This is a genomic window from Vibrio sp. Hep-1b-8, from assembly GCF_006124995.1.
Classification (GTDB): Bacteria; Pseudomonadota; Gammaproteobacteria; order Enterobacterales; family Vibrionaceae; genus Vibrio.
In genome coordinates this window covers 1-46,207 of sequence record NZ_QEWN01000011.1, presented here as the reverse complement: position 1 = coordinate 46,207, position 46,207 = coordinate 1, and the positions used below count along the sequence as shown (strand labels likewise).

General features: G+C 44.0%; 43 protein-coding genes and 1 pseudogene. 13 read left to right on the top strand and 31 right to left on the bottom strand.

Annotation, left to right across the window (positions count from 1 at the left end; translation table 11 throughout):
- Both cutA and helD read right to left on the bottom strand, forming a co-directional pair.
- The coding region (gene cutA / locus DA100_RS03980; protein ID WP_138970991.1) for a divalent cation tolerance protein CutA at positions 1-191 on the bottom strand (191 nt) is incomplete at its 3' end.
- 11 nt (positions 192-202) lie between these two features.
- Positions 203-2,269 carry a DNA helicase IV gene (gene helD / locus DA100_RS03975; protein ID WP_138970990.1) on the bottom strand — a complete coding sequence of 689 codons (2,067 nt, stop codon included), beginning with the start codon at positions 2,267-2,269 and terminating at the stop codon, positions 203-205.
- A 256-nt stretch (positions 2,270-2,525) separates the two neighbouring features.
- Between helD and yccS the strand changes: the two genes are divergently transcribed.
- From yccS to DA100_RS03960, 3 genes are all read left to right on the top strand, one after another.
- Positions 2,526-4,697: a YccS family putative transporter gene (gene yccS / locus DA100_RS03970; RefSeq protein ID WP_138970989.1), complete on the top strand. Its 2,172-nt coding sequence runs from the start codon at positions 2,526-2,528 to the stop codon at positions 4,695-4,697.
- Positions 4,698-4,902: 205 nt separating this feature from the next.
- Positions 4,903-5,178, top strand: a complete 276-nt coding sequence (locus tag DA100_RS03965) for a hypothetical protein (RefSeq protein WP_138970988.1) — start codon at positions 4,903-4,905, stop codon at positions 5,176-5,178.
- Positions 5,179-5,272: 94 nt separating this feature from the next.
- On the top strand, positions 5,273-6,532 hold the full coding sequence (locus DA100_RS03960) for a hydroxymethylglutaryl-CoA reductase (protein ID WP_138970987.1): 1,260 nt from the start codon (positions 5,273-5,275) through the stop codon (positions 6,530-6,532).
- A gap of 33 nt (positions 6,533-6,565) precedes the next feature.
- On the opposite strand, the gene luxQ is transcribed toward DA100_RS03960, so the two are convergent.
- The 6 genes from luxQ to DA100_RS21230 all read right to left on the bottom strand — a co-directional run bounded on the left by luxQ (position 6,566) and on the right by DA100_RS21230 (position 12,790).
- The gene (gene luxQ, locus DA100_RS03955; protein ID WP_138970986.1) at positions 6,566-9,118 is read right to left on the bottom strand and encodes a quorum-sensing autoinducer 2 sensor kinase/phosphatase LuxQ; all 2,553 of its coding nucleotides are present in this window, start codon (positions 9,116-9,118) and stop codon (positions 6,566-6,568) included.
- Positions 9,118-10,215, bottom strand: coding sequence for an autoinducer 2-binding periplasmic protein LuxP (locus DA100_RS03950; protein WP_138970985.1), 1,098 nt, complete (start codon positions 10,213-10,215; stop codon positions 9,118-9,120). The genes luxQ and DA100_RS03950 overlap by 1 nt, the downstream gene beginning before the upstream one ends.
- A gap of 148 nt (positions 10,216-10,363) precedes the next feature.
- A complete protein-coding gene (locus tag DA100_RS03945) occupies positions 10,364-11,521 on the bottom strand; it encodes a conjugal transfer protein TraF (protein ID WP_138970984.1) in 1,158 nt (385 codons plus the stop codon).
- Positions 11,522-11,596: 75 nt separating this feature from the next.
- A complete protein-coding gene (locus DA100_RS03940; RefSeq protein WP_138970983.1) occupies positions 11,597-11,911 on the bottom strand; it encodes a GIY-YIG nuclease family protein in 315 nt (104 codons plus the stop codon).
- Positions 11,911-12,561: a YceH family protein gene (locus DA100_RS03935; RefSeq protein ID WP_138970982.1), complete on the bottom strand. Its 651-nt coding sequence runs from the start codon at positions 12,559-12,561 to the stop codon at positions 11,911-11,913. Before DA100_RS03935 ends, DA100_RS03940 begins: the two co-directional genes overlap by 1 nt.
- 34 nt (positions 12,562-12,595) lie before the next feature.
- Positions 12,596-12,790 carry a hypothetical protein gene (locus DA100_RS21230; RefSeq protein ID WP_138970981.1) on the bottom strand — a complete coding sequence of 65 codons (195 nt, stop codon included), beginning with the start codon at positions 12,788-12,790 and terminating at the stop codon, positions 12,596-12,598.
- 187 nt (positions 12,791-12,977) lie between these two features.
- Here DA100_RS21230 and DA100_RS03925 point away from each other — a divergent pair, with 187 nt between their 5' ends.
- On the top strand, positions 12,978-13,295 hold the full coding sequence (locus DA100_RS03925) for a DUF496 family protein (RefSeq protein ID WP_138970980.1): 318 nt from the start codon (positions 12,978-12,980) through the stop codon (positions 13,293-13,295).
- A 302-nt stretch (positions 13,296-13,597) separates the two neighbouring features.
- Complete coding sequence (locus tag DA100_RS03920; RefSeq protein WP_138970979.1) at positions 13,598-13,843, top strand: YgjV family protein; 246 nt, start codon at positions 13,598-13,600, stop codon at positions 13,841-13,843.
- 94 nt (positions 13,844-13,937) lie between these two features.
- Here the strand turns inward: DA100_RS03920 and DA100_RS03915 are convergent.
- A pseudogene (locus DA100_RS03915) lies at positions 13,938-15,086 on the bottom strand (HD domain-containing phosphohydrolase).
- A gap of 238 nt (positions 15,087-15,324) precedes the next feature.
- A complete protein-coding gene (locus tag DA100_RS03910) occupies positions 15,325-15,942 on the bottom strand; it encodes an OmpA family protein (RefSeq protein ID WP_138970978.1) in 618 nt (205 codons plus the stop codon).
- A gap of 284 nt (positions 15,943-16,226) precedes the next feature.
- Here DA100_RS03910 and DA100_RS03905 point away from each other — a divergent pair, with 284 nt between their 5' ends.
- Both DA100_RS03905 and DA100_RS03900 read left to right on the top strand, forming a co-directional pair.
- Positions 16,227-16,847: a thiol:disulfide interchange protein DsbA/DsbL gene (locus DA100_RS03905; protein WP_138970977.1), complete on the top strand. Its 621-nt coding sequence runs from the start codon at positions 16,227-16,229 to the stop codon at positions 16,845-16,847.
- Between the two features lie 17 nt (positions 16,848-16,864).
- Positions 16,865-17,338: an FKBP-type peptidyl-prolyl cis-trans isomerase gene (locus DA100_RS03900; protein WP_138970976.1), complete on the top strand. Its 474-nt coding sequence runs from the start codon at positions 16,865-16,867 to the stop codon at positions 17,336-17,338.
- A gap of 81 nt (positions 17,339-17,419) precedes the next feature.
- Here the strand turns inward: DA100_RS03900 and DA100_RS03895 are convergent, their stop codons facing one another.
- The 5 genes from DA100_RS03895 to nrdD all read right to left on the bottom strand — a co-directional run bounded on the left by DA100_RS03895 (position 17,420) and on the right by nrdD (position 22,749).
- Positions 17,420-17,806 (bottom strand): NUDIX hydrolase, encoded by a 387-nt coding sequence (locus DA100_RS03895; protein WP_138970975.1) that lies wholly within the window; start codon positions 17,804-17,806, stop codon positions 17,420-17,422.
- A 223-nt stretch (positions 17,807-18,029) separates the two neighbouring features.
- On the bottom strand, positions 18,030-18,680 hold the full coding sequence (locus DA100_RS03890; RefSeq protein WP_138970974.1) for an ATP-dependent zinc protease: 651 nt from the start codon (positions 18,678-18,680) through the stop codon (positions 18,030-18,032).
- Between the two features lie 61 nt (positions 18,681-18,741).
- Positions 18,742-19,923 carry an amino acid aminotransferase gene (locus DA100_RS03885; RefSeq protein WP_138970973.1) on the bottom strand — a complete coding sequence of 394 codons (1,182 nt, stop codon included), beginning with the start codon at positions 19,921-19,923 and terminating at the stop codon, positions 18,742-18,744.
- Positions 19,924-20,080: 157 nt separating this feature from the next.
- Entirely contained in the window at positions 20,081-20,551 is a 471-nt protein-coding gene (gene nrdG / locus DA100_RS03880) for an anaerobic ribonucleoside-triphosphate reductase-activating protein (RefSeq protein WP_138970972.1), read from the bottom strand.
- 77 nt (positions 20,552-20,628) lie between these two features.
- Positions 20,629-22,749, bottom strand: coding sequence for an anaerobic ribonucleoside-triphosphate reductase (gene nrdD / locus DA100_RS03875; protein WP_138970971.1), 2,121 nt, complete (start codon positions 22,747-22,749; stop codon positions 20,629-20,631).
- A 293-nt stretch (positions 22,750-23,042) separates the two neighbouring features.
- On the opposite strand from nrdD, the gene DA100_RS03865 reads away from it, so the two are divergent.
- Positions 23,043-23,933: an endonuclease/exonuclease/phosphatase family protein gene (locus DA100_RS03865; protein ID WP_138970969.1), complete on the top strand. Its 891-nt coding sequence runs from the start codon at positions 23,043-23,045 to the stop codon at positions 23,931-23,933.
- Here the strand turns inward: DA100_RS03865 and DA100_RS03860 are convergent, their stop codons facing one another.
- From DA100_RS03860 to DA100_RS03840, 5 genes are read right to left on the bottom strand one after another with little or no spacing between them, the layout of a single operon-like run.
- Complete coding sequence (locus tag DA100_RS03860; RefSeq protein ID WP_138970968.1) at positions 23,934-24,980, bottom strand: efflux RND transporter periplasmic adaptor subunit; 1,047 nt, start codon at positions 24,978-24,980, stop codon at positions 23,934-23,936.
- Complete coding sequence (locus DA100_RS03855) at positions 24,977-28,285, bottom strand: efflux RND transporter permease subunit (protein WP_138970967.1); 3,309 nt, start codon at positions 28,283-28,285, stop codon at positions 24,977-24,979. Before DA100_RS03855 ends, DA100_RS03860 begins: the two co-directional genes overlap by 4 nt.
- 17 nt (positions 28,286-28,302) lie before the next feature.
- Positions 28,303-28,761 (bottom strand): YeeE/YedE family protein, encoded by a 459-nt coding sequence (locus DA100_RS03850; protein WP_138970966.1) that lies wholly within the window; start codon positions 28,759-28,761, stop codon positions 28,303-28,305.
- Between the two features lie 10 nt (positions 28,762-28,771).
- Positions 28,772-29,194 carry a YeeE/YedE family protein gene (locus DA100_RS03845; protein WP_138970965.1) on the bottom strand — a complete coding sequence of 141 codons (423 nt, stop codon included), beginning with the start codon at positions 29,192-29,194 and terminating at the stop codon, positions 28,772-28,774.
- Positions 29,195-29,210: 16 nt separating this feature from the next.
- A complete protein-coding gene (locus DA100_RS03840) occupies positions 29,211-29,519 on the bottom strand; it encodes a metalloregulator ArsR/SmtB family transcription factor (protein WP_138970964.1) in 309 nt (102 codons plus the stop codon).
- 165 nt (positions 29,520-29,684) lie between these two features.
- Between DA100_RS03840 and DA100_RS03835 the strand changes: the two genes are divergently transcribed.
- Both DA100_RS03835 and DA100_RS03830 read left to right on the top strand, forming a co-directional pair.
- Positions 29,685-29,870, top strand: a complete 186-nt coding sequence (locus tag DA100_RS03835; protein WP_138970963.1) for a DUF2892 domain-containing protein — start codon at positions 29,685-29,687, stop codon at positions 29,868-29,870.
- Positions 29,871-29,883: 13 nt separating this feature from the next.
- Positions 29,884-31,587, top strand: coding sequence for an FAD-dependent oxidoreductase (locus DA100_RS03830; RefSeq protein ID WP_138970962.1), 1,704 nt, complete (start codon positions 29,884-29,886; stop codon positions 31,585-31,587).
- Between the two features lie 469 nt (positions 31,588-32,056).
- On the opposite strand, the gene DA100_RS03825 is transcribed toward DA100_RS03830, so the two are convergent.
- The 4 genes from DA100_RS03825 to DA100_RS03810 all read right to left on the bottom strand — a co-directional run bounded on the left by DA100_RS03825 (position 32,057) and on the right by DA100_RS03810 (position 34,027).
- Entirely contained in the window at positions 32,057-32,473 is a 417-nt protein-coding gene (locus tag DA100_RS03825) for a hypothetical protein (RefSeq protein ID WP_138970961.1), read from the bottom strand.
- The gene (locus DA100_RS03820) at positions 32,460-32,789 is read right to left on the bottom strand and encodes a hypothetical protein (protein WP_138970960.1); all 330 of its coding nucleotides are present in this window, start codon (positions 32,787-32,789) and stop codon (positions 32,460-32,462) included. The genes DA100_RS03825 and DA100_RS03820 overlap by 14 nt, the downstream gene beginning before the upstream one ends.
- A 156-nt stretch (positions 32,790-32,945) precedes the next feature.
- The gene (napF, locus tag DA100_RS03815; RefSeq protein WP_138970959.1) at positions 32,946-33,458 is read right to left on the bottom strand and encodes a ferredoxin-type protein NapF; all 513 of its coding nucleotides are present in this window, start codon (positions 33,456-33,458) and stop codon (positions 32,946-32,948) included.
- Positions 33,455-34,027: a molecular chaperone gene (locus tag DA100_RS03810; protein ID WP_138970958.1), complete on the bottom strand. Its 573-nt coding sequence runs from the start codon at positions 34,025-34,027 to the stop codon at positions 33,455-33,457. Before DA100_RS03810 ends, napF begins: the two co-directional genes overlap by 4 nt.
- 193 nt (positions 34,028-34,220) lie before the next feature.
- Between DA100_RS03810 and DA100_RS03805 the strand changes: the two genes are divergently transcribed.
- The 3 genes from DA100_RS03805 to DA100_RS03795 are packed head-to-tail and all read left to right on the top strand — an operon-like array spanning position 34,221 to position 38,145.
- The gene (locus tag DA100_RS03805) at positions 34,221-36,665 is read left to right on the top strand and encodes a DmsA/YnfE/YnfF family dimethyl sulfoxide reductase (RefSeq protein WP_138970957.1); all 2,445 of its coding nucleotides are present in this window, start codon (positions 34,221-34,223) and stop codon (positions 36,663-36,665) included.
- 12 nt (positions 36,666-36,677) lie between these two features.
- Positions 36,678-37,298, top strand: a complete 621-nt coding sequence (locus tag DA100_RS03800; RefSeq protein WP_138970956.1) for a DMSO/selenate family reductase complex B subunit — start codon at positions 36,678-36,680, stop codon at positions 37,296-37,298.
- A 1-nt stretch (position 37,299) separates the two neighbouring features.
- Complete coding sequence (locus tag DA100_RS03795; RefSeq protein WP_138970955.1) at positions 37,300-38,145, top strand: DmsC/YnfH family molybdoenzyme membrane anchor subunit; 846 nt, start codon at positions 37,300-37,302, stop codon at positions 38,143-38,145.
- A gap of 579 nt (positions 38,146-38,724) precedes the next feature.
- On the opposite strand, the gene DA100_RS03790 is transcribed toward DA100_RS03795, so the two are convergent.
- The 7 genes from DA100_RS03790 to DA100_RS03760 form a co-directional block, all read right to left on the bottom strand.
- Positions 38,725-39,894 carry an MFS transporter gene (locus tag DA100_RS03790; RefSeq protein ID WP_138970954.1) on the bottom strand — a complete coding sequence of 390 codons (1,170 nt, stop codon included), beginning with the start codon at positions 39,892-39,894 and terminating at the stop codon, positions 38,725-38,727.
- Positions 39,891-40,583 carry an aspartate/glutamate racemase family protein gene (locus tag DA100_RS03785; protein ID WP_138970953.1) on the bottom strand — a complete coding sequence of 231 codons (693 nt, stop codon included), beginning with the start codon at positions 40,581-40,583 and terminating at the stop codon, positions 39,891-39,893. The genes DA100_RS03790 and DA100_RS03785 overlap by 4 nt, the downstream gene beginning before the upstream one ends.
- A 109-nt stretch (positions 40,584-40,692) precedes the next feature.
- The gene (gene phaC, locus DA100_RS03780; protein ID WP_138970952.1) at positions 40,693-42,471 is read right to left on the bottom strand and encodes a class I poly(R)-hydroxyalkanoic acid synthase; all 1,779 of its coding nucleotides are present in this window, start codon (positions 42,469-42,471) and stop codon (positions 40,693-40,695) included.
- A gap of 55 nt (positions 42,472-42,526) precedes the next feature.
- Positions 42,527-42,874 (bottom strand): phasin family protein, encoded by a 348-nt coding sequence (locus DA100_RS03775; RefSeq protein WP_138970951.1) that lies wholly within the window; start codon positions 42,872-42,874, stop codon positions 42,527-42,529.
- A 35-nt stretch (positions 42,875-42,909) separates the two neighbouring features.
- Positions 42,910-44,118, bottom strand: coding sequence for an acetyl-CoA C-acetyltransferase (locus DA100_RS03770; RefSeq protein ID WP_138970950.1), 1,209 nt, complete (start codon positions 44,116-44,118; stop codon positions 42,910-42,912).
- A 12-nt stretch (positions 44,119-44,130) separates the two neighbouring features.
- On the bottom strand, positions 44,131-44,871 hold the full coding sequence (locus tag DA100_RS03765) for an SDR family oxidoreductase (RefSeq protein ID WP_138970949.1): 741 nt from the start codon (positions 44,869-44,871) through the stop codon (positions 44,131-44,133).
- Positions 44,872-45,609: 738 nt separating this feature from the next.
- Positions 45,610-46,207 (bottom strand): transposase (locus tag DA100_RS03760; RefSeq protein ID WP_138970948.1); only part of this gene is annotated, 598 nt, incomplete at its 5' end.

The window sequence follows — 46,207 nt, the reverse complement described above, 5'->3', positions numbered from 1 at the left end:
GCTTTTTTGGTTTTCATGATCATTAATATCTCATTGTCGGAACAGACTTCCCCTTTCCAAACATAATGACTGTGGATTGGCATCGTCTGAATGCACCCTGCCAATCCCTTATTCAACACTGAATTAATGATCAATTGCGCGCTTTCATCGCTATCTGTTGTGGTTAACGTAATGCAATACTGACCGCTCACTGGTGATTTCCTTACTTCTGTACGATGACTGGATAATCTTGCTCACAGAGTTCTTTGACAAAACAAGAACCTGAACCTGTATGTGCTACCCAGACTTTCTTTTTCGCTCGAGTTAAAGCGACATAAAACAAGCGTCGCTCTTCGGCATAAGGGAAGCTATCTTCAGACTGGGTCAAGGCTCCATTAATGTGCAGTGCTTTGACACGGGCAGGGAACTGCCCTTCGTCGACCCCCACAACTATAACAAAGTCAGCCTCTTTGCCTTTACTGGCATGACAAGTCATAAACTCAATTGAGAGTAAACCAAAATTTCTCTGCCAATCACGTAAGAGCTCAGGTTTGTGGTAATGGTTACGGCCCAATATCAATACACTCTGAATCGATTTCGCGTTCCTGTTCAATTGATCGAGCACTTTTTCCACATTTCCGGCAGGAATCAGCGTCACCGCTTTCGATTTTTGCTCTTTATGACTATTGAGCGCCTTAGGAATCTGGATTGGGTTTTGCTGCACAAATCGATTCGCCACTTCGCCGATCTTGTCATTAAAGCGATAAGTGGTATCAAGATGATGAATTGTTGAGTTTGGAAAGCGCTTGGCGAACCCAGTAGTAAGATCAACATCTGAACCTGCAAATTGATAAATGGATTGCCAGTCGTCGCCGACAGCAAACAGTATGCAGTCACTATACTCTTCTTGTTGGCAAAGCGCCTCAATCAGTGCTAAACGCTGAGGAGAAATATCCTGATACTCATCAATCATAATGTAACGCCACGGCGATCGAAATTTGCCTTTGACGACATGTTGGGTCGCTTTGGAGATCATAAGGTTAAAGTCGATATGTCCCTGCTCTTTAAGCTGTTGATTCCAAGCTTGGTAGCACGGCCATACCAAAGATAACTCACTGTTTAAACGTGTGTATTCAGGGTGCTCGATCAATAACTGTTGAAGTTCTTTCTTTCCACACTCCATCGATGCGAGCTGAGACAACTGCTGTTCTAGCCACGCGATAAGCTTCGGATTCTCAACATGGCTTCCCAGTTCATCGTCACCAGCTAAGTATGCGATTGGCCACTTCGAAAGATGTTTTTGCCAACGTTTAAAGTTGGTTGGTGTCATCCAGTGTTTTTTGAGCCAATCAATACACCAGCTCTTACGTTGATTGTCATCGATCGCCAACGGAGAAATCGTGACAAGCTCGCTCTCGACTTGATTGAGTATATGCAACCCTAACTGATGGAAAGTACTGACCTTGACACGTTCTGCACTTAATCCAACTTTATCATTAAGGCGTTGACTCATTTCATCAGCGGCATCACGCCCAAACGCGAGCAAGAGAATTTCTTCCGGACGAGCAATGTGACTTTGCAACAGATAGGCAACACGTGCTGTCAGTACGCTGGTTTTACCTGAACCCGCCCCTGCGAGAATGAGGTTATTGTTATCGTTAAGCAAAACCGCACGCTTTTGACTCAGATTCAATGGTGAGGACTCAATTTGCGAAAAGAGCACTTGCCAATTTTCTAGCTCATTCTCCATCCAAAGCTCGTTACGGTGTTTTAGCTTCTGATCGGAATCACTAATCCAAGGCTCAATCTTGCCCATGCGTTCGGGCATTCTCAGTAATGCATCTTCAAGATTCATATTCATCTGAGCGAAATCCGCACTAACGGAGTCCTGCCATTGTTTTACGAACGAATGGGTAAGAAAAGCAGGTTGACGATGAAACTGCTCAATGGCCTGTTCCCATTTGGGTAAGTGTATAAATAGCTGTTGGCACTGATTTTGGTGCCATTTTTGGTAGCGTGCGATGGCAAGGCGCGCGAAGTCTCGGCACTTATCAAGCGGTAGACCCTGTACTAGCCAAGCTTGCCTTTCGCCTTCATTGCTATATGCAAAGAAAAGTAGCCCTCCCCAAAACAGGCCATTTTTGACTTGAACCTGACCACTCCATACATTAAACGGAATGTGTTCTTCGCTGGTTTCTGAACTGAGGATCAACGCATCGGATTCTAATTCTACTTGATAGTATTCGCGTTGGATAAAAAACTGTGCAGTCTTGTTAGCGGTTAGCTGCATTTCGATGTAAGCCTTCTGATTCCATTGCAATCATCATAACTGAATTGATTTCTCTTTTGACAGAATTACGCTAAAAATAGTGAGTAACAGCACTGGTTTTACCCTAGTACAGCGTTCGTTTTCGAACAACCAGAATTAGTCAAGCTCGACAATGGACAAAAGTTAACCAAAGTATCTAGTATCTTTATTTGGATCAGCTCGTTACCATATAGATCTTGTTATTCTCAACGCACTTATGACCTACAGATTTCTGCAAGTGAATTTATTTAGTCAGCTACGCCACTATTGGGCAAATAAAACCATCAATTATAGCCTGCTCATTCTCGTCACCCTTCTTGGCGTGGTCGTACCTGCCTGGTACTTGCAGCTCAATGAACAGATCATCCCATTGATACTGGGTGTGATTGCCGCAGCGTTAGCCGAAAGTGACGACAGTTTCACCGGACGTCTCAAATCACAGAGTTTGACGCTGGTTTGTTTTGCCGTCGCCGCGTTTTCCATAGAGTTGTTGTTTAATACACCGTGGTTGTTTGCCATTGGTCTATTTACCTCAACCTTTGGCTTTATTATTTTGGGGGCTATCGGCCCACGTTACGCCAGTATCGCGTTTGGCTCTTTACTGATTGCTATTTACGCCATGCTAGGTGCTCATCAAAGTACGGATATTTGGTTCCAGCCACTTATGCTGCTCTCCGGTGCGGCTTGGTACTATTTGATGTCTATGATTTGGCACGCACTATGGCCGCTTCAACCCGTTCAACAAAACTTGGCCAATGTGTTTATTCAGCTCGCCAATTACCTTGATTCGAAAAGTCAGCTCTTTCATCCGGTATCAAATCTAACGCCACAACCTTATCGATTGAAAGAAGCGCGTTTGAATGCCGCCACGGTCAATGCGCTCAACTCTTGCAAAGCGACTTTTTTAAGGCGTTCAAAGCGCGGCCACGTGGATGCAACCAGTGATAGATTTCTCAACATTTACTTCCTAGCCCAAGACATCCATGAACGGATCAGTTCAACACACTACCGTTATCAAGAATTGGCTGTCCATTTTGAACGTTCTGACGTTTTATTCCGGTTTAAACATTTGTTAGAGACCCAAGCTAAATCATGTCGAGAAATTGCCAACGCAATACGTTTAGGCAAGGAATATCAACATGATAACCAGTCCGTCATGGCACTTGATGAGTTGCAAAACTCCCTTAGCTATTTGCAGTCTCATCAAAACCCACAATGGCGTTCTTTACTCTCGCAGCTTGGCTACCTATTTAATAACCTTGCCACGGTAGAGAAACAGCTTAGTAATGTGAACAACCCTGATGCGAACAGACTTGAAGAAGATGCTCTTGATGACACAGAAGCACATACACTCAAAGCAATGTGGCAGCGGATCAGTGCCAATTTTACTCAGGACTCAATGCTTTTTCGCCATGCGGTGCGCATGTCGATTTCATTAACTCTTGGTTATGGCATCATTCAATTATTCGATATTGAACGGGGTTATTGGATTTTGTTGACTACCCTATTCGTTTGTCAGCCAAACTACAGCGCAACACGACAAAAGCTTGTCGCAAGGGTTTTAGGTACATTTGCAGGTCTGTTTATTGGTGTACCGCTGCTAACCTTCTTCCCTTCACAAGAAAGTCAGTTGGTCTTCGTAGTGATATCCGGCGTGGCATTCTTCGCCTTTCGTCTGGCTAACTACGGCTACGCAACTGGCTTTATCACTGTGCTGGTCTTATTCTGCTTTAATCAACTTGGAGAAGGATACGCGGTAGTATTGCCACGACTTGCCGATACGTTAATCGGATGTGCTCTCGCCGTTGCTGCTGTGGCATTAATCTTACCCGACTGGCAATCGAAACGTCTGCACAAAGTGATGGCAGAGGCGATAGCGGCTAATAAAAATTATCTGGCGCAAATTATCGGCCAATATCGGATTGGTAAAAAAGACAGTCTCAACTATCGCATTTCTCGCCGTCACGCACACAATCAAGATGCGACGTTAACCACCGCTATCAGCACTATGTTAGCAGAGCCTGGTCGCTATCTTGCTGCGGTGGATGAGAGCTATCGCTTCTTGACTCTAAACCACGCCCTACTCAGCTATATCTCTGCATTAGGTGCGCACCGAACCCAAATTGCCGATGATCAAACGCATAAACTGATCCTTGATACTCATAGAGTCATTCACCAGCATTTGGAGGTGCTGTTCACCCAGCTTAATCAGCATTGTGATAACTGTGATACCAGCGATATCGATGACCCTGCCTTGGAGCAACGCTTATCCGAATGGCGCGAAGAGGACGATAGTTCAGTACGCATGGTTCTGCAACAACTCCATCTCATTTACCGAATGTTGCCGGAGCTTCATTCACTCGCGAGTAAATTTGCAGTCCGTGTGGCACAACCTGCTCATTCTGCATAAAACCTTATCTTAGTGAAGAGCCCTTGCTCTTCACTGTCACCTCAGCAATTACGTACATTGCGAGGTGAGATCAATAGCAAACTGGATTCATGTGACGAAACCTTAGTCACTGACGAAGAACTGTCACTGATTTCGAGCCTTTTTTCTTAGCACAACTTGCTGTAATTGCAATCACCCCTTAAGCTTTAATTAAGTGGAGGTGTTTATGCCAGTATCTTCTGTACAATCCGGTTATCAAATCATTGATATGTCGTCGAAGATGGCCGAAGACGCTGCGCTTGAAATCCAACAAAACCAGCAATTACAATCCATCGCAAACAAAGACGGCTACGAGTTCAACAAAGTCGAATTCAAAGCGCCGGCTTCTGATTTTGAACCTCTCACCAAACTCACTAGTGCCGAACAATACAGCAGAATAGGCACCAATGTATTGCAGCGTGACCAAGAGATGATTGGTACACTGCTTGATATTCACGTCTGACGAAATGAAGTAAATTGTAGCAATACATTAAGCAACCATTGAGTTCCCGAGTCTATCGGGTAGAATGCAGATAAATTTCCCGTTTTAATTTGCAATGCCCAAACTGAATTTATCTCGACTAAAAGACCACAATTTCCTCCAGCCAGAGCAACATAACCTCACATTAGAACAAAAACTCAGCCCCCATTTTGAGCGTCCAAAAACAAGACTGACACCCAGTCCGTATATTTCGGATAAAACGCTCGAAAAAAGATGGAGCAAACTCGCTAACCTTACTGAACAATCAGTGTTACTTGACGAGCAGACCCAAACTAATGCTGAGCTATACAATAAAAACATTGAGCACTTTATTGGCACCGTTAAAGTACCAGTGGGTATTGCTGGGCCACTTCGTGTTAACGGCCTTTATGCGAATGACGATTTCCTGATCCCACTTGCGACCACCGAAGCGGCTTTAGTTGCGTCCTACAATAGAGGCGCTCAATTGATCACAGCAGCTGGCGGTGCAAGTGCAATGTTACTCAATGAAGGGGTCACTCGCACGCCTGTATTTTGTTTTGATTCACTTGCCAATGCCGGCCAGTTTGTCGCATGGGTTGTGACACAATACGATCAATTCAAACGCGTCGCGGAGTCCACAACCTCGCACGGTAAGCTTCACGATATCAATGTCAATATCGAAGCAAGCCAAGTCTATCTGGTTTTTGAGTTTCATACTGGCGATGCTTCTGGCCAAAACATGGTCACGATTGCAACGAACGAAGTGTATCACTACATTTTGACTCACTCCCCAGTCCCGCCAACGGAAGCATTTCTGGATGGTAATCTCTCTGGAGACAAGAAGCCTAACGCCAATACGCTGCGCCATGTTCGTGGTAAAAAGGTGACCGCTGAGGTTCATTTAGATAAAGCGTTGGTAGAAAAGTACCTTCATACTACCCCAGACAAAATGGTCCGCTTCGGACAAGTCACCACCACAGGTGCAGCACTAAGTGGTGGTATCGGCGTCAATGCTCACTATGCAAATGCCCTCGCCGCACTCTATATTGCTTGCGGGCAGGACGCCGCGTGCGTCGCTGAATCGGCAATTGGCATTACGCGCATGTTACTCAACAAGGATGGAGGGCTTCACGCTAGCGTTACGCTACCTAATCTGATGGTAGGTACTGTTGGCGGTGGTACTGGCTTACCAACACAGAAAGCGTGCCTCGATATAATGGGGCTATCTGGTGCTGGGAAAGCAAAGTCCTTGGCGGAGGTCGCGGCCTGTCTTTGCTTAGCGGGAGAACTCTCGATCGTTGGCGCTTTTTGTGCCGATCATTTTTCTCGTGCGCACCAAAAACTGGCGCGATAAACAGCTGGGCAGCGTTTTATCCGCTGCCCAATACTATTTCACTTGCGCGTAGTAGTTCTCTTTGAAGTGAATGAATGCTTTGTTTAGCGCGATTTCTTTAATCGGTTTAACTATCACGTAGTTTGCCCCCACCGCTAGAAAGGCTTGCTTGGTTTCCTGCATGCCATCGGCCGTACATGCGTAAATAGGCACAGTAAGCTTTAAGTCTTTACGAATGATTTCCGTCGCTTCGATACCGCCAAGATTGGGGAGCTGATTGTCCATTAGGACCATAGCCACACTGGGATCTGAACGCAAAAATTCAATTGCATTAACACCATCTTTAACCCATGAAACCGTCATTCCATATTTTTCACAAAACGCTTTCGCGATAAAAGCGTTGGTGTTGTTGTCTTCCACCAGCAAAACATGCAGTGACTCAGGAAATAAGGTTGAGGGGTCTTCAGCAAGGGCGCTTTTTTCTACATTGATCAACTCATTGCTACCGACTTTTAGCGGTATTTTAACGATAAACTTCGTCCCAACATCGACTTCACTCTCTAGCTGAATATCTCCGTCCATAATGGTGACAAGACTATGCACAATCGCCAAACCTAGGCCGCTGCCACCATACTCACGCGTCGTGTTTGATTCTGCTTGGACAAAAGGTTCGAATATATGCGCTATGCGCAGTTGATCAATCCCGATCCCAGTATCCGATACCTCTAATTTGAGTAAACACCCAGAGTCAGTCTGTTCACAGTCTAATTCGACTCGGACACTGCCATAATGGGTAAACTTGACTGCGTTGCTAACCAGATTAAAAATAATTTGATTGAGACGTACCTGATCACTGTGTGCCCATCGGTCTTGAGGGATCTTATTTACAACGTCGAAGGCGACCTCTTTTTTATCCAGTAACGGCTTGAAGATTCTTTCTACCGTTGTTGTCAGCTCAGCCAAGCGGAAAGGCGCGCTTTCGATATGAAACTGCCCCTGCTCTATCTTTGAAAAATCGAGTATATCGTTCAATACCGCCAATAGGTGCTCACCACTGTTGCATAGAACTTCAATGTGCTCTATGTCTCTTTGGTCAACCATTTTATCTTTGAGTAACTGGGATACACCAAGAATACCGTTGAGCGGTGTCCGCAACTCATGGCTCATTTTAGCGAGGAAGTCCGCCCTCATGCGCGCCGACTCTTCTGCTTCTTCACGTGCAGCTTGACTCTGCTTTTCTGCTTCAATGAAGCTGGTGATATCCTGACCTTGCGCCATGATCTGCGAGACGCTGTTGTCTCTCATAATAGGAGATAAGTTCCAACGAAAGGTTTTGTTGGCAATAGCGGTGTTGATGCCAGTCAGGGTTGCCCCTTGAGCACACATCATAATGTGCGGCTTCAAACTTGAAATCAGTTGATCTTGCGCGCCATGGGTACGAAAACACCTTTCAGCCGACGGGTTAAAGCACTCTAACTCACCTTCAACGTTCCATAACGTCACAGGTGACAAAGAGAAGTTAAACAAATCAGCAAACTGCTTTTCTTGATCATTAAGTCGTTTAAATGAACGTTGAAATGACTGGCCTATTTGATGAAACTCTTGAATAGACGACCCTTCAAATTCGATAAGTTTTTGTTCCTGAATCGAAGCATCTGTATAGGTCATCAAAGAACGTAACTCTTTTGAGACTCTTTTACCGAGCCAGATTCGAGTGTAGATGGCGATACAGATGATCAATCCAGCCGTGATCGCCAACCAAACATAATAACTCCGAACAAAATGGACAATGTGTTCGTTATCCTGAACCGTATAAATTGAGAGAAAAGTCGCCACGTTATTAATGGTGAGATCCGTTCTAGAAACAGTAACACCGCTCGAATCAAGCTCGTCGGGCGATTGCGCTAACCATTGAGTGTATTTATCGTCGCCATCCTTGTCACTCGCCGCAATCACCTCAGAACCTACCGCTAACAGCACCTGATCCGCATTGCTGCCTTGAGCAAGTGCATAAACAATCGAGAAATTGTTGTTAAGAACAATACCAACGAAAAGATTCCCGACCACTTCCCCTGACTCTAAATCGATAATAGAGGAACGCCTTAACATAAGGTATCTCATTCCCATCACTGAAGGGGTCTGCGAAATATGCCAATCAAACCCGGTAGTCACATCTTGTGTAATATGCAGCAACTGCTGCGTTGAAATTCCATAGAACTGAAAATTCGCGTCATCCCAAATAAGTTGGTCATCACTGATAATGTAGCGAAAGTCAGGTGTAATGTCTGGAGAAAGCTGATCCATACTATTGAAGAATAGATCGAGGGATTGAGCATCTTTACTTACCAAACTTTCTAGCAAGACCGGATTTCGGCTATAGCTATCTTGTTGTATCTCAATCGACTTGACTCGAAAGTTAAAAATTTCCTGAACCAAGCTCTGCGTTTGCTTCTTAGTACGAGCAACCTCTTGCGATACAACATCTCGGTTAACCTGGTAGTTTTGTAAAACCATAACCACAATTAGCCCACCAATAACAAGAAAGATCGAGTTGGTTAATAACGTGGCTAATCGGCTCTTACCAGCCTGTCCGAATAATCTTGCCATTATTGATCAGAATACCTAAATGCTCGCTGCTTGAGCTTCTCGATCTTGCTTGGGCTATCATTGCTCGTCACAAGCTCAAAATCACCGGAATATGTATGTGGCACACTTCTTCCTTCGAGATCCCACTTAATCGCTTCTGCCATCGCGATTCCGGTATCATCATTCATGCGCATCGCCGTCACTTGAAGTTGACCGTTGGCAATGGCTTCCAATTCAGCGGTTCCCCCACCCCAACCATTCAGCATGATATCATTGCGGTTTAAGTCTTTAAGCGCATCGGCGGCTCCCAAAGCGACATCGGTCGAACATGCATAGATGAAATCTAGATTTTTATCCTTCTCTAATGCTGATTTCGCAGCAAGGTACCCAGACTCTCGTGTCGCTTTGGTATAGAAAGAAGAGGATAATTGGTAACTGTCATGATGGCTCATCTCTTCGATGAAAGTATCTCCGCGTGCATCACTCACGTAACCTTCCGAGAAATAGAGCACCGAATAGCGACTCTCTTTGGGGATGACTGACTTGTAGTATTCTTGTATCACGCGAGTCCCTTTTATATGGTCAAATCCCACATACATGAAGGGCTGCTGTTGATCCCAAGCTCTTACCGGAGTGGTAATATTTTGTAGAATCAATTTCGTATCTGTTGAACTCAGCACATGCTCAATAAACTTTCTATGGCGTGTGGTATCGAGAGTAAAAATCAGGTAGTCGGATTTGTTTTGGATTGCTTCAAGCAGCGACAAGCTCTGTTGTCTAACATCGACATTTGGACGAGTAAATACTTGATTAATACTGTATCTGATGCCCAGCTTTTCTAATCGCATTTCAAACGCTTTGATGTTTCGAATCCAGTAATCTGAAATCTGCTGCCCGGGATAAACCACAGAAATTGAAATTGGCTTTACTTGTTTGGCTGCGAGAGGAGTGGGATAACGGCGAACTTCTTCGCTCAATGCGTCCGTCAATTGTCGTTGCTGAGGATGCGAATCGAGATATTCATCGTATTGCCAATAGCCGTTTAAAACCTGCGTAGTGTGAGCCATTGACGTTGCTGAATACAAAGCGAATAAAGAAAGAAGTTTATACTTACACATGCCATTTTCTCTTTTGACTAGCTAGCTGAGCATAATAATTTGAATCGTTTTATTTCAATTATAATTCATTATTATCAATGAAACCGAGCTCAATCATTAGCCTTCAAGCCATTAATTTTACTCGGCTTTTCATTATGCCGTATAGTGTCTAGAACGTAAAAGACAAATTGCCTGACAGACCAAATTGGTTGTCTCCTGCATAGCTACCAGCAAAGTCGAGACTGACAAGATCTCCTGGACTGATACCAATCCCCGCGGTGAAGGAGTTATCCAAAGTATCTTGAATATCCATCTGGTAACCCGCTCGGAGCTGCGCCCATCCAAATGCATTTCCTTCAACACCAAAACGTAAAAATTGGGTGTCGTCGTTAAGATCGGTGAAACGTTTCTGTTTGGTTAGATCCCAGTCTACCGTCGCAACAAAATAGTCCATGCTATAAGACCCAGAAACCGTCACCTGTGTGTTGAGCTTATAAGTACTGACACCGCTAATATCTAAGGTATTGATCTCTTTAGAAAACAGGTCTTTCACCGCCACACCAAATCGGTATTGGTCATAAAACCAAACCCCACCAAGATCTAAGTTGAAATAGTTCTCGTTAGTTTCACTTTTGTCATAGTCACTGATATCGAAACTCTCAACAGAAAGACTTTGCTTGTAGGTACGCAGTTGTTGGTACTTTGGCGTGATACCCAAAGCAACATCCTGACCTTGGATGGTCATACGTTTCGCCAGAGCAACACCAAACTCAGTATAACCAAAGGCAATCATATCGACGTTGGAGTTATTGTAACGCGCTTCTACTGCTGCTGGGGTATCACCACCATTAGCCGCGATTTCGGGTGTCGCAACAATCTCCGCATAGCCGCGCGTAAAGATGTTAGCTGAAAGCGTGCTGATAGGGAGTGCGACGGCGATACCCACCCCCGCGCTTACCGCAAGCGGTTTATCATCCGCTAGCTGTGTAAGATAGCTATTTAACTGTGCTGATGTTGTCGCATCTGGACTACCCGATGCTTCAAACGCTTTAATCGTATCTTGAAGGCTATCTATCGTATCTAATGATTCTTCAGTGTCTCTCACTGTCGCCCCTATTGCGGGCACCAGTAAACCAAAGTCATCACTATCGCGGTAAACGGCGGCTAAAGCAGGGTTATAGAACGGAGCCAACACATAATCAGCACTGGTCACCCCTGTATTCCCCATACCATTGCCTCTGCCATCAGGAGAGACCGTTGCCGCTTGAGCGGTACAAGCCAAAATGATTGAGCCCACTGCCAAAGATATTTTACTTAATTGATTCATATCCATATCAACCTTTTTTATTAGTCATAAACAAGATTAATACATCTGGGGAATTTTGTAGGAATAACGAATAATTTATGCGTTATCAATACATCGTTCTATCACATATTCACCTGAAACAATTTGTTCTTTTTTCGCCTTAGATAATTGCTTGATTCGGTATTCTATTTTTGACGCTTCGCTTCTCGAAGTGCCTATGTATTGGTGCCATTCAAGCTTGAGAGGACCTTTACCTTTTAGTGCTTTTGCTCCGGTTCCATTGCAATGTTGCCGAAACCTACGTTCAAGGTCGGTTGTGATACCACAATAAAGGGCATTGTTAGACATTCGGATTAGGTAAACATACCAATCCGAATGTAATTTTAAAGAGGGGGTGAGCAACGAGCTCATTAGGCCGAAAGCTGTTCAACCAGAGCCTTCAACTCTGCGACTTCTGATCTCAGTTCTTGAACTTCCAACTCTAGCTGGCTGATTCGATCATTATTCACGACTGGTGACTGAGCGGTTGCGGCTAATGACTCAACGTCAACTTCGCCACTAAATAGGTGCATATAGCGAGATTCACGCTTACCTGCCTCACGCGGAAGCTTAACCACTAACGCTCCATCTTCGCGCGCAGCCATACTATCCAAAACGGCCTCTACCTCTTTAACATCAGCAAAGTCTGCAAGACGGTTGGTACGGGTTCTGATCTCACCTGGCGTTTGTGCACCGCGTAGAAGCATACAGCATACAATCCCTTTTTCCTGTTCGGTCAGTTTAAGGTCACCAAATTCTGTATTGCAAAAACGGTGTTGAAACTTACTCGCACGGCTATTGAAGCCACTTTCATCACTGACTAAACGGCGTGCGATAAGGCCATCCACAGCTTGTTGAACTTCAACATCAGTCAGTGACATAACAGGCTCGCGATTGCTTTTTTGGTTACAAGCAGTCGTCAGGCTGTTCAATGTCAATGGGTAGTAGTCCGGTGTTGTGACCTCTTTTTCGATCAGGCATCCGATCACACGGGCTTCTACTGGGGATAGCTCTATATTCATACCTTTTCCTTACTATGTTGTTGCAAACGCTCTTCTAGTGTTCAGCGAGGATAGGAACTTTTCTAATTTTTCCGTTCTCATCGATCATCACTATTTTACTTCGGTTGAGCTCGATCTCTGTCACCTCTTGCCGAGTGCGTTCATGCTTATATGCTTTGACTAGTCGACTAGCCCGTCCGGGCGATGGCTCTATTGTCTCACTAGGCATAATAATTTCGGACGTGCGCATTTATTACATCGTACCTTGCCACAGAATATGGAAATCATATATCGAACCACTAGCAGGCTCAATCGTCTGCCGATAGATTGGCGATAAAAACGTCAACACACTGTAATGATTGATCTTAGGACTGTTAACCCACTAGATGTTATGATTTAATCATTGACAGTTTTTCAAAATATTAGGAAAGGGACCTATGAGTGGTGTATTTGAAATCGTAGCTCAAGCACGTCGAAAAAATAAGCTAAAACGTGAGCTTATTGATAACGAAAAGAAAGTTCGTGACAACCGTAAGCGTGTCGATCTTCTAGAAAACCTACTTGACTACATCAAGGCAGATATGAGCAACGAAGAAATCGTTGGTATCATTAAGAACATGAAAGCGGACTACGAAGATCGCGTTGATGACCATATCATCAAAAGCGCTGAAATCTCGAAAGAGCGTCGCGACATTAGCCGCCGTATCCGCGAACTGACTGAAGAAGACAAAATCATTCAAGGTAAGAAAAAGTAGCCAACGGCTAGTCGCCAAATTAGTCAAGCCTGCACACCCTGTGCAGGCTTTTTCTTTGTAAGGTATTTCCCATTATCAACCAACAAGTTTGGTTATCACTTTTGACGAAAATGCGTAAAACGTTTGCGTAATCGCTAACCTTCTCCGTTCCCTTTTTTGGGGCTTCCATCACACATTTAGCCCTGTTATATTTCATCTCAGTTAATCATTTAGACCATTCGAGGCATGGAGCTTCCTCACTTATCTCAAGAAGAGAAGAATTGGTACCGACAACGTTCGGCAAAAATTAAGAGGGTCAAATTATGGATATGGTTGAAATTTTAGGTTACGCAGCGTCTATCATGGTTGCTATTTCACTAACAATGAAAGACATCGTGCGCCTTCGTGTCCTTAATTTCATCGGCTGTGCGCTGTTCACTGCATACGGTTTGATGATTGATGCATGGCCAGTAGTAGTAACAAACGGTTTCATTGCCTGCGTTAACGTCTACTTCCTAGCGAAGATGCAAAGCGAAAAAAAAAGCGACGCTGTTAAAAGCGCAGCCTAGCCGACTGTAGAAAGATTTGAAAAAAGCCCTTGATGTTTTATCATCAAGGGCTTTTTATTTACTAACGTTTCGCCGCTATAAGTGCCGATTAGCATCAGCTTGCAATCAGCTCTCGACTGTCAATTTTATCCAAATACTTAGAACGGATTTCCATAAACTGATCCAAATTGGCAAGCAATACATCGACGCACATCGGATCAAACATCTTCCCTTTTTGAAGCTTAATGTATTCAATGACTTCGCTGAGTTCCCACGCTGGCTTGTAAGCTCGTTTACTCAGAAGGGCATCAAACACATCTGCCAAAGTCACAATACGTGCTTCAAGCGGTATGCTGTCAGATCTCAACGCGTCAGGTAGCCCCTTGCCGTTAAAGCACTCATGGTGATGTCTGACGATGTTTTTGATGAATTGAATTTCACCTTCAGAAACTGTCTTAGTTCCTGACAACTGAACCACTTCATCAATGATCTGTTCGCCGTAGATAGTGTGATTATTCATGACCGCCCGCTCTTCCGGTGTGAAGCGCCTATCGCTGTAAAGAATATCGTCTGGAATCAAATATTTGCCAATGTCATGAAAAGGCGCGTAGAGACGAATACGGTGAATAAATTGGTGGCTAATTTCACTCAAGCTTGTTGATAAAAAGCGCGCAAGTAACTCACTATACATACCCATACGGGTTAAATGCTCTTTGGTTTCGGGATCTCTGGCATGACCCATTTTCAGCGCAATTTCCAACGAAACTGAAAATGCCGCTGGCTTTCGAATAATTGTATAAATTGGTTTGCCACTACTTGAGCAAGGTAGGCAAAATCTCGTTCGACATCACATCGTGAAAAGAATCCCGTCTCCTTGGCATTAACAAAGATAAAACCGATCGTTTTGCCTTGATACGAAATGGGGTAAGTGTAGCTACTTCTATGACCCAAACCGATCAGTTTGCGAATACGATCGTCTGAAACATTTTACGTAAATCACTGATTATTCTTATATTTGCAGTATAAGCAATGCTGGTTAAGGAGGAATTATCACGGAGCTCATGTTGCTCAAAGTCATAACGACCCACATCAGCCATAGTGTCTTTAACATAGTAGTTGGAGACGCTGTTTTCACCCATTAGCGCAACGGAAAAACGGGACATTTGCGGGTATGAATCGAGGACATGTTCATAGATGCTGTCAGCTTGAGGATGAGGGAAAGATCTTGAGCAGCAATGTGGTTTAAAAGCGAATAGTTGAACATACAGCAAAGTAGCCTTTATTTTTCTGATAAATTCTTGGAACAACATCTCATATTTGAGAGCCAACCTATCAGACATTTAACACTACGCTAACCTAAAACTACTCAAAGTTAGAAATTCATCATAAAGTTTATGGTTATTACACCGTTACATTGCAGAATAGTTGATACAGAACAGCATTCCTCTCCATCAAGCACGTAGAAAGCAAGCTTCAAGTCATTGATAAATTAACAAGTTTAATCAGTTAGTTGAAACAATAAACAGCACTTCAACACGGCGATTACACGCTTTACCTTCTTTAGTTCTGTTACTACATGCGGGCACATATTCACCATAACCACGAGTATAAATTGAATCCATCGCGACCCTGTTACTAACAAGCTGCTGTTTGACTGCATTTGCTCGCTTCATTGACAAGCTGTCATTAAAGCTTGGCGCGCCGGTGCTATCAGCATGCCCGTCAATAACAATGTCGATACTCGGTTGTGTTGCCAAGTAGCTTCCCATCATATCCAGCCAGTATTTTGAATCAGATGCGACTCGAGACGAGCCTGTATTGAATTTTATCGTGTCTTTGAGACGCACCATGACATGATTACCCGGCAATATTTCGTAATCGATACCATTGCTGACCAGGAAGTTCTGTAAATCACTATAGCTCTGAGTACGTTGTTGCCCCATTGGACCGCGAACGCCAGAAGTTGACATAACAGGCTGTGAGCCCCACTCAGGGTAGCGAACATCAAAATCCGACTTTGGCGCGCTGTCCAACAAGTTATCATCCCAAAATGCCATCTCGTCCGTCATGCTGCTACAGCCTGACATTAGGAGAATAAGGGGTAATATAATTTGCTTCATGAGTCCACCGTGAGTTCCGTTACGCTACATAATCTGTATCGGCAAAAATGAATAATCTTTAGCCCTTTTCAGGCAATTTTTATCTCGACACTTACAATTATATCAACAGCTAAATGCAGGCAGCGCATTATTCATCGTTAGAAATACTTTATTCACCCAATTCTGTCATCGAATGGTTTCGCTTCTCAATTTGAATCAGTAAAATCATCCTACTTTTAACTCACATAGATATCGCGCTGGTGTCACTCATCAATTTCGACACCGTCACGATTCGAGATATCATCATGAAAAAACTCGCAACCTTTGCTTTTATTACTCTTTCTGCACTTCTAGTCGGCTGCAGCGAAAATTCTGGTCCCGTGGAAGGAAAGCAGTATGAACAACTTCCAGTCAACTTAGCGACATTTCGTTTGCCACCAGTTACCGAGGTATTTTCACTCAACTGCGGTCATTGCCGCCAGATGGAAAATGAGATGCCAACCATTGAGAAACTCACTGGTCAGTCGGTCGGTAAAGTTCACGTAACGTTTAACGAGAGCGCACAAATTGGTGCAATGATCTACTACGCGGCTGAAATGCAATTAGGCAAAAAACCCGATCATGAGATGATGAACGAGATGTTTGCTGCAACTCAAATGGGAGATGGTGCAACACTTACAGATAAGAAGAACGCCCTCGATCAAGTCTTCCATAGCCGTGGGTTAACCAGTCCTTATGACTTTGATGAACAGCAACAAAAACAATTGTTTGCTGCAATGCAAATCGCTGATGACATCACAACCCAAGGTCAGATCAACGCCGTCCCTACTTTCATTGTTAATGGTAAATATCAGGTTATAACCAGCGGTCACCAAGATGTGGCAAGCATCGCTGAAACCATTAACTTCTTGCTTCAACAACCTTAATTCTACGGAAAGAAACTATGTCTAAAATCATCTTCCCTATCGTTGTTTTCATTCTTGCGGCATTTTTCATCTACCGCACTTGGACAAATCACAAAGCGAGTGAAGAAAACTTTGCTGCTGGGCAAGCATTTCTCCTCGAGAACGCTAAGCGCGATAATATCATCATGACTGAAAGTGGTTTGCAATACGAGGTTTTGCATAAAGGCGAAGGCACTGAAAATCCAACAGTAACTAACACAGTGAAAGTTCATTACCATGGCACGCTTATCGATGGTACGGTGTTTGACAGCTCAGTTGACCGCGGTGAACCAATCAGCTTTAAATTGAATCAAGTGATCAAAGGCTGGCAGGAAGGTCTAACTTACATGACGGTAGGCGATAAGTTCCGCTTATACATCCCTAGCCCACTTGCTTACGGCAAAAATGGCACTGGTCCTATCCCGCCTGCGGCGAGTTTGATTTTCGATGTCGAGCTGCTAGAAATTCAATAAAATCATTAAAATACGCAAAGCCAACGGACATCCGTTGGCTTTTTGCTATCTGCACAAAATTCGTCTATTAATGCAACCGAATTAAGCGTAATTAACCAGATGACGCTGAATAAAGTCAACATCAGCAGAATAGAAATCAGAGAGAGGCAATTCACTTGGCGATAACCAGTGAAAAGTCTGTTGACGCTCGCTGCCGACAGCCGTTGGCTCATGCTCATCCGTGGCACTAAAAATGGCGTAGTAAATACGTCCACCAAAATCATTTATGCCACTGAAAGTTGCCGTGTGAGTCACACCATCAATTTTTGTCTCTTCGTAAAGTTCACGAGCTGCAGCGTCAGTGCCTGATTCATTTTTATTCACTGCACCACCTGGAAACTCGAAAACCATGCCTTTTGATGTTCTAAATCTTTCCTGAACCAACACTTTGCCATTTTTCATAACGATAGCCATAGACAAGTGCTTCATATGACAACTCCTTTCCAATGTTTGTTTAATGCTTCGCTCTATCGTACAGAGATGTTGTTCTTTTAAGGGTTCAATAGTAGCGAGCACACTGCTGACTTTTTGACCAGATATTAACTCAATGTTAATTATGATGCTGATTCATTAAACAAAAACATGATCTAGAGAGATAAAAAAACCAGCACATAATCCTGGTGCTGGTCTTAATTTTGGTCAATTAGATAAATTATTTGTGCTTATCTTGAATGTATTTTTTGCTGACATCGACAACGGCAACATCTTTAAAAAAGCTACGTCCGAGTAATAGTGGGAACGTTAAGTGGGTGCGATCGGCCAGAGTAAATTCTGTTTTCTCTTTCAACTCGCCCACTTGAATCCATGCTTCCACAACCGCGCGCTCGTGGCTACCATCGGCACTTGATTGGCGGATCTTAACCCAGCGTTGAACAGGCAGAGCAATTTCTTTGCTCTTGATACCTTCATGCTCGATCTTGAATTTGACCCAATCTTTACCATCGCGCTCAAAAGGAACAATATCGATTGCACTGATAGAAGAGGTTGTCGCTCCTGTATCTACGCGCGCTTTGAAATTGGCATCTAAGCCCGGAACATAGACCCACTCTTCTTCGCCCAGCAACAATTTACCATCAGAGGTTTTTTTCGGTTTTAATTCAACGACAGGTTGTTGAGGTTTTACGACTGGCGCAACTGGCTTTTCAATTTCTTGCTTCGGCTCTTCGATTTGCGGTTTTTCAACGTTGGGTTGTTCAATCTGTGGTTTTTGCTCGGGTTCTACAGGAGGTTGTCCCGTTGTCGAACAAGCGATTAAACCGCCACTTAGCATAAATGGAATTAGTGCTTTCCACGTATTATTCATTCGGTCACCTAATTTTGACAAACTGCTGTGTTAAAAGGGGCGAAAACTCGCCCCAAAACACTTATGAAACGTTCACAATCGCTTCGGCTACGTAAGGAATGTCCTTCTCAGTTAAACCTGCGATGTTGATCCGACCATCGCCTACTCCATAAATTCCATATTGTTCACGGAGTTGCATCATTTGGTCTTGGCTAAAGCCTAGCACAGTAAACATGCCTTTGTGGCTCTCAATAAAATCGAATTGTGAAGTATTGTGGCTATTTCTCAATTCATGACACAAAGTCTGACGAAGGTTTAACAATCGTTGCTGCATTTCACTTAACTCTTGCTTCCAAACTGCGGTTAGCTCTTGATTTTGCAAGATAGTTTTGACTAATGCTGCACCGTGATCGGGTGGCATGGTATAAGTTGCACGAGCCAGAGTGAGAAGCTTACCTTTCGCATTACTCACATCTTCGACCGACTTACCAACCACGATTGCAGCACCGGTACGTTCACGGTAAAGACCAAAATTCTTCGAACATGAGGTGGTAATCAGCATTTCTTCCACGTTGTTAGCCATGTGGCGAAGACCTTGTGCGTCTTGCTCTAGACCATCACCAAATCCTTGGTAGGCAATATCAACAAAGGGAATAAATCCATTTTTCTGTGACAACTCTGTAATCGCTTTCCAAGCATCGAAATTGATGTCGGCACCTGTTGGGTTATGGCAACAACCATGAAGTAAAACCACATCTTCAGGACCCGCTTGTGCAAGCTCATCCATCATACGAGCAACATCAACTTGCTTAGTTTCAGGACTAAAATAGCTGTAGTGCTTAACTTTAAGACCTGCCGCTTCCATTACTGGTCGGTGGTTGACATAACTAGGATTGGAAATCCAAACCGTCGTATTTGGCTGGGCTACCCTCATCAGGTCACCCAGCATACGTAGTGCACCGCTTGCACCCGGAGTCTGGATTGCAGCAACACGATCCATCGCTGAAGTGCCTTTAAGTAACAAGTCAATCATTGACTGGTTAAACTCTTCACACCCCGCCAAACCAACGTAAGATTTCGTTTTTTGTGTGGCGACAACAATGTCTTGTGCCTGAGAAATCGCTTTCATTACTGGTGTTTCACCAGCACTGTTTTTATACACGCCAATGCCAAGATCAACTTTTTCGGCGCGTGGATCGTTGCGGTAAGCAACGGATAAAGAAAGAATAGGATCCAATGTAGGAGTCGGTAAATGAGAGAACATGAAAGTCACAACCCTTTGAAATTCAAGTAACGGCCTTCAAGTTAACATCTAATTTATAAATCTAGAAATAAAATTTCAGCGCTAAAGTGCAAAACAGGATAAAAATCCGAATCATTTAACATTTATTTAACTTTCGCCCTTTTTGCAGCAAATTCTACTAGTCGATTTTAAAGCGGTGAATAATCTGATTCGAACTCCCCCGCCACTCAAGGTTAAGATCGCGTTTGTCCTGTTCAAACTTACCATCAATCAGAGTGTCGATATATTGGACCACTTCACGTTGCGCATCATCAAGCTCTGCCAATGTGTAACCAGTCCATACCCAGATATCTTTATTTGGACACTCCTCTCGTACTCGTTTAACCAGTTTGAGTATATGAGGTACATTGGCCGGATGAAGTGGATCTCCCCCCGACAACGATAACCCACGGCGTTTGATACGCGTATCGTTGAGATCAGCAATGATTTGATCTTCTGCCTGCTGAGTAAACAGGATACCCGAATCCAAACGTTGAGTAGACTGATTGTAACAACCGCGACACTGATGCACACAACCAGAGACAAACAGCGTACAACGCGTGCCTGGACCATTTACAACGTCTATGGGGTAATATTGGTGGTAATTCATACTTTACTCATTCAAACAAATTGAGCCCAGTTTTGGGCTCAATGTTACTTGTTAGTGTTGCAATTCAACTACCCGATTTATAGGTGCTTGACGCGACGTTTAACTTCTTCTTGTTTACCGAAGTTAAACGGACGTGCATCTGGGCTACCTAGATAGCCGCACACACGACGTGTCACAGATACCTTAGTCGAGTCATGGTTCCCACAGCTCGGGCAAGTGAAGCCTTTACTGGTACAGTCGAACTCACCATTGTAGCCACACTCATAACACTCATCGATTGGCGTATTTGTTCCGTAATAAGGTACGCGGCTGTAACTGTAATCCCAGACGTTTTCTAACGCTTCAACATTGCGTTGCATGTTCGGGAATTCGCCATAACAAATGAAACCACCACTCGAGATTTGTGGGTAAGGCATTTCAAAATCAATCTTGTCGTAAGGGTTAACCTTTTTCTCCACATCAAGGTGGAAACTATTGGTGTAGTAACCTTTATCTGTCACACCTTTGATAACACCAAACTCTTTAGTATCAATACGACAGAAACGGCTGCACAGGTTCTCACTTGGTGTACCGTATAGGCTGTAGCCATAACCAGACTCTTCTGCCCACTGATTCACTTTGTCTTTTAGATACTTGACGATATCCACCGCTTTCTGACGCAGTTCAGCATCGTCATAGACGTGTGTTTCATCACCAAACAAGGCATTGATCGTTTCGTGAATACCGATGTAACCAAGAGAAATCGATGCACGGCCATTTTTGAAGATGTTGGCAATCGGTTCGTCAGCTTTTAGTCGCACACCACAAGCCCCTTCCATATAAAGAATCGGTGCTACCCGTGCTTTGACATTTTCTAGACGTGAGATTCGAGTCTCTAGCGCGCGACGAGCCAGATCCAGTCTTTCATCCAATAGCTTGTAGAACTGGCGCTCATCACGGTTGGCAGCAATCGCAATTCGCGGCAAGTTAAGGCTTACCACGCCTAAGTTGTTGCGTCCTTCATGGACTAACTCGCCATTCTCTTGGTAGGTACCCAAGAAGCTACGACAGCCCATAGGCGTCTTAAATGACCCCGTAATCTCTACCACTTTGTCGTAGTTGAGAATATCTGGATACATGCGTTTCGAAGCACACTCCAGCGCCAACTGCTTGATATCGTAGTTTGGATCTTCAGACTTGTGGTTTAACCCATCTTTAATGCCAAACACTAGCTTTGGAAACACAGCCGTTTTACGATTTTTACCTAAACCCGCAATACGATTTTTCAAAATTGACTGCTGAATTAATCGTGACGCCCAACTTGTACCCAGACCGAAGCCAAAGGTCACAAATGGCGTTTGGCCGTTTGCTGTATGGAGTGTGTTAACTTCATACTCTAGTGATTGGAACGCGTCATAACACTCTTTCTCTGTACGAGCGGAGGCAAACGCTTCAGGATTGGGAATATCCCACTCTTTGGCGATCTCCAAATGCTTGTGATAACTGGTCATCACATAAGGCTCTAGAACTTCATCAATGCGGTTGATGGTTGTTCCGCCATAGATATGACTGGCGACCTGAGCAATGATCTGCGCCGTTACCGCAGTTGCAGTCGAAATGGATTTCGGAGTGTCTATCTCAGCATTACCCATTTTGAAACCGTGTGTCAGCATGCCTTGTAAATCAATCAGCATGCAGTTAAACATCGGGAAAAACGGTGCGTAATCTAAGTCATGGTAGTGAATATCGCCCATCTCATGAGCCTGAACAATATCACGTGGTAAAATGTGCGTCTTGGCATAATGTTTCGCAACAATACCCGCTAATAGGTCGCGCTGAGTTGGAATGACCTTACCGTCTTTGTTGGCGTTTTCGTTGATTAGATCAACGTTACTCTCTTCGATAAGACCTTCAATTTCACGCGTCAACGTGCTCTGCTTCTCACGTGCGATATCACGATCATGACGATACTCGATGTATGAACGTGCCAAAGACTTATAAGGCCCTTGCATTAACTCATTTTCTACTCGGGTCTGGATTTCGTGGATGTGGACTTCATCGTGATCTTTTAGCTGAAGCTCTACCGCTAACGCAACATTCAGTGCGTATAATGCGATTTCTTGGTCTACGTGCTCGGCTGCTGATTCCACTGCAGCTTGAATGCGATCCCTGCTAAACGGAGCTCTTGAGCCATCACGCTTGATTACGATTGGTTTCACCTTTTCTCCTTACCCCAGCATACCCACAGACTTATCCACAAATACACTATATAGGGCGATTTCTTGTTCGACTGACACTATATATTGTGGCGTATTTAACGAGATGAGGGAGGCAAAAGTATTGATTTTGATCAACAAAAGGAGAGCCTCGCTCAAGATCAAATCGATCTTAGTGGGGTTGATCTCAGATGAGAATAAAATGATGAAAATTGCAAAAATGCTACTAAATCTACTTGCAATTTTATGACCTCTTATAGGATAAAGGCTGCAACTCTGTTCATGAATTAAATCCTATGATAGCCCCTAAAACGTGGTCAAATTTTGCGTCACTCCTGTTGGTCTTTTCATTTCCTGCTGTGTCAGCGCCACAGATGACGTTTTCAACATGGAATTTTGAATGGCTAAGCAGCCAGCCATCACCTGAGTTTTCGGCATCGCAGAGAAGCAACGCGGACTATCAGCTACTAAACCGTCACTTTATCTACATCAATAGTGATGTCATCGCGTTTCAGGAAGTGAACGATGCGCAAGTATTGACCAAGGTCATTGGCTCCAAATATCAAACGTTCTTTTCTGAGCGAAGTGAACGCAACAACCAGCATCACCAATTTGATAGCATCAATCAATACACTGGCTTTGCGGTTAGAAAAGGAATTAAAGTGGCTAACGCCAAAGACCTTCGTCTTGATAACGCTAACAACAGTAAACTGCGTTTCGCTAGTTACATCATCATTGAGCCAACAAGTAATCAACCGCTTCATGCGCTTTCCGTTCATCTCAAAGCAGGCTGTTCAGGTCGATTTAATAACAGCCAAGCGTGCCAAACACTCAAGGGACAAGGGCAAGCTCTCAATGACTGGATAAGGCTTCGTGAGTCCAAACAAGAAGCCTATATCATCCTTGGGGATTTTAACCACAACATGGGGTATCAAAATGATTGGTTATGGAAAGGTATCTCAGACCAGACTCGCGCATCACTGGCATCACAAGCCAGTCGGGCGGATTGTAAAGTAAAGTCACGCAACAACCCGAATAAGACCCACCAATTTCGTTCACTCATCGATCATATCATTGTGAGTGACACGCTAACCGCATCGACACCCAAGCAAAATGTGTTTGCGATCAGCGATGTGATTAACCATCAACTCAGCGACCATTGCCCTCTGAGCACTGAAATTCATTAGCTACAAATCACGGGGATTAAGTAGTACAACGTCCCCTTCAACAAGCCCTTTTCGCACTCGGAAGTCGTCCCCCAATTGGACAAGTCGAGTGTGAACCATCCCCTCTTCGACCACTTTAACGTAGTCTAGTTGACCGACTTGATAGATAGCAGCAACCGGGACTTTAAGTACTTTTTCACTGCCTAGATCAACAGATACTCGGGTAAAATTGCCTGGATAGAGTGTATGTTCGGTATCGAAACCCAATCTGATTAGGTAACTGCGCGACCCGCTATCCGCCGCCGGCGCAATTTCATTGATGTTCGCCTCTAGCACCAACTGGTAAGTCGGGATCTCAACCGCTAACGTCGCGCCTATCGACAAAGCAGGCATGACGGATTCGGCAACATCCGCTTCAACGATGAGTGAGTCTGGATTGTACATCGACAACAACGCCATACCTGGTGTTGCTGTGTCACCTGAGTTAATCGGTTTGTGGGTAATAACACCATCAAAAGGGGCCGTAATTACGCTGAAACCAAACGTTGTTTCTGCTTCTGAAACAGCCGCGCGCGCCTGCTCCAAATTCGCTATTGCCGTCTTTAACGTACTCTCAGCCTGATCGAATTGCGCTTGCGGTACCAATTTCTTGTTCAGGAGCTCTTTGATTCGCGCATATTCTTTACGCGCTGCATTTAACTGCGCTTGTGCAGATGACAAGCTTTGCTCTGTCTGCCTGACTCGAGCATTAAGGTCATCACTTTCTAATCTCAGCAACACGTCTCCTTTACGGACTGGCTGACCCACTTCAACCAGCACTTCGACAACCGTTGCCGTTAATCTCGCGGCTATCGTCGCTTTTTGATCCGCGACGACGGTTCCCGGAAACTGTCGCATTACACGTTCTTCGGTAGCAACCAAAGTGACAACTGGCTGTGTTTGACTGACTGCATCGCGTGTTTGCATTTGAGTAGCGACTTTAGGTGTGAACACGCCTGCCATGTAGAGGAAGACCAATGCAAGTCCGGCGAAGAGAACGGTTCCTAATAAAAGTTTACGATTGATCATTGTTCATCCTCCAATACAGGAAGTCCATGGCCCTGTTTATTCTGATAAGCGAGGTTATAGACCACTGGAATAACCAGTAGCGTAAATATCGTTGAAGCGGTAATACCAAAAATAATTGCCCATGCTAATCCATTGAATATTGGATCGAGAGTAATAACGATGTTACCCAGTAACGTAGTACCCGCTGTTAGTAATATCGGTCTCATCCTAACTGCGCCCGATTGAAGTAGAGCATTGTTTAACGATTCGCCGCGAGCCAAGGATTGCTGAATAAACTCAATGAGAACAAGAGAGTTACGCACCACAATACCCGCCAATGCAATCATTCCGATCATCGCGGTTGCCGTAAATAGTGCCGGGTCTGGATAACCATTTATGCCGCTCGACAAGCTATTTAATAGCCAAAATCCCGGCATGATACCAATCACGGTTAACGGTATAGCAAGCATAATAATGCCAGAGACAGCAGGCAGCCCCGTCTGAATTAGCATCACAACAAACACGCCTAGCAAAGCCGCACCATATGCGATTCCGAGGTCACGAAATACATCAACCGTGATTTTCCATTCCCCTTCTCCGCTCCAGACCACATGGATATTATCGTCCAACTGCCAATTTTGGCCTGAACCGTTACTAAAATAAGTACGATTGCTCCAGTCGGTAAATTCACGTTCACTATGCCTATTTTGATCTGCAATAACGTCAGCAACGATCTCACCAGGCACACGGCCAACTGACTCTGCATAGACATACACCACAGGTTTGAGATTCTTGTGATAAATAGGACTATCCACCGCTCTTTTTACAAACTCACCCAGTTCCGATAACTGAACTAAAGGCTGTGGTGCATCACTAAACGTACCTTGACTGGCCACTTTCACCACCCCTGCTTGCCCACGAACATAGAGTTGCAACAAGCTGTCTAAAGAATCACGCTCACCTCTTGGTAGACGAATTTCTATCGGCAGCGCCGCTACTTCCTGCGCACTGGCCAGATAACCGAGCACTTGCCCTTTATTGGCCGCCGTTATGGTGGCATTGATATCTTGGACTGAAATGCCTGAAAGCGCTGCTTTCTCCTGATCAACAATAAACTGCCAAGTCTCCAGTTGCTTCTGAACACTGGTGTCGACCTCTGATACAAAGGCTTCGCTTCTGAGTCTCTGCGCAACAATGTCTGCCTGCGTAATCAATTCTTGGTAGCTTGTCTGCTCATTTCCATACACTTCCGCCGTGATGGTCGCTATCACCGGAGGGCCTGGCGGTACTTCGACTAACTGTATCTCTGCGTCTTGTTTTCGTGCAATGGACTCCAAATCCTCCCTGAGTCGCGTAACAATTTGGTGTGATTGCATTGAGCGGCTATGTTTTTCTACCAGTACCACTCTCAACTCACCTTGATACGGTTCACTACGCATAAAGTAATGACGAACCATGCCATTAAAGTCCATCGGAGACGCTAATCCCGCAAACCCCGAGACTGACTCGACTTCTGGTACTTGTAACAAATAATCTGCGAATACGCGCAATGCATTTGAAGTGTCAGCAAAACTGGCGGACTCCGGCATGTTCAACACCAGTTGAAACTCATTCTTATTGTCATAAGGCAAAAGTTTAAGCGGAACGAGACGCAAAGCAGGTAAGGTTGCCGCGGCAAAAAACAAGAGCGCAACTAAGCCTAAGAACAACCACGCCTTCTGACGACTGGCAAGCAGAGGCGTCAAAACTCTCGCGTAAAGTTTGTATAGCGAGGAATTTTCTATTTGGTAATGGTCTTGTTGCTTGGTCGCTTTAAGAAGTTTTTTGGCTAACCAAGGCGTAATAAAGAACGCGACGATAGTACTGAATATAACACTGATAGGAACATTGAATGCCAACGGTGCCATGTAAGGCCCCATCATTCCAGTAATAAAAAACATCGGGGTAAAGACAATCACAATCGCGACTGTGGACATTAAAAGTGCACTGCGAATCTCTGCCATCGCTGCCACAATGGCCTTGGAACGAGACAAGTCTTTTCGTTTTAGAAAACGTTCAATATTGTCAATGCTCGCGATCGGGTCGTCGACAATCAAACCCAACGCCAAAATCAGTGCAAACAGGGTAACGCGGTTAATCGAGTAGCCAAACAGCAAATCCATTCCCAACGCCGCCCCATAGCTAATAGGGATAGCAATACCCACCACAAGTGCACTACGCCAGTTAAGGAACAGACCGACAAATACCACCACGGTAACGATTGAAACGCCTAAGCTAGAGACCAGGTTAGACACCTTATCGTCAGCGGTCTGACCATAGTTCCTAATAATATCGACCTTAACTTCGCTGGGAAATTGCTCGTCTTGAAGCAAGTCAAATCTATCAACTATTGATTGAGCCACATCGACCGCATTCGATCCTTTTTGCTTCGCGACAGAGATAAACACCGCTGGATACTCAGTTGCGGTTTCTGAAGAGATATACCAAGTGTCGGTTGCTGCTTCAGAAGCCCCATCAACGACAGAGGCAATATCGCGCAAGTAGACAGGTTTATTGTTGACGACTGCAATGACAAGATCCTGAATATCTTGCGCAGATTTAAACAACTGACCGGACTCAAGTTGGAACTGCTGCCCTGCTATTTGCACCGCGCCTGCTTGGGATTTGGTATGACTTACGCTCAGTGCATAGTTCAAATCGCTCACTGTGACACCAAAGTTAGCCATGGCAAGTGAATCAAGCTCGATGTGAATCTTTCTCGACTCACCACCAATAACGGCAACGCTGTTGGTCAAAGGCAGGGCTTTAATACCCAGAGTCGCTTGGTCAGCAATTCGACGCAGTTGATAACGGTCAACCTTGTCTGCATCAGTCGAATAGATCGCAGCAACGACGATAGGCACATCATCAATTTCAACCGGCTTGACTAACCAGCGGCTTACCGAAGGGGGAATACGATCTTGGTTTGAATAGAGCTTATTATACAGTTTGACTAGCGCCGCTTCTCGTGGCTCACCGACGTAAAACCTAACGATGACCTGTGCCGCCCCCTCCATTGATGAAGAGTAAACATATTCGACACCGTCAATCTGACTTAGGAGTTTTTCCAAGGGCTCAGTGACTTGATTTTCAACCTGCTCGGCGCTGAGTCCAGGTGCAGAAATCAATACGTCCGCCATCGGAACAACAATTTGCGGGTCTTCCTCTTTTGGCGTCAGCCATAATGCAGCTGCTCCAACTACCAATAACATAAAAATCAATATTGCTGGGAAGAAGCTATTCATTACAGAATGAATCACACCATCCTTGGTTGCCGCACGTTCCATGTCTCCTCCAATAGATCCTAGCTGGATCTCACAATACGTGACTGGTTATTGCTCTTGTCGAATATGAATTTCGCCAGCAGCGAGCCAACGACCATAGCACAGAAGAAAATCACAATAGATAGATTTCCTAGACCGAGACTTGCAACCGCAGGACCTGGACAGATGCCCGCGATTCCCCAGCCAAGGCCAAACAGTGCCGAACCAGAAATCAATTTTGAATCAACGTTTTTTGCTCTAGGCAAACTATATTCGCATCCGGTAACAGATGCTTTACGAGGTTTGATCACTAGAAAATAGCACGGCATAAAAATAAGCAATGCTCCGCCCATCACAAATGCCAAACTTGGGTCCCATTGTCCTGCAACATCCAGAAAACCAATCACCTTTTGCGGTTCAATCATTCCCGACAGCGCCATACCAACGCCAAACAATAGACCACTAATCAATGCAGATAAACGAAATAACAAAGTGTTCATCAAACCGCCTTTATTGGAAAACATGTAAACGGAAATACACGGTTACACCAGCAACCAACATAAAAACACAGGTGGCAATGATTGAGCGCTTCGATAAGCGTCCAATGCCACAGATACCGTGTCCACTAGTACAGCCATTCGCCATACGTGTACCTAACCCCACTAATAAACCCGCAGAAATCAGTAGAGAGAGAGAAATGCCTTCGGTTACTGGGACTTCAACGCCAAGCAGAACTACACTCAGTAGTCCGCCTAACACCATGCCGGTGAAAAACAGCAGACGCCATGAAAATTCACCGCTTCGTGGGCTGATCAAACCATTTATCACACCACTAATTCCGGCCACTTTGCCGTTAAAAAGCATCAACAGAGTCGCAGAGACTCCGAGCAACATTCCACCAAATAACGAGTGCCAAGGAACAACTTCTAACATCGAAATGATTACCTTCTTATTTACAAAAAACGCTATGTAAGCTCAGGATTAACGGTTCCACACGTGGATCCGCAAGTGAATAAAAAACCTGTTGTGAGGATTTGCGTGCCTGAATCAGGTCATGCTTACGTAACACAGTCAGGTGCTGAGAAAACGCAGATTGACTTAGAGCAGAACTTTGCTGCAACTGTCCTACACCCACCTCACCTTGAATCAATTGGCAAAGCACCATTAAACGCTCAGGATGCGCCATCACTTTAAGTAGATCAGCAGCCTGAATTGCGTTGTCCTGCATGTCTGCGATGTTCATTGCTTGTGTAGCCATGATTTGCCTCTTTATTGATTACATCTCTAGATATTACGCAAATATTAAAATTAGTCAATTCTAATTTAGAGGTAATAAAATTAGATAAATTAACATTAGACTTTTCTAATTGAACAATCTATATTGAACCTAATTCGATTTAATCGGTAACAAGGAAACTCGATTATGACAATGGAAAATGCGATTCGCGTACTAGCAGGAAGTATGGTTTTATTGTCGGTGCTACTTACTTTCACAGTCAGTAGTCACTTTGTATGGTTAACCGTTTTTGTCGGCGTAAATTTGATTCAAAGTGCCTTTACTGGTATCTGCCCAGCGGTTTTCATTTTGAAAAAGTTTGGCTTTCGTTAACTGAGGTTTATTAATGACTAAGATTTTAATTGTCGGCGGTGTGGCTGGCGGCGCATCTGCGGCAGCTCGTGCTCGTCGCTTGAGTGAAGAGGCCGAAATCATCATGTTTGAACGCGGCCCGTTTGTTTCATTTGCAAATTGCGGTCTTCCCTACCATATTGGCGGCGATATTAAAGAGCGCAGCAAGCTTCTCTTGCAAACTCCAGAAAGCTTTTTAGCTCGATTTAACGTTGATGTTCGTGTTATGAACGAAGTCATATCTATCGACCGACACAACAAGCAGGTTACGGTTAAGAACCTACTGGATGGTAGTGAGTATACGGAAAGCTACGACTTCTTGCTCCTTAGCCCAGGCGCAGGCCCTATCGTTCCGCCAATCCCTGGTATTGATAACCCGCTGACGCACTCGCTGCGTAACATTCCTGATATGGATCGCATCATGCAAACCATCCAGATGAACAAGCCAGAGCACGCAACCGTTGTTGGTGGTGGATTCATCGGTCTAGAAATGATGGAAGCCTTCCACCAATTGGGAATTAAAACCACCCTGATTGAGATGGCAGATCAGGTGATGACACCTGTCGACCGTGAAATGGCGGGCTTTGCACACGCTGAAATTCGTCAAAAAGGCATCGATTTAAAACTGGGCGTTGCGCTTCAAGCGGTTGAATACATTCCCAATGAACATATTGCCAGCATCGGCGCTGGTGAGGATACCGAACACCAGCATATTGAAGGTGAGCTCAACCTGACTCTCAACAATGGCGAGTCGCTGACCACTGATATCTTGATTATGGCTATCGGTGTGCGTCCTGAGACTAAGTTAGCAAAAGAAGCAGGACTTCAAATTGGTCAATTAGGTGGTATCTACACCAATGAAATGATGCAGACAAGCGATCCTAGCATCTACGCTGTCGGTGATGCAGTCGAAGAAAAAGACTTTGTCACGGGTGCACAAACTCTAGTTCCACTTGCTGGCCCTGCTAACCGTCAAGGTCGTATGGCTGCCGACAATATGCTCGGACGCAGTGAAACTTACCAAGGCACACAAGGCACGGCTATCTGTAAGATTTTTGACCTCGCGGTTGCTTCAACGGGCAAAAACGAGAAACAACTTAAACGTGATGGTGTTGAGTACCAAAAGGTCTACGTTCATACCGCTAGCCATGCAAGTTACTACCCAGGTGCTGAGATTATCTCGTTCAAGATGTTGTTCGATCCAAAAACAGGCAAGATCTTTGGTGCGCAAGCGGTAGGCAAAGATGGTGTCGACAAACGCATTGATGTAATGGCTGTAGCGCAACGTGCAGGTATGACGGTTGAGCAACTTCAACACTTAGAACTGACTTACGCGCCTCCTTACGGCAGTGCCAAAGATGTGATCAACCAAGCGGCCTTTGTCGCGAACAACATCATTAAGGGTGACGCTACGCCGATTCACTTTGATGAGATGGACTCACTAACAGACGATCAAGTACTGCTTGATGTACGTAACCCTGGCGAGCTTGAAAATGTTGGCTTTATCAAAGATGCGATCAACATTCCTGTAGACCAATTGCGTCAGCGTATGGACGAACTACCGAAAGACAAAGAGATTGTGATTTACTGTCAAGTTGGGTTACGCGGTAACGTTGCGTATCGTCAGCTAGTTAATAACGGCTTCAAAGCCCGTAACCTGATTGGCGGCTATCGCACTTACAAATTCGCTACTGCTTAAGATAAACCAAACACTGCCCTTTTCCTTTGGAGCACTTAATGTGCTCCTTTTTTTACAAATAAGAGTGCCACAACCTTCATCTAACTGTCGTTCATCCAGAAGTTAACCTACATCCAAAAAGAGTCGAAAACTGTTACATTAAATCGCTATGATATGTAATATCGAAAGAGTAAAAACATTCCAGTTCAAGGGCTTTAAAATGGAATTATTAGTAGCACCACTAATTGTGCTTCTTATCTTTTGGAAAAAGCTATCAGCCGACGAATGGATAGCCTTAACTGTATATGCTTTGTATGCCATAAGCTTGATAACTCTAGTTAGTCTCCCTAAGCACTCAAAGATAGGGCCCTTGTTCATAGGCCTCCCATCATTACTAATTTTAGCCTACATGTACTCTGACTTTACTGACCATAATCCTAAGTTAATAAAAGCAACTTCTATGATAATGTTTATCGTTATCGTACTTTTACTACTCTACTTTCAACTTGTCGTATATTGATAATAAATCAACCTCAAGATTATAACTCTCGAGCCGTTCATCAATATTTCTGATAGTTTCTAGTTCCCCTTTCGTTAATGTAGACAAATCTCGATTGTTATAAGTAGAAATGGTTTCAGGAATCTTTGAACCACCGAAGCTTTGTACGTAATTGGATTCTTCTATTTTTGAGCAACGCTCCACTCTCAAGCTTCTCACAATCGGTATATATTTAAGCTCCTCAGGAGTAACATCACGCGCTGTTAAATCTTTTTTTCGCTGCTCATCATTAACACATTGTTCTATTTTTTGGTAATACAAATCTTCCACCTCACTAGCACTAGCACTAGCACTAGCAATGAAAGACCAAAGTAGAATAAAAACAGACGTAATATTAGCGAGTTTCATGGTATAAACACTTCCAAAACAATTTTTCTTGATAAGATAAGCCAGCTCTCATGTACATTCTTGCGGAGATATCCTCGACCCTTCGAACGAGTATTGGATTTGAAGATCTCATTGCTTTAGATAAGAGTTCAAAGTCTGTGGTGTAAATCTTATAGGAGGACATCAACACTCCATTGCCACCAAAAATATCTAACATTGCAGATGCACCTACAAAAACAGAAAGAGCCTTAGAAAAACCCTGTAACTCTTCAATCTCTCTTAATGCCGTTTTACTATCAGAGCCAAAACGAAGATTACTAATATCACCACATGACATTGATACAACCTTCTTATAATTGAAAATCTCAAACTCAATCTTATCAAAAACCTATCACAAATCTGTCACTCCTTTTTTAAATGTCCTTTTCATTTACTGTTACTCATTATGCCAAGAGTACAAGTATCCTTTAATGATGCCTGTCCTTTTAGTCTTTTAATTGTTATACAACCCCATAGTAATTGCACCGATATAGCAACTGTTTCGGCATTGGCCGCAGCCGTTGCATACATCGTCTTTTATGTTTGGCAGTTCATCAGCTTCAATAGTGATAGCCTTTTGTGAACAAGAGCTCTTGCACAAACTGCATTCCGTTTGTAGATAGTTATTACAAATTTCTGCAAATTGGGGGCGCAAGTTGATTTCTACTGGAATAGAAGCATGCAAGGCGTCAGTAGGGCAGGCGCTAACACATTCTTCGCATAAGCTGCACTCATTATAATCAAGGTTGAGCTGTGCCAAATTGGCGTTTAACTCAATAACGCCATTAGAACATGCAGACTGGCACCTCCCACATCCATCACAGAGTCGTGAAAACAGAGCTTCATCTACAGCGTGAGGAGGTCTAGCTACTAAGCGAGGTGTCGTTTCCGGCTGATTCATCGATTCGACGGGTTTTCTCAATCTCGTAAGAAAACCACGTCGGCTATGATTTATAGGTTCACTCATTTCAAATATATATTTTTCTTCGTGACTTGAATGCCGAGCTGTTTAATAAGTTGCTGCAACCAAAGTAAAACATCATTACCTAAGTGTTGGTAAAAAGAATTTGGTGCTTTTTGTTGTAGTTGCTCAAGATAGACCGATCCCCATGGCATTAAATGTTCTCCAAGGAGTTCACAAGCTGCTTGGCTATTATCTTGCTCGATGAAGTAAGCACAAGCGAGTAGCATTAGACCGAATTGGTCTTCTGGCTCACGTTGGCCGGAGTTTAAAACGACACCGTTTTGCTGTAAAAACAGCCTGTATTGAACATTAGACTCGCCAAACAGCACCTTTTCCTTATCTAAGTAGACCGAACCCCACGGTGGTACAGGCATCGAACCAACCCCTTCAAAAAGCACACCGAAGTAGTGGTCAAACTGTTCGGCACTAAGCGATTTAAGTTGGTCAAGGGTTCGAGTGTTGAGCACGTCTTCAGCCACTAACGCGTCCACTATTTTGATAGTTTTTTCGATGGGTTGCTTTTGATAGAACAAACTACCCAAAAGTTTGATGTTATTGGTAATTGTTTTCATTTTCAGGTACTTATCTAGTATTTGTTGAATCTGATTATTTCATGTTTTTTTGTGAAGTAGTCTAAACCTTTTTCTGTCGAAGGTTAAGTTTACACATGATTTGATTTGCATCAATAATGATGGACTTATCTATATAAGTGGTCGTGACTTAGTACTAAAGTGCTAGGTGTTAGTAATGTTATGGTGTTTTATTATGACGAAGCAAAAACAACAATCTGATTTAATGAACCTCACCCGCCGTGGGTTTATTAAAGCGACCTCTGCTGTCGGTAGCACTGCGGCATTAGCCAGTAGTATTAGCCTACCTTTTAAATCGGGCTCAGCGAATGCTGCTGAACCTAAAGCTAATGACGAGAAAGTCGTATGGAGTGCATGTACGGTTAATTGTGGTTCTCGTTGCCCACTGCGTATGCATGTACAAAATGGAGAAATCAAATACGTTGAAACGGACGATACAGGAGATGACGAATTTGGCAATAGCCCTCAAGTAAGAGCTTGCCTACGTGGCCGCTCTATGCGTCGGCGCGTATATAACCCTGATCGCCTCAAGTACCCAATGAAACGTGTGGGCAAGCGTGGAGAAGGTAAATTTAAGCGCATTAGCTGGGAAGAAGCGTACGATGAAATTGCCGACACAATGAAGCGCTTGATCAAGGACTACGGTAATGATTCCATTTACCTGAACTACGGTACTGGTACTCTGGGCGGAACCGTAACAAAATCTTGGCCGCCCGCTTCTACTCTTGTTGCACGTTTAATGAATCTGTGTGGTGGTTACTTAAATCACTATGGTGACTACTCTACTGCGCAAATTGCTGAAGGTTTGCACCATACATACGGTGGTTGGGCGTTAAATAACTCATTTTCTGATTTGGCCAACACCAAACTGACCATTCAATTTGGTAATAACCCAGCTGAAACACGTATGTCTGGTGGTGGTCTGATTCACCATTACGTTGAAAGTAAGAATATTTCGAATGCAAAAACAATTGTCATTGACCCACGTTACACCGATACGGCTGGCGGTCGTGAAGACCAATGGATTCCAATTCGTCCTTCAACGGATGCCGCTTTAGTTGCAGGCTTAGCACACGTTTTAATTACTGAAGACTTGGTTGACCAAACATTCCTTGACAAATACTGTGTGGGCTACGATGAAAAAACCTTGCCAGCTTCAGCGCTTAAGAATAGTGATTACAAGTCTTACATTTTGGGGAAGGGTGAAGATGGTGTAGAGAAAACACCAGCGTGGGCATCAAAAATCACAGGTATTCCTGTAGATACGATTGTTAAGCTCGGTCGTGAAATGGGAGCTAGTAAACCTTGTGCTATCTACCAAGGTTGGGGCTTGCAGCGTACTTCAAATGGTGAACTAGCTTCCCGTGCAATTGCGATGTTATCTCTGTTAACTGGTTCTGTTGGTGTTCAAGGTGGTTCAACAGGTGCGCGTGAAAGTGGCCTGAGCATTCCGTTTGTTCGCTTTCCGACTGTACCTAATCCGGTGCCAACTTCGATCTCGATGTTTTTGTGGACAGATGCGATTCATCGTCACCACGAAATGACAGCTAAAACAGATGGTGTCCGTGGCGCTGAGCGTTTAGCAAACCCGATCAAGATGATTTGGAATTATGCTGGTAACTGTCTAATTAACCAACATGCTGAAATTAACCGTACGCACGATATCCTGCAAGATGATAAAGCCTGCGAAATGATTGTGGTTATTGATAACCATATGACATCTTCAGCCAAATATGCGGATATTATCCTGCCGGATTTGACTACGTCTGAACAAGATGACTGGGCGATGGATGCGTACGCGTCTAATGCTCCTTATTTTATCTTTGCTCAGAAAGCCATAGAACCTCAGTTTGAGGCAAAAGGTATCTATGAAATATGTTCTGAAATCGCAAAACGTATGGGAGTAGGCCAAGAGTTCACCGAGGGACGTACACAAGAAGAGTGGGTTGAGCATTTATATGCAGAAACTCGAAAACAAGATCCTTCCCTCCCTACTTTTGAAGAGATGAAAAAACTGGGTATCTATAAGCGACAATATGAACATGATTTTATTGCTTATGAAGACTTTCGTAAAGATCCTGAAGCAAACCCGTTAACAACGCCAAGTGGTAAGATTGAGATCTATTCTGAAACCTTAGCTAACATCGCAAAAGAGTGGGAGTTGAAAGAGGACGAAGTGATTCACCCGCTACCGATTTACGCCGATTCGATAGAAGGTCACAAGGATCCGTTGACTGCTAAATACCCACTACAGCTAACAGGTTTTCATTACAAAGCGCGTTGCCATTCAACATACGGCAATGTGGCTGAAATTAAAGCGGTCGCACGTCAGGAAGTGTGGATTAACCCAATTGATGCAGAAGAGCGTGGCATTAAAAATGGTGACATGGTAGCCATTTTCAATGATCGTGGTGAAGTTCATATTCCGGCTAAAGTTACACCACGTATTTTACCTCGCGTCGTTGCGCTTGGTGAGGGAGCTTGGTATTCACCAGATGGACAAAAAGTGGATCATGCAGGCTCAATCAACGTATTGACTACCCAGCGTCCTAGCCCGCTTGCTAAGGGAAACCCTCAGCACTCAAATTTGGTTCAAATCAAAGCAGTAAAGAAAGTGTAAGGTAGGTTTGAAATGAAACAATATGGCTTTTACATCGACTCAAGTAAATGCACAGGTTGTAAAACTTGCCAGCTTGCTTGTAAAGATTATCGCGATTTAGATATTAAGCGTAATTACCGTCGTGTTTATGAGTACACGGGTGGCGGTTTTGTACGAGACGGTGATACATGGATTCAAAAAGATGTGTTTTCTTATTACTTATCTATTGCTTGTAATCACTGTTCTAACCCAACTTGTGTCAAAGTGTGCCCATCGGGTGCGATGCATAAGCGTACGGAAGATGGTTTAGTTGTTGTTGATGAAGAAGTGTGTATCGGGTGTCAGCATTGTGCTAATGCTTGCCCTTACGGCGCTCCTCAGTTTAACAAAGAAAAAGGCCATATGACGAAATGTGATGGTTGTTTTGAGCGAGTTTCGGGAGGTAAACAGCCGATGTGTGTCGAGTCATGTCCACTGCGTGCTTTAGAGTTCGGTGAAATTCATGTACTGCGTAAAAAGTATGGCTCTACAGCAGATGTAGCTCCTCTGCCATCTTCGAACTTAACTCTGCCAAACATAGTGATTAAGTTAAACAAAAATGCCAAACCGACTGGTGACACCAGTGGCTTCTTAGCAAACCCGAAGGAGATTTAAGATGATTTTTCATGAGTATTCTTTGATCTTTTTTACGGTATTGGCTCAAACAGCTGTGGGAGCGTACTTACTTGTTAGTGCTCGTGCTTTGGTTATGGGACACGATATCGATAAAATAAATAGCTACAAAATTCCTATGTTTTTTTTGTGGGCGATTATGGGGTTGGGGTTCTTATTCTCTCTGACACACTTAGGTTCGCCGTTACGAGCGTTTAACTCATTCAATCAACTGGGGTCTACTTGGTTATCTAACGAAGTGTTCTTCGGTGCTGCTTTTTTTGTTTTTGGTGGCTTTCAATGGTTACTCTCTATACTCAAAGTAGGTGGGACAGGAGTTCAAAAAGCGTTGATGGTTGTTGCTATGGTACTGGGCTGTATCTTTATGTATGCGATGGTTAACGTATATTTAATCGACACTGTTCCAACTTGGTTCAATGTTTACACACCATTAAGCTTTATGATAACAATGGTCGTTGGTGGTCTACTGCTATCTCAGTTTGTGATTGTCACTGCAAACGACAGCCACTTCGCAGTGGATCGTAATATCCTCATGCTGGCGTTTATTGCGGTTGCGATTAGCTTGGTTGTAACGGTAGGTAAAGCAAACCTTGTGGGTGATATTCAAACTTCGGTTGCAAAAGCTTCTGAGTTGGTTGACGGTTTAGCCGGTTATCTTGGTGTTCAAGTGGCGCTATTATTAGGAGGTTTGCTGATTTGGGCATTGCCTATGCTCAATCGTTCGGAGGTGACCCCATTAAACTTAGCTTTAGCACTGGTATTAGTATTAGCGTCTGAATTAATTGGTCGTGGGTTGTTCTACAGCTTACATATGACATCTGGATTGTAGTTAGTTTTCTTTCAATCCTATTTGAGATTAAAAACCCCTCGAAAAAGTTCGAGGGATTTTTATTTTCAGCCCTAAACCACCTACTTCAGTAGTTGGTTATCATTCAGTTCAGCTTTGCCTGTAAAACTACTCATGTTAAATGCTTCCTTGATTTTAAAATGACATACTGTGTTTCAGGCATACCAAGCCCCGTGAGCTTGTTCAATGCTTTGATCATTGCGTAAGCCTCACCAACCTGAGCGTTGTAATTTCTTAGACTTAGTTTCCCACCTAATACCAATCTGGAAAATTAACTGGTCAGGTTAACCCACTCCCTTTTGCACATCGTTTGCACCCAAATCTGCACTTTCCAAGAAGCAATTCCATGCTCTACATACCTTCTCGACAACATCGTTATAGTTCGTAAAACTTTGGTTGGCTAAATGCACGAGTTACCGAAAATGAACTTGTGGAACTTATTTCATCACAATTCTAATACTCAGAATCACTTTTCTATTCTCCTTTTCTTGTGAGTAACTGACAAAAATTCACTATATAAACAAGGCAGGTATCCCCCTGCCTTTCTCATTTAACGCTGAATTAAGCCGCTAATTTGCTTGTTTTGTAGGTATTAACGCCAAACACAACAATCACAGCTAACACAAATGGCAATACGTAGACATTCATCGTCCGCCAACCTACGGATGCCTCTAACCACCCTGACATTAAGGCCGTGATCGTCACACAGCTAAAGACAAAAAATTCGTTAAATGCCTGAGCTTTAGACTTATTGTGATTTTGGTAAGATTGACTAAACAATCCGGTTGCCACAATAAACATAAAGTTCCAGCCGACACCTAAGAGAACCAGAGCCAAGCTGAAGTGCCAAATCGACTGACCATGTATATTGATGGCAATACATAGAATAAATAGTAAGCCGCCCGACAATATCATTCTTCTGGCATCAAAGCGTTCTATCAGACGGCCGGTAAAGAACGCAGGAACGAACATACCCAGAACGTGCCATTCGATCACGCCCGCCGCTTTATTAAAATCGAAGCCGCAACCAATCATAGCGAGTGGTGTCGCCGTCATCAGGATATTCATGACCGCATATGCCACCATTGCAGCGAACACGGACACCATAAAGTTGGGCGCTCTGATGATCGTCGCTAATGAGTCGACTTTGCTTACTTGCGTCGCTGACAGTGGCTTAGGGAACTGAATAGTTTGCAATAAGCAAAGCGCACAAATATTCAGGACAATCAGTGCCATAAATGCCCCAACATAAAGCCCATCGGAGGACCATTGCTGAGAGTAGATGGCCAAGTTTGGACCCAGTATGGCGGCCAACACGCCGCCAGCCATTGAGATCGATATCGCACGATGCCTTGCACTTTCATCACACACTTCAATGGCTGCAAATCGGTACAGGGTGCCAAAACCGATCCCAATCCCCAATAAGAAAGTACCTGCGCAAAACAGAGAGAAAGCCTTTATAGACAAAGCATATGTCGCTAAGCTTGCCCCGCTAATACCGATGATATTACCAATGCTAAACCCTTTTCTACGCCCCAGCTTGCCCATGATCAAAGAAGCTGGAATCGTCGCGCTCATCAAACCTAGAAATTGCACTGCGACAGGTAAAGTAATCAGACTGCTATTGGGAGCCAGTGTTTTTCCTACCAATCCAATAACAGAAATCAAAAGGATATTGCCAGTCATTAATAGCGCTTGGCACAGCGATAAAAGCCAAACGTTACGATTCATCGCAGTGCCTCTTTTACCGCAGCCTCAACGTGAATCATTACGGTATCGAACAACGGCACTCGCGTGTCTGCCTGTTCAACCAGCAAACCAATCTCGGTACAACCAAGGATCACCCCTTGTGCTCCATCGGCATAGAGGTCGTCAATAATGGTGAGAAAGTCATCCTTGGAACGTTGACTGATCTGCCCTTGACAGAGTTCATCGTATATTACGGTATGAACGAGTTGACGCTGAACGCCATTTGGAACCACAACTTCAATACCATATTTATCGGTTAGACGTTGCTTATAGAAGCCCTGATCCATCGTATATGCTGTGCCTAATAGGCCAATTTTAGTGATTCCCTGCTCTGTTAACGCCTCACCAGTCGCATCCGCAATATGGAGAAGCGGGATGGAGATCGACTCTTCAACCTGCTGCGCCACTTTGTGCATGGTGTTGGTCGCGATAAGAACAAATTCTGCGCCCGCTCGTTCTAAAGACTGCGCCGCCTGACAGAGAATATCAGCATTGGCTTGCCAGTCGCCTGAGCGTTGTAGCGCTTCAATTTCAGCAAAGTCGACACTATTGAGTACCACTTTTGCCGAGTGCAAACCGCCTAACGCACTTTTTATACCTTGATTAAGCTGTTTGTAATACGTCACTGTCGACTCCCAGCTCATTCCGCCAATAATACCGATGGTTTTCATTCCGTTCCCTCTCCTAACCAGTTAAACCCACTAAAACAGATTGATGTAGAGAATACAAACAAAAAGCCTCTGGTGGTTAACCAGAGGCTTTAATCTTGCACTGAACAGACTAGTTGTCCGACGTGATCGGTAAGGTCTGTTTGACGTATTGTCCCGGCGCTGCTTCAATTGCAGGGAACTGTTCATTTCCTACCGTAAATGGCGCTACCTGTTCGTCTGGATTGAACGACAACAACCACTGGTGCCAATGCGTCCACCATGACCCCTCACTATGGGAAGCGTTTGACAACCACTCCTCTGCACTATCGTCCAGAGAATCATTCGTCCAGTACCCATACTTCTCTTTGGCTGGATGGTTAACAATACCAGCAATATGACCCGATTCACCAAGCACAAAGGTTTTGTTTCCGCCAACGTTGAGCGCACCACGATAGGTGCCCTGCCACAATGCGATATGGTCTTCTTTGGTTGAAACGAAGTAACTTGGGATCTTGATTTTATTCAGGTCGATCCATACACCGCCAACTTTAACGCCTTTATCCGCCACCAACTTATTGTTGAGATATAGCTCTCTTAACATAAAGTTATGCGTATCCGCTGCGACGTTCGTGCTGTCACTGTTCCAATACAACAGATCAAAATCTACCGGGCTATTGCCTTTGAGATAATTATCTACGTAGTAATTCCAGTACAGGCTGTTTTCACGTAACAGGCTGAAAGTGACACTCAACGAGCGTCCGTCCATGTAACCTTTGGCGTTATTCTGCACTTCGATTGCATTGATGATGGTATCGTTAATGTACGCCCCCACTTCACCAGGCTGCGAGAAATCGAGCAAGGTGGTGAAGAAGGACGCGCTCTTAATGCGTTTCTTCATTCGCTTCGCAGCGTAGTAGGCAACCGTGCTTGCCAGAACCGTCCCGCCAATACAATAGCCTGCGGCGTTAATCTGTTCCTGACCGGTGATATCTTCAATGGCACTGACCGCTTTCACGACACCTTCAGTGACATAGTCGCCAAACTCGACATTCTGCTGAGACTTCCCTGGGTTACGCCATGAGATCATAAATACCGCGTGTCCCTGTTCCAGTAACCAGCGAACCATAGAGTTCTTTTCTCGCAGATCAAGGATGTAGTATTTATTGATAAAAGGCGGAACAATCAATAACGGTGTCGCGTTGACCGTTTCCGTCAACGGGCGGTACTGAATCAGTTCAAACAATTCGTTGCGATACACGATGTCACCTTGGGTATTGGCAATATCCTCACCCAATCGGAACGCATTATTGTTGGTCATACGAATCTTGAGAATATCCGCACTCGACTCAACATCTTCTTTCAGTTGTTCCAAACCCGCTAATAAGTTCTCACCGTTTTGTTCTAGTGTCAGCTTAAGTAATTCTGGATTGGTCGCAATGTAATTGCTTGGTGACAGTGCATTGATGGCTTGTCTAGAAAAAAAACTAATGCGCTCTTTGCTTTTCTCATCAAGTCCTTCAATGCTGTTGATTGTCTCAAGATAGGTTTTGCTAAACAGTAGATAAGACTGTTTGATGAAATTAAAAAAGATGTCTTTTTGCCACTCTTCGTTAGAGAAGCGCTTGTCACCTTTTTCTGCGCTGACGACGTCCTCTGTGTTGGCCGTAAGCGCGACATTTTGCCAAATCTGCAACTGCTGTTGCCACCACTCGGCCTGAATTTTAAGCAATGCCGCAGGCTGATTCGCCGCGCTTTCGAATAACTTGGCGGTATCTTCGAGGTTAACCTCTTGCATTGCTTTATTGAGTGGGGAGTTTGCGGCTGCCCTGCTCAACTCTAGATCTTCCCACCACTTTTGATTGGTTTCTTGGAGCTTAACAAGGTAGTCCGAAAAGAAGTTTTGTAACATATAACGACTCCTAAGATCGGAAAAGAGCCGCCTTTCGGCGGCAAAAAAGTCAGTGTTATGCAGGAGTCACTGTCTTAAGGTTTTCCGATGTCATTTGCTCAACATCGTCTTTGAACTCTTTCGCAATCGCCTGAAGCTTGTTGCTGTCGTCCATCATCTGTTGAGAAAGTTTGGTTAGTGCCGCTAGCTGCTGACCACTAAAAGCGGTCAGTGACGTCGCATCTTTGATTTCACTGGCTGCTTTCATCTGAGCGAGACCCATATCACTGTAAGTACGAATAGCGTTAAGCTGAAGCTCAGTGAGTACTTCAACATTCTTTGTCACTAGCTTGTTGAATTTTACGTATGGTTCCATTGTCTTTTCTGTTTGATCTGCAAACGTCTTGAAAAAATCTGTGTACATGGTTGGTACTCCTAAGTTAAGTCCATTTAATTGGGTTAGTTAATTGATTTGATAACAACAGCAGTCCCCATACCGCCGCCAACACAAAGTGAAGCGACACCGTATTGATTTCCACTGCGATTAAGTTCATGGATGAGTGAAACTAGAATTCTGTTTCCGGAGGCTCCGAGTGGATGACCAAGTGCTATTGCACCGCCATTAACGTTGGCTTTATCAAGAATTGAGGAGACTGACACACCGTGCTTTTCAGCCAGTTGGTGAATCACACCCAGTGCCTGAGCAGCAAACGCTTCATTGAGCTCATAGACACCAATATCATCTGTAGTCAGTTGCGCTTTTTGCAATGCGAGGCTGACAGCTTCAACAGGGCCAAGTCCCATGATTTCGGGTTCAAGTCCAGACTGAGCATAGCTAACGACTTCAGCGATTGGCGTCAGCCCGTGCTCCTTCACCGCCGATTCACTTGCGACGATGATGGCACTGGCACCATCATTGATTCCTGACGCATTGCCGGCGGTAACGGTCCCTTCTTTATCAAACGCTGGACGCAGGTTTGACAAACCAGTCAGAGTCGCGTCAGGCTTTGGATATTCATCAGTATCGAACACGACGGTTTCACGACGTTTTTTAACATCAACCGGGACGATCTCTTGCTTAAACTTACCCGCCTCAATTGCAGACACCGCTTTTAACTGACTTGCCAATGCATATTCATCTTGCTGCTGACGGCTAATACCCACCAATTTGGCCACGTTTTCAGCCGTAACCCCCATATGGTATTGGTTATAAACATCCGTCAGCCCGTCGTTAATCAGTAGGTCGGTCAGATTCATATTGCCCATTTTGTGGCCATCTCGAATACTTGATGGTGCTGTGAATGGGATTTGAGACATTACTTCTACACCAGCTGCTACCACGATATTTGCATCACCGGCTTTGATGTGGCTTGCGGCATCCATCACCGTCTTCATACCACTGCCACACACCATATTGAGTGAATAAGCAGGCACTTGATGCGGAATACCAGCGTAAATCGCAGCTTGTCGACCAACGCCCATACCTTGTCCGGCACTCACCACGTTGCCGACAATGACTTCATCGATCGCGTCAACCTTAACGCCACTGTCAGCAATCGCTGCTTTGATGGCAATTGACGCTAGATTGCCGGCAGAAATGTCTTTCAACGAGCCACCGAAAGCGCCGATCGGTGTGCGTTTTGCTGCTACAATAAATATTTTTTCCATCTAATCGTCCCTTTAATTCATGTATAAGCCGCCATTTACAGAGAGTGTTTCCCCTGTAATGTAGGCTCCAGCATCACTGACCAAATAAGAGACGGATTGTGCAATTTCGTGAGGCGTTGCAAGACGTCGCATCGGGATCTGCTCTTTAATTGATTCGAGCACTTCTGGACGCATATCTTCGACCATAGGAGTGCCGGTATAACCTGGTGCCACAACGTTAACCGTCACACCACTTCGAGCACCTTCCGCTGCAAGTGCTTTAGAAAAACCGATCATTCCGGCTTTAGCTGCAGAGTAGTTAGTTTGACCAAACTGTCCTTTAAGACCGTTGACTGAAGAGATGTTGATTACGCGACCATTCCCCTTTTCACACATCGCAGAAAATAGGGGCTGAGTCACATTGAAAACACTATTAAGGTTGGTTTCGATAACATCTCGCCACGCAGAAGGAGACATTTTTTTAAACAGACCATCTCGGGTGATCCCAGCATTATTGACGATCACGTCAATCGTTCCCTCTTCCTCAAGCAATTTAGCTAGTCGCTCAGCACATTGCTCGGTGTCTGTTACGTCAAGCTCAAACAATCGAACCTGATCTTGGTTAAATCCTTTTTCATTAAACCATTCCAACGCACACTCATAATTACCAGTATAGTAAGTGGCGATGACTCGGTAGCCATCCTCGACGAGTTGTGAGGAAATAGCAGAACCAATTCCGCCTTTCGATCCAGTGATCAAAGCGATTTTCTTCATTAAGAGACTCCATTCTTTACAGCAATTAATAATCCAAACAAATATTGAAAAGCTCTCGTTATATATTTTTCATTGCGACAAATATAGAATAAATAATCTAAGGCATTTTACTTACCTCTTATTAAACTAAGCTAATACCTAATTATTACACTTCAAATATTTTTTCACTTTTTATGCATAAAGGTGAACAATGTCTCATATGGAATGAAATGTTATATCCTTGTTAACAATCGATATCTAATTGATTAAACTAGACTTTAATTGAACTCCCATTCTATCAATAACATCTATCTTGCTGTTTTTTCACGGTATATTAGTATTTACACTTATTTCATTAGTCTTCATCACTTGTTTAATGACAATGATTATCATGCAGTATAATTTTAAAATGAGTAGTTAATTATCAGACTATCAATATAGTCATTAGCATTAACAATAAGATTAATAATTGAGATGAAGATGACTTATTAAATGTAAGTTAATGATTGATTTAACAATCAACAAGAACAATATCGTCATACTTTAGCATAGTAAGGAATGATATTTTGTTTAATGATGTAATGACATTAATTTAATTCTATTCAATATCAATTTGTGTCAATTATCGACTATAGAAAGATAAAAAAGCCCGAAATTTCTTTCGGGCTGGCTTAAAACGAATCGAGGTTCAATCCATGAATTATCCGGCAGTGGATGGTTTGATTCGGTAAAGGTAAGCGTTCACCAGCACCGTGTTGACTAAGTGTTTAGGTAAAAACTCGTGTGTTTAAGATCGAGCACATTTGGGTACGGCTGCTGACGAACAACAGCATTGACTATGCGTGAAAGCGTATCAAGTGACGATATCTTTCGCTTTTTACAAGTTTCGATTAGCGAGTGTAGGCGGTCTCGGAACTTGTCGCCTGCATCCGAGGTAGTGCCGTAGCTGATTTTTCTTTGAATAACAAAGCCACGAAGCCGGCGTTCAGCTTCATTGTTGGTCAATGGTATTTTGGGGTTAGTTAAGAACAACCACAAGCTTGGGCTATGCTCATCCAGTTTTTTGCAGCGACCTTGATAGCGTTGAATTGGTATTTGCTTGCTCCCTTTATTGAGCCAGTAATTAAAACGCTGTCTTATTCGACTTAATCTGTTTAGGTACAGGCTATATTTTATCGTTTCGGACTCCCAACGATGTCGCGTTCGAAAGACCAATTTGCTCAGCATAACAAGTCGTTGGCCTATTTTAGCTGTATGACCTTTACCTGTGTAATCCGCAATCTGTTGTAGGTTTCGGATCACGTGTGACCAACATAGCTGATGTTTATTTGGTGATATCCAGTTGTAACCACCATAT

Bases quoted from the DNA above. Each gene is read 5' to 3' on its own strand.
- helD (WP_138970990.1), bottom strand. From the start codon at position 2,269: ATGCAGCTAACCGCTAACAAGACTGCACAGTTTTTTATCCAACGCGAA.
- DA100_RS03965 (WP_138970988.1), top strand. From the start codon at position 4,903: ATGCCAGTATCTTCTGTACAATCCGGTTATCAAATCATTGATATGTCG.
- DA100_RS03960 (WP_138970987.1), top strand. From the start codon at position 5,273: ATGCCCAAACTGAATTTATCTCGACTAAAAGACCACAATTTCCTCCAG.
- luxQ (WP_138970986.1), bottom strand. From the start codon at position 9,118: ATGGCAAGATTATTCGGACAGGCTGGTAAGAGCCGATTAGCCACGTTA.
- DA100_RS03950 (WP_138970985.1), bottom strand. From the start codon at position 10,215: ATGTGTAAGTATAAACTTCTTTCTTTATTCGCTTTGTATTCAGCAACG.
- DA100_RS03945 (WP_138970984.1), bottom strand. From the start codon at position 11,521: ATGAATCAATTAAGTAAAATATCTTTGGCAGTGGGCTCAATCATTTTG.
- DA100_RS03940 (WP_138970983.1), bottom strand. From the start codon at position 11,911: ATGAGCTCGTTGCTCACCCCCTCTTTAAAATTACATTCGGATTGGTAT.
- DA100_RS03935 (WP_138970982.1), bottom strand. From the start codon at position 12,561: ATGAATATAGAGCTATCCCCAGTAGAAGCCCGTGTGATCGGATGCCTG.
- DA100_RS21230 (WP_138970981.1), bottom strand. From the start codon at position 12,790: ATGCGCACGTCCGAAATTATTATGCCTAGTGAGACAATAGAGCCATCG.
- DA100_RS03925 (WP_138970980.1), top strand. From the start codon at position 12,978: ATGAGTGGTGTATTTGAAATCGTAGCTCAAGCACGTCGAAAAAATAAG.
- DA100_RS03920 (WP_138970979.1), top strand. From the start codon at position 13,598: ATGGATATGGTTGAAATTTTAGGTTACGCAGCGTCTATCATGGTTGCT.
- DA100_RS03910 (WP_138970978.1), bottom strand. From the start codon at position 15,942: ATGAAGCAAATTATATTACCCCTTATTCTCCTAATGTCAGGCTGTAGC.
- DA100_RS03905 (WP_138970977.1), top strand. From the start codon at position 16,227: ATGAAAAAACTCGCAACCTTTGCTTTTATTACTCTTTCTGCACTTCTA.
- DA100_RS03900 (WP_138970976.1), top strand. From the start codon at position 16,865: ATGTCTAAAATCATCTTCCCTATCGTTGTTTTCATTCTTGCGGCATTT.
- DA100_RS03895 (WP_138970975.1), bottom strand. From the start codon at position 17,806: ATGAAGCACTTGTCTATGGCTATCGTTATGAAAAATGGCAAAGTGTTG.
- DA100_RS03890 (WP_138970974.1), bottom strand. From the start codon at position 18,680: ATGAATAATACGTGGAAAGCACTAATTCCATTTATGCTAAGTGGCGGT.
- DA100_RS03885 (WP_138970973.1), bottom strand. From the start codon at position 19,923: ATGTTCTCTCATTTACCGACTCCTACATTGGATCCTATTCTTTCTTTA.
- nrdG (WP_138970972.1), bottom strand. From the start codon at position 20,551: ATGAATTACCACCAATATTACCCCATAGACGTTGTAAATGGTCCAGGC.
- DA100_RS03865 (WP_138970969.1), top strand. From the start codon at position 23,043: ATGATAGCCCCTAAAACGTGGTCAAATTTTGCGTCACTCCTGTTGGTC.
- DA100_RS03860 (WP_138970968.1), bottom strand. From the start codon at position 24,980: ATGATCAATCGTAAACTTTTATTAGGAACCGTTCTCTTCGCCGGACTT.
- DA100_RS03855 (WP_138970967.1), bottom strand. From the start codon at position 28,285: ATGGAACGTGCGGCAACCAAGGATGGTGTGATTCATTCTGTAATGAAT.
- DA100_RS03850 (WP_138970966.1), bottom strand. From the start codon at position 28,761: ATGAACACTTTGTTATTTCGTTTATCTGCATTGATTAGTGGTCTATTG.
- DA100_RS03845 (WP_138970965.1), bottom strand. From the start codon at position 29,194: ATGTTAGAAGTTGTTCCTTGGCACTCGTTATTTGGTGGAATGTTGCTC.
- DA100_RS03840 (WP_138970964.1), bottom strand. From the start codon at position 29,519: ATGGCTACACAAGCAATGAACATCGCAGACATGCAGGACAACGCAATT.
- DA100_RS03835 (WP_138970963.1), top strand. From the start codon at position 29,685: ATGACAATGGAAAATGCGATTCGCGTACTAGCAGGAAGTATGGTTTTA.
- DA100_RS03830 (WP_138970962.1), top strand. From the start codon at position 29,884: ATGACTAAGATTTTAATTGTCGGCGGTGTGGCTGGCGGCGCATCTGCG.
- DA100_RS03825 (WP_138970961.1), bottom strand. From the start codon at position 32,473: ATGAAACTCGCTAATATTACGTCTGTTTTTATTCTACTTTGGTCTTTC.
- DA100_RS03820 (WP_138970960.1), bottom strand. From the start codon at position 32,789: ATGTCATGTGGTGATATTAGTAATCTTCGTTTTGGCTCTGATAGTAAA.
- napF (WP_138970959.1), bottom strand. From the start codon at position 33,458: ATGAGTGAACCTATAAATCATAGCCGACGTGGTTTTCTTACGAGATTG.
- DA100_RS03810 (WP_138970958.1), bottom strand. From the start codon at position 34,027: ATGAAAACAATTACCAATAACATCAAACTTTTGGGTAGTTTGTTCTAT.
- DA100_RS03805 (WP_138970957.1), top strand. From the start codon at position 34,221: ATGACGAAGCAAAAACAACAATCTGATTTAATGAACCTCACCCGCCGT.
- DA100_RS03800 (WP_138970956.1), top strand. From the start codon at position 36,678: ATGAAACAATATGGCTTTTACATCGACTCAAGTAAATGCACAGGTTGT.
- DA100_RS03795 (WP_138970955.1), top strand. From the start codon at position 37,300: ATGATTTTTCATGAGTATTCTTTGATCTTTTTTACGGTATTGGCTCAA.
- DA100_RS03790 (WP_138970954.1), bottom strand. From the start codon at position 39,894: ATGAATCGTAACGTTTGGCTTTTATCGCTGTGCCAAGCGCTATTAATG.
- DA100_RS03785 (WP_138970953.1), bottom strand. From the start codon at position 40,583: ATGAAAACCATCGGTATTATTGGCGGAATGAGCTGGGAGTCGACAGTG.
- phaC (WP_138970952.1), bottom strand. From the start codon at position 42,471: ATGTTACAAAACTTCTTTTCGGACTACCTTGTTAAGCTCCAAGAAACC.
- DA100_RS03775 (WP_138970951.1), bottom strand. From the start codon at position 42,874: ATGTACACAGATTTTTTCAAGACGTTTGCAGATCAAACAGAAAAGACA.
- DA100_RS03770 (WP_138970950.1), bottom strand. From the start codon at position 44,118: ATGGAAAAAATATTTATTGTAGCAGCAAAACGCACACCGATCGGCGCT.
- DA100_RS03765 (WP_138970949.1), bottom strand. From the start codon at position 44,871: ATGAAGAAAATCGCTTTGATCACTGGATCGAAAGGCGGAATTGGTTCT.